The organism is Pseudomonas sp. RIT778 (genome assembly GCF_019718735.1).
In the GTDB taxonomy this organism is placed as follows: Bacteria; Pseudomonadota; Gammaproteobacteria; order Pseudomonadales; family Pseudomonadaceae; genus Aquipseudomonas; species Aquipseudomonas aphyarum.
In genome coordinates, this window is record NZ_JAIHBA010000008.1 from 111,407 (window position 1) to 168,350 (window position 56,944).

General features: G+C 60.5%; 51 protein-coding genes (2 of these 51 cut by a window edge). 22 read left to right on the plus strand and 29 right to left on the minus strand.

Going from position 1 to position 56,944, the window contains the following annotated elements; translation table 11 throughout:
- Together K5E37_RS06785 and K5E37_RS06790 are read right to left on the minus strand one after the other, a co-directional pair.
- Window positions 1-383, minus strand: partial view of an SDR family oxidoreductase gene (locus K5E37_RS06785; protein ID WP_085608131.1) — the 5' end (the start) only. 442 nt of this gene lie to the left of the window's left edge; 383 of the gene's 825 nt are visible here — the first part of the coding sequence; the start codon lies at window positions 381-383; its stop codon lies off the left edge, out of view.
- A 35-nt stretch (window positions 384-418) separates the two neighbouring features.
- A complete protein-coding gene (locus K5E37_RS06790; RefSeq protein ID WP_007957299.1) occupies window positions 419-883 on the minus strand; it encodes a hypothetical protein in 465 nt (154 codons plus the stop codon).
- A gap of 182 nt (window positions 884-1,065) precedes the next feature.
- Here K5E37_RS06790 and K5E37_RS06795 point away from each other — a divergent pair, with 182 nt between their 5' ends.
- Complete coding sequence (locus K5E37_RS06795) at window positions 1,066-3,771, plus strand: RHS repeat domain-containing protein (RefSeq protein WP_085608132.1); 2,706 nt, start codon at window positions 1,066-1,068, stop codon at window positions 3,769-3,771.
- Between the two features lie 83 nt (window positions 3,772-3,854).
- On the opposite strand, the gene K5E37_RS06800 is transcribed toward K5E37_RS06795, so the two are convergent.
- The 13 genes from K5E37_RS06800 to yaaA form a co-directional block, all read right to left on the minus strand.
- Window positions 3,855-5,306 carry a mannose-1-phosphate guanylyltransferase/mannose-6-phosphate isomerase gene (locus K5E37_RS06800; RefSeq protein WP_085608133.1) on the minus strand — a complete coding sequence of 484 codons (1,452 nt, stop codon included), beginning with the start codon at window positions 5,304-5,306 and terminating at the stop codon, window positions 3,855-3,857.
- Window positions 5,307-5,412: 106 nt separating this feature from the next.
- Entirely contained in the window at window positions 5,413-6,069 is a 657-nt protein-coding gene (locus tag K5E37_RS06805; RefSeq protein WP_085608134.1) for an alginate O-acetyltransferase AlgF, read from the minus strand.
- Window positions 6,070-6,083: 14 nt separating this feature from the next.
- The gene (locus tag K5E37_RS06810; RefSeq protein ID WP_007957303.1) at window positions 6,084-7,259 is read right to left on the minus strand and encodes an alginate O-acetyltransferase; all 1,176 of its coding nucleotides are present in this window, start codon (window positions 7,257-7,259) and stop codon (window positions 6,084-6,086) included.
- Between the two features lie 10 nt (window positions 7,260-7,269).
- The gene (locus K5E37_RS06815) at window positions 7,270-8,835 is read right to left on the minus strand and encodes an MBOAT family protein (RefSeq protein WP_221533425.1); all 1,566 of its coding nucleotides are present in this window, start codon (window positions 8,833-8,835) and stop codon (window positions 7,270-7,272) included.
- 206 nt (window positions 8,836-9,041) lie between these two features.
- Entirely contained in the window at window positions 9,042-10,166 is a 1,125-nt protein-coding gene (locus tag K5E37_RS06820; RefSeq protein WP_221533426.1) for a mannuronate-specific alginate lyase, read from the minus strand.
- An 8-nt stretch (window positions 10,167-10,174) separates the two neighbouring features.
- Window positions 10,175-11,626, minus strand: coding sequence for an alginate O-acetyltransferase (locus K5E37_RS06825; RefSeq protein ID WP_221533427.1), 1,452 nt, complete (start codon window positions 11,624-11,626; stop codon window positions 10,175-10,177).
- A gap of 10 nt (window positions 11,627-11,636) precedes the next feature.
- Window positions 11,637-13,208 carry a mannuronan 5-epimerase AlgG gene (gene algG / locus K5E37_RS06830; protein WP_011332555.1) on the minus strand — a complete coding sequence of 524 codons (1,572 nt, stop codon included), beginning with the start codon at window positions 13,206-13,208 and terminating at the stop codon, window positions 11,637-11,639.
- Between the two features lie 26 nt (window positions 13,209-13,234).
- Window positions 13,235-14,722 carry an alginate export family protein gene (locus tag K5E37_RS06835; protein ID WP_221533428.1) on the minus strand — a complete coding sequence of 496 codons (1,488 nt, stop codon included), beginning with the start codon at window positions 14,720-14,722 and terminating at the stop codon, window positions 13,235-13,237.
- Window positions 14,719-16,125: an alginate biosynthesis TPR repeat lipoprotein AlgK gene (algK, locus tag K5E37_RS06840; protein WP_221533429.1), complete on the minus strand. Its 1,407-nt coding sequence runs from the start codon at window positions 16,123-16,125 to the stop codon at window positions 14,719-14,721. The genes K5E37_RS06835 and algK overlap by 4 nt, the downstream gene beginning before the upstream one ends.
- A 9-nt stretch (window positions 16,126-16,134) precedes the next feature.
- Window positions 16,135-17,304 (minus strand): alginate biosynthesis protein Alg44, encoded by a 1,170-nt coding sequence (locus K5E37_RS06845; protein WP_221533430.1) that lies wholly within the window; start codon window positions 17,302-17,304, stop codon window positions 16,135-16,137.
- Window positions 17,305-17,340: 36 nt separating this feature from the next.
- On the minus strand, window positions 17,341-18,822 hold the full coding sequence (gene alg8, locus K5E37_RS06850) for a mannuronan synthase (protein ID WP_221533431.1): 1,482 nt from the start codon (window positions 18,820-18,822) through the stop codon (window positions 17,341-17,343).
- 83 nt (window positions 18,823-18,905) lie between these two features.
- On the minus strand, window positions 18,906-20,222 hold the full coding sequence (locus tag K5E37_RS06855; protein ID WP_221533432.1) for a nucleotide sugar dehydrogenase: 1,317 nt from the start codon (window positions 20,220-20,222) through the stop codon (window positions 18,906-18,908).
- Between the two features lie 810 nt (window positions 20,223-21,032).
- The gene (gene yaaA / locus K5E37_RS06860) at window positions 21,033-21,812 is read right to left on the minus strand and encodes a peroxide stress protein YaaA (RefSeq protein ID WP_221533433.1); all 780 of its coding nucleotides are present in this window, start codon (window positions 21,810-21,812) and stop codon (window positions 21,033-21,035) included.
- Window positions 21,813-21,950: 138 nt separating this feature from the next.
- Here yaaA and K5E37_RS06865 point away from each other — a divergent pair, with 138 nt between their 5' ends.
- The 6 genes from K5E37_RS06865 to K5E37_RS06890 all read left to right on the plus strand — a co-directional run bounded on the left by K5E37_RS06865 (window position 21,951) and on the right by K5E37_RS06890 (window position 27,145).
- The gene (locus K5E37_RS06865; protein ID WP_221533434.1) at window positions 21,951-23,075 is read left to right on the plus strand and encodes a polysaccharide deacetylase family protein; all 1,125 of its coding nucleotides are present in this window, start codon (window positions 21,951-21,953) and stop codon (window positions 23,073-23,075) included.
- A 349-nt stretch (window positions 23,076-23,424) separates the two neighbouring features.
- Window positions 23,425-24,819, plus strand: a complete 1,395-nt coding sequence (locus K5E37_RS06870) for a PhoH family protein (protein WP_007957320.1) — start codon at window positions 23,425-23,427, stop codon at window positions 24,817-24,819.
- 101 nt (window positions 24,820-24,920) lie between these two features.
- Window positions 24,921-25,394, plus strand: coding sequence for a cyclic pyranopterin monophosphate synthase MoaC (moaC, locus tag K5E37_RS06875; RefSeq protein ID WP_007957321.1), 474 nt, complete (start codon window positions 24,921-24,923; stop codon window positions 25,392-25,394).
- Window positions 25,391-25,633 (plus strand): MoaD/ThiS family protein, encoded by a 243-nt coding sequence (locus K5E37_RS06880; RefSeq protein WP_064382453.1) that lies wholly within the window; start codon window positions 25,391-25,393, stop codon window positions 25,631-25,633. Before moaC ends, K5E37_RS06880 begins: the two co-directional genes overlap by 4 nt.
- A 3-nt stretch (window positions 25,634-25,636) precedes the next feature.
- Window positions 25,637-26,089 (plus strand): molybdopterin synthase catalytic subunit MoaE, encoded by a 453-nt coding sequence (gene moaE, locus K5E37_RS06885; RefSeq protein ID WP_221533435.1) that lies wholly within the window; start codon window positions 25,637-25,639, stop codon window positions 26,087-26,089.
- A 279-nt stretch (window positions 26,090-26,368) separates the two neighbouring features.
- A complete protein-coding gene (locus tag K5E37_RS06890) occupies window positions 26,369-27,145 on the plus strand; it encodes an ABC transporter substrate-binding protein (protein WP_085608145.1) in 777 nt (258 codons plus the stop codon).
- Between the two features lie 37 nt (window positions 27,146-27,182).
- Here the strand turns inward: K5E37_RS06890 and K5E37_RS06895 are convergent, their stop codons facing one another.
- The 5 genes from K5E37_RS06895 to K5E37_RS06915 all read right to left on the minus strand — a co-directional run bounded on the left by K5E37_RS06895 (window position 27,183) and on the right by K5E37_RS06915 (window position 32,361).
- A complete protein-coding gene (locus tag K5E37_RS06895) occupies window positions 27,183-27,824 on the minus strand; it encodes a transcriptional regulator (protein WP_085729709.1) in 642 nt (213 codons plus the stop codon).
- A gap of 93 nt (window positions 27,825-27,917) precedes the next feature.
- Window positions 27,918-29,045, minus strand: a complete 1,128-nt coding sequence (locus K5E37_RS06900) for an FAD-binding oxidoreductase (protein WP_221533436.1) — start codon at window positions 29,043-29,045, stop codon at window positions 27,918-27,920.
- A 14-nt stretch (window positions 29,046-29,059) separates the two neighbouring features.
- A complete protein-coding gene (locus tag K5E37_RS06905; protein WP_221533437.1) occupies window positions 29,060-30,004 on the minus strand; it encodes an ornithine cyclodeaminase family protein in 945 nt (314 codons plus the stop codon).
- Window positions 30,005-30,129: 125 nt separating this feature from the next.
- Window positions 30,130-31,608 carry an ATP-dependent RNA helicase RhlB gene (gene rhlB / locus K5E37_RS06910; protein WP_221533438.1) on the minus strand — a complete coding sequence of 493 codons (1,479 nt, stop codon included), beginning with the start codon at window positions 31,606-31,608 and terminating at the stop codon, window positions 30,130-30,132.
- A 96-nt stretch (window positions 31,609-31,704) separates the two neighbouring features.
- Window positions 31,705-32,361, minus strand: a complete 657-nt coding sequence (locus K5E37_RS06915) for an alpha/beta hydrolase (RefSeq protein ID WP_085608149.1) — start codon at window positions 32,359-32,361, stop codon at window positions 31,705-31,707.
- Between the two features lie 467 nt (window positions 32,362-32,828).
- Between K5E37_RS06915 and K5E37_RS06920 the strand changes: the two genes are divergently transcribed.
- The 4 genes from K5E37_RS06920 (at window position 32,829) to K5E37_RS06935 (ending at window position 36,991) form a co-directional block, all read left to right on the plus strand.
- On the plus strand, window positions 32,829-33,860 hold the full coding sequence (locus K5E37_RS06920; protein ID WP_007957332.1) for an amino acid ABC transporter substrate-binding protein: 1,032 nt from the start codon (window positions 32,829-32,831) through the stop codon (window positions 33,858-33,860).
- Window positions 33,861-33,925: 65 nt separating this feature from the next.
- Complete coding sequence (locus K5E37_RS06925; protein ID WP_085608150.1) at window positions 33,926-35,107, plus strand: amino acid ABC transporter permease; 1,182 nt, start codon at window positions 33,926-33,928, stop codon at window positions 35,105-35,107.
- 10 nt (window positions 35,108-35,117) lie between these two features.
- Entirely contained in the window at window positions 35,118-36,215 is a 1,098-nt protein-coding gene (locus K5E37_RS06930; RefSeq protein ID WP_007957335.1) for an amino acid ABC transporter permease, read from the plus strand.
- An 11-nt stretch (window positions 36,216-36,226) separates the two neighbouring features.
- A complete protein-coding gene (locus K5E37_RS06935; protein ID WP_007957337.1) occupies window positions 36,227-36,991 on the plus strand; it encodes an amino acid ABC transporter ATP-binding protein in 765 nt (254 codons plus the stop codon).
- A 52-nt stretch (window positions 36,992-37,043) separates the two neighbouring features.
- Here K5E37_RS06935 and K5E37_RS06940 read toward each other — a convergent pair whose 3' ends face one another.
- Both K5E37_RS06940 and K5E37_RS06945 read right to left on the minus strand, forming a co-directional pair.
- Window positions 37,044-37,529: a type II TA system antitoxin MqsA family protein gene (locus K5E37_RS06940; protein ID WP_127796992.1), complete on the minus strand. Its 486-nt coding sequence runs from the start codon at window positions 37,527-37,529 to the stop codon at window positions 37,044-37,046.
- Window positions 37,526-37,837, minus strand: coding sequence for a type II toxin-antitoxin system MqsR family toxin (locus tag K5E37_RS06945; RefSeq protein WP_221533439.1), 312 nt, complete (start codon window positions 37,835-37,837; stop codon window positions 37,526-37,528). Before K5E37_RS06945 ends, K5E37_RS06940 begins: the two co-directional genes overlap by 4 nt.
- A gap of 166 nt (window positions 37,838-38,003) precedes the next feature.
- Between K5E37_RS06945 and K5E37_RS06950 the strand changes: the two genes are divergently transcribed.
- The 5 genes from K5E37_RS06950 to K5E37_RS06970 all read left to right on the plus strand — a co-directional run bounded on the left by K5E37_RS06950 (window position 38,004) and on the right by K5E37_RS06970 (window position 42,535).
- A complete protein-coding gene (locus K5E37_RS06950; RefSeq protein WP_221533440.1) occupies window positions 38,004-38,663 on the plus strand; it encodes a FadR/GntR family transcriptional regulator in 660 nt (219 codons plus the stop codon).
- Window positions 38,653-39,957 carry a CynX/NimT family MFS transporter gene (locus tag K5E37_RS06955; RefSeq protein WP_221533441.1) on the plus strand — a complete coding sequence of 435 codons (1,305 nt, stop codon included), beginning with the start codon at window positions 38,653-38,655 and terminating at the stop codon, window positions 39,955-39,957. The genes K5E37_RS06950 and K5E37_RS06955 overlap by 11 nt, the downstream gene beginning before the upstream one ends.
- Before the next feature lie 100 nt (window positions 39,958-40,057).
- On the plus strand, window positions 40,058-40,531 hold the full coding sequence (locus K5E37_RS06960; RefSeq protein WP_085608154.1) for a nuclear transport factor 2 family protein: 474 nt from the start codon (window positions 40,058-40,060) through the stop codon (window positions 40,529-40,531).
- A gap of 39 nt (window positions 40,532-40,570) precedes the next feature.
- The gene (locus tag K5E37_RS06965) at window positions 40,571-40,873 is read left to right on the plus strand and encodes a GIY-YIG nuclease family protein (protein ID WP_064593561.1); all 303 of its coding nucleotides are present in this window, start codon (window positions 40,571-40,573) and stop codon (window positions 40,871-40,873) included.
- Window positions 40,874-41,599: 726 nt separating this feature from the next.
- A complete protein-coding gene (locus tag K5E37_RS06970; protein ID WP_085608155.1) occupies window positions 41,600-42,535 on the plus strand; it encodes a glutathione S-transferase family protein in 936 nt (311 codons plus the stop codon).
- Window positions 42,536-42,566: 31 nt separating this feature from the next.
- Here the strand turns inward: K5E37_RS06970 and K5E37_RS06975 are convergent, their stop codons facing one another.
- Both K5E37_RS06975 and yejK read right to left on the minus strand, forming a co-directional pair.
- Window positions 42,567-42,917: a glutaredoxin family protein gene (locus K5E37_RS06975; protein ID WP_085608156.1), complete on the minus strand. Its 351-nt coding sequence runs from the start codon at window positions 42,915-42,917 to the stop codon at window positions 42,567-42,569.
- The gene (yejK, locus tag K5E37_RS06980; protein WP_007957356.1) at window positions 42,917-43,921 is read right to left on the minus strand and encodes a nucleoid-associated protein YejK; all 1,005 of its coding nucleotides are present in this window, start codon (window positions 43,919-43,921) and stop codon (window positions 42,917-42,919) included. The genes K5E37_RS06975 and yejK overlap by 1 nt, the downstream gene beginning before the upstream one ends.
- Window positions 43,922-44,317: 396 nt before the next feature.
- On the opposite strand from yejK, the gene K5E37_RS06985 reads away from it, so the two are divergent.
- Complete coding sequence (locus tag K5E37_RS06985; protein WP_007957357.1) at window positions 44,318-44,599, plus strand: HU family DNA-binding protein; 282 nt, start codon at window positions 44,318-44,320, stop codon at window positions 44,597-44,599.
- A gap of 124 nt (window positions 44,600-44,723) precedes the next feature.
- Here the strand turns inward: K5E37_RS06985 and rlmF are convergent, their stop codons facing one another.
- The 5 genes from rlmF to K5E37_RS07010 all read right to left on the minus strand — a co-directional run bounded on the left by rlmF (window position 44,724) and on the right by K5E37_RS07010 (window position 51,306).
- Complete coding sequence (gene rlmF / locus K5E37_RS06990; RefSeq protein ID WP_085608157.1) at window positions 44,724-45,746, minus strand: 23S rRNA (adenine(1618)-N(6))-methyltransferase RlmF; 1,023 nt, start codon at window positions 45,744-45,746, stop codon at window positions 44,724-44,726.
- 133 nt (window positions 45,747-45,879) lie between these two features.
- The gene (locus tag K5E37_RS06995) at window positions 45,880-48,726 is read right to left on the minus strand and encodes a valine--tRNA ligase (protein ID WP_085608158.1); all 2,847 of its coding nucleotides are present in this window, start codon (window positions 48,724-48,726) and stop codon (window positions 45,880-45,882) included.
- Window positions 48,727-48,925: 199 nt separating this feature from the next.
- Window positions 48,926-49,318: a DNA polymerase III subunit chi gene (locus K5E37_RS07000; RefSeq protein ID WP_127796999.1), complete on the minus strand. Its 393-nt coding sequence runs from the start codon at window positions 49,316-49,318 to the stop codon at window positions 48,926-48,928.
- Between the two features lie 8 nt (window positions 49,319-49,326).
- A complete protein-coding gene (locus K5E37_RS07005; RefSeq protein ID WP_085608160.1) occupies window positions 49,327-49,755 on the minus strand; it encodes a DNA polymerase III subunit chi in 429 nt (142 codons plus the stop codon).
- A 60-nt stretch (window positions 49,756-49,815) separates the two neighbouring features.
- Window positions 49,816-51,306 (minus strand): leucyl aminopeptidase, encoded by a 1,491-nt coding sequence (locus K5E37_RS07010; RefSeq protein WP_085608161.1) that lies wholly within the window; start codon window positions 51,304-51,306, stop codon window positions 49,816-49,818.
- A gap of 307 nt (window positions 51,307-51,613) precedes the next feature.
- On the opposite strand from K5E37_RS07010, the gene lptF reads away from it, so the two are divergent.
- The 5 genes from lptF to rnc form a co-directional block, all read left to right on the plus strand.
- The gene (gene lptF, locus K5E37_RS07015; RefSeq protein WP_064593584.1) at window positions 51,614-52,735 is read left to right on the plus strand and encodes an LPS export ABC transporter permease LptF; all 1,122 of its coding nucleotides are present in this window, start codon (window positions 51,614-51,616) and stop codon (window positions 52,733-52,735) included.
- Window positions 52,728-53,789: an LPS export ABC transporter permease LptG gene (lptG, locus tag K5E37_RS07020; RefSeq protein WP_007957365.1), complete on the plus strand. Its 1,062-nt coding sequence runs from the start codon at window positions 52,728-52,730 to the stop codon at window positions 53,787-53,789. The genes lptF and lptG overlap by 8 nt, the downstream gene beginning before the upstream one ends.
- 172 nt (window positions 53,790-53,961) lie before the next feature.
- Window positions 53,962-55,758, plus strand: a complete 1,797-nt coding sequence (lepA, locus tag K5E37_RS07025; protein WP_085608162.1) for a translation elongation factor 4 — start codon at window positions 53,962-53,964, stop codon at window positions 55,756-55,758.
- Between the two features lie 9 nt (window positions 55,759-55,767).
- Entirely contained in the window at window positions 55,768-56,622 is an 855-nt protein-coding gene (gene lepB / locus K5E37_RS07030; RefSeq protein ID WP_007957367.1) for a signal peptidase I, read from the plus strand.
- 182 nt (window positions 56,623-56,804) lie between these two features.
- Window positions 56,805-56,944, plus strand: the 5' end (the start) of a protein-coding gene (gene rnc, locus K5E37_RS07035; protein ID WP_011332589.1) for a ribonuclease III. Its footprint extends 550 nt past the window's final position; only the first 140 of its 690 coding nucleotides appear in the window; the start codon lies at window positions 56,805-56,807; its stop codon lies beyond the right edge, outside the window.

Here is a 56,944-nt window from a genome sequence, read left to right on the forward strand (position 1 = left end):
ACATTCACCACCAGGCCCTTGGCCCGACGCAGTACCGGGAACAGCGCACGGGTCACGCCGACAATCGAAAACACGTTGGTTTCGAACTGGCGCTGCATGGCCGGAACACCGCCATCGAGCAGCGGCCCCATGGCGCCGTAACCGGCGTTGTTGATCAATACGTCGAGGCCGCCATGTTGCTGGTTGATCCGCTCGGCGAGTTGTTCCAGCGCTGCATTGTCATTGACGTCGAGCTGCACGGCCGTGAACCCGGCAGCGGCGAGTGCCGCGACATCTTCAGCCTTGCGCGCACTGGCCCAGACCTCGTAGCCGGCGCTTTTGAAGGCATCGGCGAGGGCGCGGCCGATGCCGCTGGAACAACCGGTAATCAACGCGACGGGCATGGCGCATTCCTTGTGCAAAAGAGTGGGAGAGGGGATCAGTCGGAGAAACTACCCTGCAATCGCTCGGCGCGAAACTCCAGGGTTTGCGGGCGATAACCGGGACGCAACGGCGGCATCGGCAGGCAGTCTTCCCAGTTGCCGCCGGGCTGCAGTTCGCCTGGGCCGCGATAGCGTGGGGCGGCGTATTGATTGTCGGCCAGGTTCACGGTGTCGCCCGGCGCGTACGCCGCAATGCGCCAGCGCAGTTCGGTCAGCGGCACGTCGTTGCCGTTGTTCATCTTGAGCAGCAGCGGGCGGTCGGCAGGGCAGTGTTCGGGGGCATAGACGATGCGCAGTTCCAGGCGCGCCAGTTGCTTGACTTCGCGGTTGTCCAGCCACACCACCCACATCGCCACCAGCCCGAGGCCGACGGCGGCGGCCATGGACACCGGCAAGGCCTTGGCCGGGTAGCGCAACAGCAGGATCAGCCAGGTGATGACCAGCAAGACGCCGATGAACATGTTCGAACGCTCCTTGAACTCGTGATGACCATCCTACCGAAGGGGCGCGGGAATGGACATTCACGGATTGAGCGCAGTGCCGTTGGTCGGGACTGTAATTTCTGACAGTAGCCGGATCAGCGCTGAGCCTGCTCAGATGCCAGAGCTACAAAGAACGCCGGTCGCGCGAGGATGCACGGTTAATGAGCTTGCATATCAATACGCCGAGGATGTCTGTGTTCGAGCCGCGCGGCTTAGAGGTTCGCACGGTCGACTATCATCGAGCCATCGAGAGCGGGACGGTAGAGTCCCGGATCAACCGCATCCTGCATGATTCTGCGGGGCGTGCGGTAAAACACTGGGACCCGCGGCTTTGGCTGTCGCAAGCCGGCGACCCGCTGACGCCGGCCAATCTGACGCAGGTGTTTGCTCTGGACGCCACGGTGATTCGTTCGGACAGTGTCGATGCCGGTACGCAAATCGAGTTGAAGGGACTCGCTGCACAAACGATGTTCAGTTGGGACAGCCGTCAGACGCAGCGCGAGATCGAGCACGACAATCTGTTGCGCCCCGTCGCGATATTCGAAGAGGGAAAGGGCGAGCCTCGGCGTTGTGTCGAGCGCCTGACCTACGGTCATCCCGGCAGCGGGGATCAGTCGCGTAACCAGTTCGGTCAACTGATTCGTCATGACCATCCAGCCGGCAGCGTGCTGTTCAGCGCGTTTGCAATCATCGGCTCATGCACTGAAGACACCCGCCACTTTACGCAGGAACCGCTGACACCCGACTGGCCGGAGCAGGAGGCGGATCGCCCGCAACTGTTGGAGCCTGGCGCTGGTGCGACATCGCAGTGGCGCCATGGTGCGCTGGGCGATGTGCTGGAGCAGACGGATGCCCGAGAGAACCGGCATACATTTGCGCTGACCGTCGATGGCCACTTGCACGAGCGCCGCTTGCGGTTGAAGGGGAAGCCTGAGCAGATCCTGGTTACTGACATTCGCTACAACGCGCAAGGCAATGTCACGCAGGAAACTGGTGGTAACGGTGTGCGCACCACCCGGATCTATCGCCCCGAAGACGATCGCCTGTTGGGCCTTCGGTCCGAAGATGCTAACGGTCTCGTGTTGCAACACCTGAGTTATGGATACGACAGGATGGGCAATGTCCTGAGTATCGAAGACAAGGCACTGCCGATCCGTTACTTTGCCAACCAGCGCATCGAGCCGGTCAGCCGCTTTGTCTACGACAGTCTTTACCAGTTGATCATGGCTTTCGGCTGGGAAGCCGGCACTGTCAGTCAGGGCCCGCAATCGATGGGGCGCATCGACCCTTCGGCGATCAGCAACTATCAGCAGACTTACGAATATGATCCCGGCGGCAACCTGCGCAACCTGATTCATGTCGGCCCGCAAAGTCATGGGCGCAAACTGCAACCGGCGAGTTTCAGCAACCGCTCTTTGCCCTACGTGAACGCCATTCCCGGCGATTCGGAAATCGAAGCTGCCTACGACCGCAGGGGCAACCTGTTGCAGCTGGAACCGGGGCGGATGCTGAGCTGGAACCTGCGTAACCAACTGCAATCGGTCAGCCCGGTGGAACGCGCCTCCGGGCTCAACGACCAGGAGGTCTATCTCTACGAGTCTGGCAGTCAGCGAGTACGCAAGATCCGCTCATTACGAACCAACGCCCGCACCCTGATTGCCGATGTGCGCTATTTGCCTGGACTGGAATTGCGCACCGTCAACGGTACCGGTGAACGGTTGCAGGTCATCATTGCCGACAACGCTCGAGTACAGCACTGGGAGAGCCCGCCGCCTTCGGGACTCAACGATCGGTATCGATACCAGCATGTCGATCACCTGGGGTCGGTCAGTCTGGAAACCGCCGATGACGGTGCGGTGATCAGCCGGGAAAGGTTTCACCCATACGGTACCAGTGCCTGGCAGGACGGCGAATTCAGCTACAAATACATCCGTTACTCGGGCAAGGAGCGTGATGCCAGCGGGCTTGATTACTACGGTTACCGCTACTACATCCCGTGGTTGCAGAAATGGAGCAATCCGGATCCGGCAGGTGTGGAGGCAGATGGCATCAATCTTTTCCGAATGGTGAGAAATAATCCGTTGACGTTTTTTGACGAGCAAGGCGAGGAATCAAAGTCCCATTCGGCGGTACGCACGGCCATCGAGATTTTTGAATCGTACAAGGACAATTACAGCGATACGGACAGAGTGAAGCCCTACACGATGATGAATGACATAACCGAAGGCAAGCTCAAGTTCAAAACTACAAAGGCACCACCTGCGGTGCTCGAAAAGACCAAAGACTTGAAATTTACCTTGCGTCATTACTCATACAACTTCGCGACGAAGGGCGCGGCACCGTCACATATGGACATCAAGTCAAACTTTTCTCTGGTCAACAGCAAATTGAAGGCGTTGGGTGGAAAAGGTGGCAATACCAGCGAAAAGGATTGGACCAAGGCTGGGAATATGGGATTCACCTTCTTTCTTTTATCCATAAACGGAGAAGTGAACGAGCGCAGATTTCTAGCGGGCATGACGCATTTTGCAGAGTATGACCTTGAGGACGACAATGCACTCAGGAGCGCCTTTGGTGACAGCTACGACAGCCTGGAGTTTTTTGCTTCTCCGGATGTACTAGATCCGAAGCACTCATCCGACTTGAGCGCAGTTCCGATGATCAAAGGCCGATTGAAAGAGTTGAAGGCATTGCTGATAGGCAATTCGGGAATCAGTCCCGTGCAGGTGGGAAGAATGAATGCACGGACAATGCTGGACAGTCTCGACAAGTCATTCCACGGAACGCTTGAAATCAAAACTCCTGGATCGGTAAAAGTCAGTACCTGGCATAAAAAAGTACAGGCCGGGGCTTCCAAGGCTGCATGAGCGTCAGCAAGAAGCCCCCGCCCAACCCGCTGCGGATAGGGGACGCAGCGGGCTGGACGGGGGCTTCTTGTTTTACGGAACGCTTACTGCGCGATGGTTTTCACCGACACGCCGCGTTCGATCGGGGTCGAGCGACCGTAGATGTCCTCGAAGCGCTCGATATCGTCTTCACCCAGGTACGAGCCCGACTGCACTTCGATGATTTCCAGCGGGATCTTGCCCGGGTTGCGCAGGCGATGCACCGAGGCGATCGGGATGTAGGTCGACTGGTTCTCGCAGAGCAGGAACACGTTCTCGTCGCAGGTCACTTCGGCGGTGCCGCTGACCACGATCCAGTGTTCGGCGCGGTGGTGGTGCATCTGCAGCGACAGGCACGCGCCCGGCTTGACCGTGATGTGCTTGACTTGGAAGCGACCGCCCATGTCCACCGAATCGTAGGAACCCCACGGACGGTAGACCTCGCAGTGGTTCTGGGTTTCGCTGCGGCCCTGCTCGTTGAGGGTGTTGACCATCTGCTTGACGCCTTGGACCTTGTCCTTGTGGGCGATCATCATGGCGTCCTTGGTTTCGACCACCACGATGTTTTCCAGACCGATCACCGACACCAGTTTGCCGTTGCCGTGGATCATGCAGTTCTTGCTGTCCTGGATCACCACGTCGCCCTTGCTGACGTTGCCGTTGGCGTCCTTCTCGTTGACTTCCCACAGCGACGACCAGCAACCGACATCGCTCCAGCCGGCAGTCAGCGGCACCACGCAGGCGCGCTGGGTTTTTTCCATCACCGAGTAGTCGATGGAGTTGTCCGGGCAGCAGGCGAAGGTGGCTTCGTCGAAGGTGATGGTGTCGTTGTCCTGAGCGCTGCGCTCAAGGGTCAGCAGGCAGGTGTCGTAGATGTCCGGATCGTGCTTTTTCAGCTCTTCGAGGAAGCGGCTGGCGCGGAACAGGAACATGCCGCTGTTCCAGTAGTAACCGCCGGACTCGACGTATTCGGTGGCGCGTTTGACGTCGGGTTTTTCGACGAAGTGCGAGACACGGCTGACGCCTTCCGGCAGCAGCGAATCGCCGGTGGACTTGATGTAGCCGTAACCGGTTTCCGGTTTGGTGGCCGGCACGCCGAACAGCACCATCTCGCCGTTTTCGGCGGCGACGGTGGCCAGGGCGAGGGCGCGTTGCAGGGCTTTCTGGTCTTCGAGAACGTGGTCCGCCGGCAGCACCAGCATCAGTTCGTCGCGACCTTCATTGACCAGCATCATCGCGGTCAGCGCCACAGCCGGCGCGGTGTTGCGGCCGAACGGTTCCATCAGGATGCGCTGGCATTCGAGGTTCCGGGTGCTCAACTGCTCGTTGACGATGAAGCGGTGATCCTTGTTGCAGACCACGATCGGGGTGTCCATGCCTTCGAACACCAGACGCTCGAGGGTTTGCTGGAACAGCGTGTGTTCGCCGGTCAGGGCGAGGAATTGCTTGGGAAACTGCTTGCGCGAAAGCGGCCAAAGACGTGAGCCGCTACCACCTGACAAGATCACCGGAATCATATTGTTTACTCCATAAAATCGATTGGGTCAGAGCCACGAACGTTGTGTCGTTTCACTCTTGTTGTTATTCCGTGCCGGGCAGCGACGGCTGCCCGGTTTCATGTGCTTAGCGGGTCGACACCGGGCGTTTCACCCAGACTGGCGACAGGTTGCTGCCGTTGCCGGTGACGTACAGCACGGCTGCTTCACCGCGCTCCAGGGCAACCGGCTTCACGTCGCCGACTTTCTTGTCGCCTTCGTACAGCGCGAGGCTGACTTTGACCGGGTTGATTTCACGCTCGCCACGGCCCTTGGCGGCCACGTTAGGCACCACGTCGGTCTTGCCGTCGGCGGTCTTCAGGGTCAGCGGCTTGTCGCTGAGGTTCTGCACGCGCACCAGGGATTTCTGCTTGTTCTTGAACGGTGGTTCTTCGATCAGCTGCGGCGCGCCGGAAGCGTTGTTGACCAGGGTGTAGTAGTGGTCACCGGCGAGTTTCACCGGCAGGGTCTGGCTGCCGACCTTGGCGCTGTAGTCGCCGCCCGGCATGAAGCTGAAGTCGCTGCTGGCCAGCGGCGCGACGTCGCTCAGATTGGTGCTGCCGACGGTGGCGCTGACTTCAGCGTTGCTGGCGTTGTAGACGCGCACGAAGGTCGAGCCTTTCGGTGCGGTCGGGCCGTACAGCGCAGCGTCGCCACCGGCGAAGGCCTGGACCGACAGTACGCTCAGGCCAGCAACCAGTGCGAAGCGTTTAGCGAGACGACGAGGAGTTGTAGTGAAAGTCATGGTGTACCTCTCTTTCAGTTTTGCGCCCGATCGGGCGTCTCGGATTTAGTGTTGATTGCTACGTTTTGTTGGCGCGCGCCGGCTTGTTTAAGCTCTGCGACCCACTGCGGGTCGGCGTCGCCGATTTCGTTGTTCACAGGCAGATATCGTTCAGGAAACTCCCAGATCAGCACCTGTGGCGGGCTGTTCTTGAAGTCGTCGCTTTTCAGGTAGCTGAGCATCGGCAGGATCGGGCCGTGGCCGTCTTCTGCGTAGTTGACGACGTCGCTGTGCAGCGCTTGCTTGAGCGCACCGACGAAGTTCCAGTTGGGGTTGGCGCTGTAGCTGGTGCCGATCAGCGCGACCGGCACTTCGCTGTTGGCGAACAATGCGTCGTCACCGGCAGGCTGCTCGGCGGCGGCCACGGTGTTGCGCTTTTGCAGCGGCTCTTGCGCCGGCATCAGGTTTTCGAACAGCGGATCCAGCGGCAGGAACAGACGCAAGTCGCCCTTGTGCGTGACCTTCTCCGCCGGGGTGGTGACGAAACGCTGCGGCTCGCCGCTGAGCGGGAACTTGTCAGCGATGGTCTTGGCCAGGGTGTTGGCGGCGATTTCCGCGCCTTCCGGGGTCCAGTGGGTGTCGGTGCGCAGGAACACTTGTTGACCGTTCTGCTTGGCGGCTTGCAGTGGGCCGAGCAGGTCGGGGGCGAGGATCTTGTCCGCCGCGACGCGAGCGTGGAAGTCCTGATAGAGGTTGGCGTGAATGCTCGCCGGTTTCACTTCACCCAGGTGCTCGGGGTACAGGCGAACCTTGGCCGGCACGATCGCCATCACCAGTTTCACGCCTTTCTCTTTCAGGGTCTGCCGCACGCCTTCGACCAGCGCGTAATTGCCTTGCAGGTTCAGCTCTTCGTTGACGATCGGGTTGAATTCCTCATCGCTGTACAACCACTGATCGCGACCGAGCACCACGCCCGGACGACCTTCGTTGAACAGTTTGAAATCCAGCGCGGCCCAGAGATTGGTGCCCAGGCGCTTGATCGGGAATTCATCGTCGTAGTGGGTTTCCACGGCTTTGGTCCAGCGGCCGTTGAGCACCGTCGCGTCGGCGTTGGTGCTGAAGCCGAAGAAGCTGCGCACCGACCACAGACCGAGCACCAGCAGGGTCACCAGAAACAGCGCGATGTAGAAGATGCGTAATGAGCGGGTCATGTCAGATCCCTCAGAACTGGAAGTAAAGGAACGGCGAGAAGCTTTGCGCCGAGAGTTTGAGAATCGAGGCGATGAACAGCAGCAGGATCAGTCCGCGCATCACGTAGCGCGACCAGTCCGCCGTCCAGTACGCCGGTTGCACCTGGGCGTCGACGCCGACGGTGTAGCCAGGCTCGTGGATGCTCGCCGGGTTTTCGCCCGGGGCTGCCTTGATCAGGCCCGGTTGCGCGCCGGCAGGGCCGTCGCTCTCGACGTTGACCGCAGGTTTGGTCTTCACCGGAGGCTGGTTGGTGTACAGATCACGCAGGCCGAAGAACGCCAGGGTCACGTAAGCCACCACCAGAGTCGCCACTTGCAGACCGGTGAGGCTGGCCTGGTTGAGTTCCGACAGCGACCAGTCGCCGAAGCTGAACATCGCGCTGTACATGCGGCCGGCAACGTGCAGGTTTTCGGCGCGGAAGATCACCCAGCCCATGACTACCAGCAGGAAGGTCAGCGCCCAGCGGATCGGGTTGAGGCTGCGCGGCGAAGTGTTGAGGCCCAGCGCTTTTTCAATCGCCAGCCACATGCCGTGCCACGCACCCCAGACGATGTAGGTGATGTTCGCGCCGTGCCACAGACCACCGAGGAGCATGGTCAGGAACAGGTTGCGATAGGTCATCAGCGTGCCTTTACGGTTACCGCCGAGGGTGATGTAGAGGTAGTCACGCAGCCAGGTCGACAGGCTGATGTGCCAGCGGCGCCAGAACTCGGTGATCGACTGGCTGATGTACGGCTGCTTGAAGTTTTCCATGAAGCGGAAACCCATCATCAAGCCCAGGCCGATGGCCATGTCGCTGTAACCGGAGAAGTCGAAATACAGCTGCGCGGTGTAGGCCAGCGCGCCGAGCCAGGCATCGCCCGTGGTCGGGTTTTGCAGGGCGAAGCAATGGTCGGCCACCACGGCGAGGGTATCGGCGATGAAGACTTTCTTGATGAAACCCTGCATGAACCGCGTGCAGCCCTCGGAGAACTTGTCGAGGGTGTGGGTGCGGTTGTTGAACTGGTCGGCCAGGTCACGGAAACGCAGCACGGGACCGGCGATCAGGTGCGGGAAGATCGCCACGAATGCCGCGAAGTCGATCAGGTTGCGGGTAGCCGGGGTATCACCGCGGTAGACGTCGATGATGTAGCTGATCGACTCGAAGATGTAGAACGAGATACCGATCGGCAGCAGCACGTGGGTCAGGATGAACGGCTCAAGCCCCATCGAGGTCATGATCGCGTTGATGCTGTCGACGCCGAAATTGGCGTACTTGAAGTAGCCGAGGATGCACAGGTCCACCGCCACACCGAGCAACAGCCAGCGCTGGGCCGGTTTGCTGCGCACGCCGGCGGCGCCGACTTTCAGGCCGATCCAGTAGTTCCACAGGGTGACGCCGGCGAACAGCGCCAGGAAGTCCACCCGCCACCACGCGTAGAACACGTAGCTGGCGATCAGCAGCAGCAGGTTGCGATAGCGTTGCCCGCTCAGGTAGTACAAGCCGAGAAAGATCGGCAAGAACAGAAACAGGAACACGTTGGATGAAAATACCATCCCGATCTCTCCATGTTTGAACCAACAGTCAAGGGCCAAAGCCCCCCCAAACCCCCCGTGGTGTTGGAGGGGTGAAACAGTCCTGCGATCGTTCCCACGCTCTGCGTGGGAATGCCTCTTGTGACGCTCTGCGTCACGCTTTGGGACGCGGAGCGTCCCGGGCTGCATTCCCACGCAGAGCGTGGGAACGATCAGCCGATCAGCGACTAACTGCCCTTGTTACCTTTCTCGTGCGAAGGGTCGTAGACCTTGGTCAGGTCGCCGCCGAGGCGGAAGGTCTTGAACGGCTGCATCCCGTGCTTCTTCTCGATCACATCCGGCGAACAGGTGTAGAGGGTGCAGAACGGTTCCAGCCAGGCGAATTTCATGTCCTGTTTCAGGTCGGTCATGTCCTGCTCTTTGCCGTTCTTCTTCTCGAACTGATCCGGGTCTTTCACCCCGGCCAGCACCCGGTCACCCAGACGTTTCAGCGCGCCGTTGTTTTCCTGACGCAGATCCACACCGTTGACCTGGGCGAAACTGGCGATCATCGCCAGCGGCGGCAGGGCGTAGTTGTGATAGGCGAGGGCGCGTTGCTGGCGCTTGAGTTCGTTCGGCAGATAGCCGTCGGCATCGATCTGATTGACGCCGACCTTGTATTCCTTGACTGCCCAATCGAACAGGTCGCGGCGGTTGGTCGCGACCGCTGTCGCCATCACCGACCAGGCTGCCCAGTACGAATGGTTGTTGGTTTTTTCCAGCGGCAGGTTGTCCCAGTCGCTGACCACCTGATCGGCCATTTTGCTGAACCAGGCCTCGATCAACTGTGCCTCTTGCTGATGCTGGGCCAGCGGATGGGAATCGGAGAACTTCAGGCGAATGTACGAAGAGGCCATGCTGCCCAGCGCCCATTTGCGCATCGACTTGCCGGTGTGGTTGAAATCCTTCGACATCAACGCATCGGCCTTGGCCCACGCGGTGAGCCAGTTCAGCGTGCAATCGAGCTGCTCCGGGCGACCGTCGCGCATGAACTGCATCACCCGTTTGGCAGTGCCGCGCTCAAGTGTGGTGATGTCTTTGGTGGTGTCGCGAAAGGCTTTTTCAGACTGCACGTTCAGCGTCGCGCGGGCCTTGTCCGAGCCTTCGTATTTGCTGCGAAATTGCAGCGGCCCGGTGTAGGGCGCCGGCATCGCGTCGCAGCCTTCGCTCTTGTCGCCGGTCTTGAATTTATCCACAGGCGCAAAGTAGCCCTGAGGAGGACGCAGTGGCGCGGCGGCCTGCGCGGTGCCGGCGAAGATCGCCAGCCCGAGCAGCGTCGGCGCCAGAAGAGTTTTCAGTTTCGGATTTCGCATAGCAGACCTCATTGCCCGACCTGAGCGGTTTGTGGCCCAGCGCCCGGGAATACGTTGCGTTTGCAGATTTTCGCTTCGACTTTCTGTGGCGCGGTGCCCGCTTCCGGGCCCTGGACTTCGACCGCCAGCAGGTTTTGCGAGGCCCAGTCTTCGTCCGTGCGCAGCTCAAAGGCGAAACGACCGTCGGTGTCGGAGGTTTCCGGTTTCTCGATCTTGATGTCCTCGTGGCGACCGTTCATGTACCAGAGGGTGGCTTGCAGGGTTTTCACCGAGGTGTCGGCGAAGCGGATGTCGACCTGATGACTGCTGTTCTGCAGGTTCAGGTTCTTGCTGTTGACCAGCAGTTCTTGTTTGCTGCCCGGCTTGAGCGTGGTGCTCGCGGACATTTGCGCGTCTTTGCCTTCGCAGCCGTTGTCGAGCAGGGACATCATCTGGCGATAGATGGTTTCCTGGTCGAGGCGGTACAGCGGCGAGAATTCCCAGATGAGGATTTTCGGCGGCGTCTTCTGGAATTCGTCGCTGCCCAGGTACTGCAGCATCGAACCTTCCAGACCGCCGCCGGGGAACGCGACGTTGAGAATGTCCGCGCCGATGGCTTCTTCGAGGAACCCGGCGAAGTTGTAGTTCTTGCCGCTGTGCGAAGTCCCCACGAGGGTGATCTGCGGATTGCCGGAATCACCGAACAGGTCGCCGTCACCGGCCTCGCCTTTCGGCTCGGTGGTGAACTGGTCCATGTACTGGATCGCGTAACTGGTGCCGCACAGTTGCCCGGCCATGTTGTGCAGGGTGCCGGTCTTGCCCATGCGCCCGGAGCGTTTGGTTTCGAACTCACGCTTGGGAATGTCGGCGAAGGCCGGAATCTGCTTGACCTTCTCGGCGACGATTTTCGCCGTGCGCTGGGCGCCGTACGGGGTCCAGTGCTGGTCGCCGCGGAAGTAGAAATCGTGGGCGGGCAGGGTCTCCGGCAGCGATTCGTTGGTCAGCGGCGAGAGGTCCGGCACCACGTAACCCATCTTGGCGAAACGGCCGAGCATGTTCTTGTAGTTGCCCAGCGCTTTCTCGTAATCGAACGCGGCTTTTTCCGCCGGGTTGAGCTTGTTGCGGTTCACCAGGCCACGGGTCGGCTGGTAGACGATCACCAGTTCGACGCCTTTGGCCTTGAACGCATCGTGCAGCTGTTGCAGGCGTTTGTAGCCGGCCGGGGTGGTGTTGAACTCGGTGCGCAAATCTTCCTGGGTCCGGAACAGCCAGTCGCCCTGCGCCTGCACCAGAGTGGTGAAGTTCTGCTGATAGCGGGTGGTGTAGTTCTTCGCGTCGTGGGCGGCCGGGCACAGACTGCAGCAAGGTTCGGCCGTGAATTTCGGCGGCTGGACTTCATCGGCGCGGGCGCCGTTGCTGGCCGCCAGGATGCCCACGGTCAGGGCCGACAGGCTGAGTAATTTGATCAGGTGTGGGTGCATAAAATTATCCTCAGTCCTGCAATTCGGTCTGGCGTTCGACAGGGTCGATCAGCACGGCTTTCTGCTGGCGCACCAGCAGGTCGAGAATTTCATCCTGGCGCTCGCCGAGGATGCCGTTGAAGCTGATGCCGCTGGATTTGGTCGGCGCCAGCATCGACACGCGATACAGCTCGACACTCAGGGGCGAATCGATCGACAGCGGGCCGCTGCCATTGGCCGCCAGTTCACCGCCGACCACGATCAGCGAGACCTGGGCGTCGAACGGGTCGAGCTTGATGTCACGGTCGGTGTCGGTCAGGTCCTTGATGTGCCCGTAGACGCCGGTCAGGCCGTTGGCCATGGCGACGTTTTCGTAGAGGCGGATGTTCACGCTGTTACGAATGCGGATGCCGTGGCGCTTGTTGCTGATGACCTTGTTGCCCCACAGCAGGTTGTCGGCGGACTCGTAGAGGGTGATGCCGTCCGTGTGGTTCTTGTAGATCTCGTTGTAGGCAATGATGTTGTTGACGCTGTTACGGTCGATCACCAGCCCCGAGAGGTGGTTGTCGTAGCTTTTGTTGTTGAAGATGAAGCTGTCGTTGACCTCACGGGAAATGATGATCCCGTGCTTCTTCTTCGTGCCGTACACCGTGTTCTCGGCAATGATCAGACCGTGGGAACGGTCGTGCGGGTCGATGCCGTAGACGATGTTGTCCTTGTAGGTGTTGCCCTTGACCACGAAGTCGCGGGTCTCGTAGCAGTAGAAGCCGTACCACATGTCCGAGAACTCGGAGCCGACGATCCAGCCGGTCGGCTCGGGACGCTTGAGCACCTTGGCCATGTTCGGCGTGTACTGGGAAATACTCACGCCGTATGACTTACTGTTGGCATAGCCGAAGCTGGCCATCTTGCTGTTGACGATGTAAGTCTCGGTGCCGCCCCAGGCCAGCAGGAACGGGCGGAATTCCTTCGGCGAACGGAAGGTTGCCGGGCCGTTTTCCTTCTCGCGCCAGCCGGTGACCTTGGTGTCACGCACGAACAACTGGCCGTCGTTGACCAGGAACGAACCGGCCTCCTGGGACAGGCGCAACTCCTGGGTCTGGCCGTCGATTTCGAGGATGCCTTTGCGGCCGACCACGATCGGCAGCTTGGCCAGATAGACGCCCGGCGAGGTTTCGCTGAAGTACTGTTTTGGCAGTTTCTGCGCCAGCTCTTTCAGGTTCATGTAGCCGTCGTCGACGAAGATCGCCTGCGGGATGCCGTGCTGACGCACCACCCATTCGGCCATCTTGTTGTCGCCGCCGATGAAGTCCTTCAGGGCGTCTTCCTGCATCATCCGGCGTACGCTGATCTTGCCCGGTTTGCTGCGCACGATTTTCGCGGCGGCGGCTTCGGCGGTATAGCCGGAGAGGTCGGGCAATTTCGGCTTGGCCAGTTCCAGCGCTTCGGTCGGCGCGCTGCTGACGGTGTAGGTCTTGGCCTGTTGCAGTTCCTTCGCGGTGGTCGCGGGTTTGGCCGGTTCCACACTGGCGAAGGCGCCGGCCGAGGCCAGCAGCATCGCGCCGGCCAGCAGGCTGAGTGAGCCTTTGCGGGCACTGTTCATGTCGGGCACTCCCTTGGCGGTCAGCATCAGAAGCGCCAGATCACGTCGATGAACGCGCGGTGCATATACGAATCGACCTGGCTGCCATAGGCATCACCCGGCTTGAACACGCCGCCACGGAAACGCACCAGCGCCGAAGGCTCGTCGATCGACTGGCTCAGCGCCGCCGGCAGCAAGCCTTGCTTGAAGTACTTGGTGACCACCAGATCCATTTCCTGGCCCAGATCCTTGTTGCCGTCCTGCAGTGGCAGCGAGGTGCTGGAGAGGATCGCGCCGGTGACGTCGTCGGTGTTGTTTTCCACGGCGTTGATGCCGTTGCTGCCCACCGGCTTGTTGCCGTCCACACGCCAGAACTTGTGGTAGATCAGGCTGGCGTCGTACTGGTCGTTGAGCATCCACGAACCGAACAGGGTGGCGGTCTGCATGTTGTTCATTTCGCCACGGAACGCCTCGCCGAAACGGTGAACGCGGGAGCGAGTACCGGTGTAGTTCGAGCGGTTGCTTTCCAGGCCGTTCTGTTCGTAATCGGCGCTGGCACGGGCGTACGCCGCACCGACCTGCCACTGCGGATCGAGGCGCAGGCGCACACCGATGTCGGTGGCCCAGCCGTCGACGTTGTCGCTGCGCTTGGCCTGTGCAGGGCGGGTGCCATCGGCGTTGAGGGCGTTGACCGTGTCACGGTCGCCGCTCATGCCGGTGATGCTGCCCCAGTAGTTGACGGTGTTGGTGTTGCGCCAGTTGTAGGCGTCGCTGTCGGCGGTCAGGCCGAGCCAGCGGATGTCGCCGTTTTCTTTCTTGTCCAGCGAATCGCCGGCCACGCCCGGCTCCGGATAGTCGAGCTTGCCGTCGTCATGGGTGTGGTGGCCGCGAATGCCGACCCAGTTGCCCGGTGTCCACTGGTAAGCGGCGTCGGCGTAGGCGTGCAGGCGATCCTTGTCTTTCGGCGCCAGCTCCTTGAGGTCGGTGCGGTATTCGCTGAAGCGTTCGGCAACACCGGCGTTGGCGCGCAGCAGGGTGGTGTCGAAGGTCCAGTTCAGCGCTTCGATGTTGGTGTCGCGCCACTGACCGTCGTCGTTGCGCAGACGCTGGCGACCGAACTTGAGGATCTCGCCGGGGTAGGGCGTCAGGCCGCTGTAACCGACCCAGAACTCGCGCATCGCCAGGTAGTTTTTCTTGGTCTTGCGGTCGCCGTTGTCGGTGGTCTGGGTGCCTTCGCTGTCGGACTGCTGCAGGGTGTCGGTCTCGATGATGTCGGTCGAGGTCACGGCCTGGCCCATGGCGTAGGCGCTCCACGCGCCGCTTTCGCCGTAGACCCACGGACGCAGGTCGAGGCCGAGGCCGTTGACGTCGCCGCCGCTGGCGGTGCCGAGGTCGCGGTCGTCTTCGGACTGGCCGGTGATTTTCACTTCGAGGCCGAAGTTCTTCGATTCAGTCATCGCGGCCAGGGTCGGGCAAGACCAGATCAGCGCGAACGTGAGGCCAATGCCGGCCTTCACAAAGGGATTCAATTTCATAATTTTTCCTCGCCGTCTTCTTCTTGCAGGGCGTGCAGTTGCAGCGTGTTCTGGCTCAGGGCGCCACGGGTCGCCTGTTCCTGTTGCAGCAGGCGCTGGGCTTCGGCCAGGCGCTCGGGCGGCAGTTGCGCGGCGAGGGCGGTCGCCAGCTCATCGGCTTGCGGAGTGTTTTGCGCCTTGGCCAACTGGCTGAACACGTAGGCGTTGAGCGGGTCGGGCTTGGTGCCCTTGCCTTGGGAAAACAGCTGGGCGATGGCGAAGTCGGCGCTGTTCTGGCCGTTGCGCGCAGCGGTCAGCAGATGGTCGAGGGCCTTCTGCGGATAGACCTTGCCCAGGTAGCCACGGCGGTAGATCTGGCCGAGGTAGTAGTCGGCGGCGACTTCACGGCCGACGGCTTTCTGGAAATGTTCCTCGGCAACTTTCGCGTCGGCCGGGACCAGTTTGCCTTCGTAGTAGAGCTTGCCCAGCAACAGTTCGGCGCGGGGCTGGTCGGCGGCGCGGCCGTTGTCCAGGTACTTCATCATCTGGTCGGTGTCGCCCAGTTCCGGGAAGTCATACAGCAGTTGTGCGAGGGTGACCCACGACGCCGGGTAGCCCGGCGCGATCGGCTCGAGCAGCGACTGCGCGGTTTTTTCGTCGGTCTTGCCCAGGGTCGAATCGGCCAGCACACGGGCCACCGAATCCACCCGCTGAGCACTGACGGTGCCGCGGCTGTAACCGGCCTGCAGCTGCTTGATCAGCTCGGCCTGTTGCTCCGGCGCGCCACGTTTCTGGTAGACCGTGGCCAGCTCGACGTAGCAGATGTCGGTAGTGTTGAGCGCGGCCTTGCAGATCTTTTCCACGTCATCCAGATGCTGGTCGTAAGTGCCCTGGGTGCGATACAGCAGCACCTGGGCGAGACCGGCTTCCGGGTAACCGGATTTGCGCCACTGATCGATCTGCTGCTGAGCGTTGATGTTCGGGAAGCTGTGCGGGTATTGCAGGTACAGCATCGCGAGCGGGATCAGCGTGTTGCCTTCGCCACTGGCGGCGGCTTTCTTCAGCAGGCTTTCGGCTTCCTGATGCTCGGCCTCGGTGGAGCCGGGCTTGGCCACCAGCAGACGACCGAGTCGGGCCTGGGCACGCGGCGAAACACTGGCGGCTGCGCGGTAGGTGGCTTCGGCCTGTTTCATTTGTTCCGGGTCGCGGCTGTCGACCTGGATATCGGCGAGGCCCACCTGGGCTTCGCTGTAACCCAGGTCGGCCAGCGCACGGTAGTTCTGCGCGGCGGTCGCGGTGTCACCGCGCTTGAGCGCTTCGTTGGCCAGACGCTGGTCGGGCAGGCCGGCGCAACCGGCCAGGGCGATTGCCATGGCCAGCGTCAGCGGGACCGGCAGGATTCTGATAGGGCTCGTCACGGGCATGTCCTCGACTTAAAGACCGGCAGCCATGGCTTTGTCGATCAGCCAGTTCAGGTTCGGACCACGGTCGCTGTTGACTTCCACCGGGCGGCCGGCAAAGCGGCTGTCCAGCGGCTCGTCAGGCTGGATCTGCACACGGATGTCGGAGGACAGGTCAGCGCTTTTCAGGCTGGTGCTGCTGACAATCTTGCCGGTGCGGGTCTTGTCTTCGCCGGCGATCTGGAAGCTCACCGGGGTGCCCGGACGCACGTCGCCGAACTGGCGATAGGAGAAGCGTGCATCGACGGTGGCCTGGGTGTTGCGCGGTACCAGCGAGAAGATCACGTCACCTTTGCTCGCGTATTGACCGTCAGCCACCAGTTGCTGGGCCACGGTGCAATCGCACGGCGAGGTCAGGGTGCCGGTCATTTGCTTGCCGAACAGTTCTTCAACCTTGGCCGGAGACAGTTGATCTTCTTCCAGATGGCCCTTGAGTACGTCGAGCATGCTGGTGCTGAACGTCGCCAGCGGTGCGCCCTTTGCGGCGACGCCGTCGGACTTCACCAGGCTCTGCACGGTGCCGTCGCGCGGCATGGTGATGTTCATCCCCGGCACGCTGACCAGACCGGCCTGCGCATGGCTGACGAAGTACATGCTGTACACCGATTTGAAAATGAAACCCGCCGCCACCAGGCCGACCGCGAAGATACCGGCGCTGAAGGTCACCGCTTTCAGACGCCCGAACGGGGTCATGCCGGAGTCGCCGTCCTTGACCTTGCGCGCCTTGGTGAAGTTGTCGCGCTGCAGGGTCGCCAGCACTTCACCGATGCTGACGATGTCGCCGGCCAGGTGCGAAGTGATCAGGTGGCGCAGGGTGGAAATGTCCTGCGGCTCGAGGTTCTGGAACTGGCAACCGGCACGACCGGTCTGGCGGTCGAAGGAGCGCACCTGCAGCTCCACGTCCATGGCCAGGCCGAGGTTGTCGATGACGAATTGCAGACGCGCCTTGTACACCTCGCCGACGGTCAGCGGCAGTTGACCGGCATTGAACGCCAGGCCACCGGCAGACAGGTCGATGACCCGCGCCTCGACGGGCGTCCGGTCAGGGCCGAAGAACCGCAGCTTGGCCGGGATTTTGACCCGGGCGTGCTGGCGCTGGGCTTCGGATTCATGCACTACGTTGACGTTGACGGCGGTATTCATAGGGGCGATTTCCTTGTTAATTCAAGAGGGGGCGGGTCAGACCATCATCAGCAGCACGGCGACGAAAATGCTGCCGGCGGAGAAGGTCATGGTCCGAGACGACCAGGTGTTGAACCAACGTTGAAAGCTGGCGAGATCACGGGTCAGGGAAGTGGGTTGTCGGGTCCAGGATTGTTGGTCGAGGCGGAAGAACACGTAGATCTTCACCAGCGCGCCGACGATCTGGTTGTAATAGAGAATTGCCGGGTAAGCCGGGCCGATCCGGTGGCCGGAGCAGGACAGCAGCAGCGTCAGAATCAGACGGGTGATGCCGATCCACAGCAGGTAAACCAGGATGAACGCGGTGCCGTACTTGAAGCTGGCGATGATTGCCACGGTCAGGCCGAGCAAGGATGTCCACATCGATACGCGCTGGTCGAACAGCACCACCGAGGTGAAGGCGCCGAGGCGTTTTACACCCAGGCCCAGCGCTCGGGAGTTCTGGCGCAGGTTGTTGCCGTACCAACGGAACATCAGTTTGCGGCTGGCCTTGATGAAGCTCTTTTCCGGCGGGTGTTCAACGGTGTTGATCGCGGCGTCCGGCACGTAGAAGGTGTCGTAGCCCAGGCGCATCAGGCTGAACCAGCTCGACTTGTCGTCGCCGGTCAGGAATTTGAAACGGCCCAGGCGCCAGTGTTGCAGCGAGTCGCTTTCAACGTCGGCGATGAATTCCGGGTTGGTGACCACGGTGGCGCGGAACACCGACATGCGCCCGGTCATGGTCAGCACGCGTTTGGACAGGGCCATCGAGCACATGTTGATGTGGCGCTGGGCGAAACGCAGCTTGTGCCATTCGCTCATGATGTAGCCGCCGCGCACTTCGCAGAATTCGTTGGTGGTCAGGCCGCCGACGTTGCCGAACATCTGGAACCACGGCACGGTTTTGCGCACTACGCCTTCGCCGAGCACGGTGTCGCCATCGATCACGGCCACCACGGCGCGGTCGTCCGGCAGGTGGCGGGAGATCGCGCGGAAACCAAACGCCAGACCATCGCGCTTGCCGGTGCCGGGGATGCGCACGAAGTCGAGCTTCACGCGTTCTGGCGGATTCATCCGTGCCCACAGTGCCTTGACCAGCAGCTCATCGGACATTTCGACGATGGAGCAGACCACGGTGGTCGGCAGTTCGCAGTCGATGGCTTCGCGGATCACCGAGCTGTAAACCTGCGCGGTGGTCAACGCGTCGATGCGAAAACTGGTGACCATCAGAAACACATGCGACGGGTCCGCCGCTTTACCCAGCTTGCGAACCTTGCGGCGCAGGTGCGGGTAGACGATGTAGAGAAAAATCATGCCGCGCACAAAGTGCGTGGCACCCATCGAGTAGCGCCAGATACCTACGGCGCCAATCAGGAAAATGAAGTCCTTCGACTCGGAGTCGAACGTGGACGTGGGCAGCATCAGGGCCAGGCCCATCAGCAGGCTCAGAAACAAAAGCCAGCCGGCGGATTGCAGAAAAAAATGTTTGAGCTTGGACATGACCGTCATCCGAAGGTGATGGGGGCTTCAAGCCGCCCGCCGATTCACGGCGTGCGGCCTGAAGCTCGAGGCTTGCTGCTGCGTTACCAGCAGATCCCTTCGGTGCGGCTACCGGCGCTGGTGGCCTTGGACATGAAGCCCACCAGGTCGATCACCTGCTTGCCGTGCGGCGCCTCTTCGGCGAGGGCGCGGAACTTCTCGTCGCGGTTGCCGAGGATGATCACGTCGGAGTTGTCGATCACCGAATCGAAGTCCGCGTTGAGCAGGGACGACACGTGCGGGATCTTCGACTCGATGTAGTCCTTGTTCGCGCCGTGGACACGGGCGTACTGGACGTTGCTGTCGTAGATGCTCAGGTCGTAACCCTTGCCGATCAGCATTTCGGCCAGTTCCACCAGCGGGCTTTCGCGCAGGTCGTCGGTGCCGGCCTTGAAGCTCAGACCGAGCAGGGCGACTTTGCGTTTGTCGTGGCTTTCAACGATGTCGAAGGCGTTCTGCACTTGCGATTCGTTGCTGCGCATCAGCGAGTTGAGCAGCGGCGCTTCGACGTCCAGGGAACCGGCGCGGTAGGTCAGGGCGCGCACGTCTTTCGGCAGGCACGAGCCGCCGAAGGCGAAGCCAGGGCGCATGTAGTACTGGGACAGGTTGAGGGTCTTGTCCTGGCAGACCACGTCCATCACTTCGCGGCCATCGACGCCGACCGCTTTGGCGATGTTGCCGATCTCGTTGGCGAAGGTCACTTTGGTCGCGTGCCAGACGTTGCAGGTGTACTTGATCATCTCGGCGACAGCGATGTCCTTGCGGATGATCGGTGCGTCGAGTTCTTCGTACAGCGATTGCAGAACGTCGCCCGACGCCTTGTCGAACTCGCCGATGACGGTCATCGGTGGCAGGTCGTAGTCGGCGATCGCGGTGGATTCACGCAGGAACTCAGGGTTCACGGCGACACCGAAATCAACGCCGGCTTTTTTGCCGGAGCAGTCTTCGAGGATCGGGATGACAACGTTTGCCACGGTGCCCGGCAGAACGGTGCTGCGTACGACGATGGTGTGACGGGTGGTTTTTTCACGCAGGACAAAACCGATCTCGCGGCACACCGCTTCGATGTAGTTCAGTTCCAGGTCGCCGTTCTTCTTGCTCGGCGTGCCGACGCAGATCATCGACAGGTCAGTGTCGCGAATCGCCTCGGCGAAGTTGGTTGTGCCGCGCAGACGACCGGTCTGGATACCTTGTGCCAGCAACTCGCCCAGACCCGGTTCGACAATGGGAGATTTGCCAGCGTTGATCATGTCGATCTTGTCTTTGGCAACATCGACGCCAACCACGTCATGGCCCCGTGCAGACAGGCAACCGGCACATACTGCGCCAACGTAACCCAAACCAAATATGCTGATGCGCATCGCAATTACCTCTGTATATATCAGGCCTTAGAGGGCCGGAGTTAATGGTGTTCAGCGTTCATTAGTGCACTCGAAAGTGCGGCATACAGGCGCCACAATGCCGTGTGCAGGCATACTAAGTTTCGAGTGTCTAAATAAGTGCACTCAAGATGTGCGTAACCAGGCCTTGTTGTTATGACGTGCCCTGTTATGCAGCCGATCTTCTTTGGAGAAGACTCTTGTGCAATCGTCTTGCGCGCTCGATGTCAGGATTAAAGTCCCGTAAATCAAGCGGTTGGGTGCTCAGGCGAGCACGTTTATAAGGGCGCGGCCATGGCCTTTGTAGGGGATATTAATGGTGCGTATCTCCTGTCCATCGTCTGATTTGAGACTAGTTAGTCATCTAGGCAAGTTGCTGTGACAACTTGGTTACATGGCTATCTGCTCCGCGTAAGTTATCTCGTACAAACTCGGCGAGAATCGTTACCGGTGGTATGAGCTATGCATTCGGACGAAGTTCCTGTCCGCTCATCGCGAAATCTGAAATTTCTTGAAATATTGTCAGAGATGGCACCAGTATCAATTTGATAGCAATTTCGTTTTCGACCTTTAATAACAGGCGAAAAATCACGTTAGATAGTTTTGTGCCACTACGGTGAAAAAATTTAGGTGCCACTACTGAAAAAAATGATCAGTGTCGAGTGAAACTAATCTTAGAAAAGGCAGGGAGGTTTTTCTGGCGCCAGTAAAATGGCGAAATGTGGCGAGGGATTTTTGACATCGTGCGAGCTGCACGACTCTTCATATAAAGAGTCGTGCATTAGGCATGCTTTATTCGGGAGCGTGATCGCGTAGAAACACCAGATTATCCGGTTTCGATTGCTCGGCGCTGAAGCGATAACCCTGCACATCGAACTGTTTGAGCAGGGCCGGATCGTTGATTTTTTCCTGGATCACGAAACGGCTCATCAGGCCTCGGGCCTTTTTCGCGTAGAAGCTGATGATCTTGTATTGGCCGTTCTTCTGATCCTTGAATTCGGTGTTGATGATCCGCGCGTTCAGGGCCGTGCGCTTGACCGCCGAGAAGTACTCGTTGGATGCCAGGTTCAACAGCACGTCATCGCCCTGATCGGCCAGCGCTTCGCTCAGCCACTCGCTGATGCGCGTGCCCCAGAAGGCGTACAAGTCTTTGCCCCGGGCGTTGGCCAGTTTGGTGCCCATTTCCAGGCGATACGGCTGCATCAGGTCGAGCGGACGCAGCAGGCCGTAGAGGCCGGAGAGCATGCGCAGGTGCTGTTGCGCGTAATCGAAATCGGCTTCGCTGAAGCTCTGGGCGTCGAGTCCGGTGTAGACGTCGCCCTTGAAAGCCAGCAGTGCCTGTTTGGCGTTTTCCGGCGTGAACGCTGGTGTCCAGCTGCCGAAACGCGCGGCGTTGAGGCCGCCGATCTTGTCGGACACGTGCATCAGTTCGCTGATCTGCGCCGGGCTCAGCTCGCGCAGTTGCTGGATCAGTTCCTGGGAATGGTCGAGGTATTGCGGCTGGGTGAAGCGCTGGGTCGCCGGCGGTGTTTCGTAGTCGAGGGTCTTGGCGGGGGAAATCACCATCAGCATGAAGTCGTCTCCTTTAATCGTGGGGGCGATTCTAGGGGGTTGGGGCGGATGACTCCAGCTATCGCGTCCATAGGTGATCGGCGGTTTGCCAGCCGGATCGGCTATAGTGCGGCGCGGGTTTTGTTATGGAGACACCCTTTGCGCATTGTTCTTTTTTTCACCGCGTGGCTGTTGAGCGTCGGTGCCGTTGCGGCGCCGGGCGATATCGCGACGCTGGATCGCAGCACCTGGCCGGAAAAACTCGACAATCCGACCCTGTTCGACGTCGCCTCGCGGGCGGAAATCCTGATGTTCGCCCGCGGCCTGCTCGGCACCGAAGCGCTGGACGAAGCGGCGCTGGCCCAGCGTCTGGGGCTGCGCACGGTCAATCTGGATGCGATCAACAGCCTGCGCGAGCGCCTGTGGCAGCGTCTGCTCGCCAATTACAACTTCGCCCAGCAAAGCTGCGATCAGGACGCTTCGTTCTGCTTCCTCGTCGAAGACTTGCCGACCCTGCGCGAGCAGGCGGCCAAATTCGTGGTCAGCGACGAAAGCTATTACACCAAGTGGGCCGAACCGAGCCGGATCTTTCATCTGCAATACCTCGATGAACTGATGCGCAAGGCTGCGCTGTCGCCGCAGACCAGCAGCGAACTCGATCATTTCGGAGACTACGAGCGCAACGGCGACGACATGCACGATCGCTTGTTTCTGCTGAGTTTCGACAGTGCCGCCAACCTGCAACCGGACAACACCGACTGGCTCGCCGAGTACATGCGCAAGTCGAACCTGAGCGGCACGTTCTTCATGTTGGGCAAAGATGTTCAGGCGCGGCTGGCCGACCGTTCCGTCAGCAGCCTGCAAGCGGCGTTTTCGCAGCAGTGCGTCGGCGTGCAGGGCTGGGAGTTCCGCTCTCACAGCCATTGGCAGGACTGGCAGGATTCGGTGCGGCGCAGTGCCGATCTGGTCAAGAACAAACTGCCGGAGAACTATGTGCCGCTGTTCCGTCCACCGGAAGGGCAGCGTCGCAGCGATGCCCGGGGTTTCTTCAACAGTCAGGGCCTGCAAGTGGCACTGTGGGACATCGATGCCCAGGACGGCGCCGGCAAGCTCAAGGGCGCTCCGAGCGCGCAGCGGGTGCTGACCCTGATGCTGCTGTGGCGGCACGGGGTGATCAATTTCAACATGAAGCAGGATGCGGTGAAGACCGCGTTGCCGTGGCTGATCACGCAAACCGCGCAAAGCGGCATCGGCTGGGAAGACTGTCAGGACGCGTTTCGCTGAAAAACGGCAAGAGCCCGGAAACATTGGGCTTGGGGTGAATTTTTTGCAGAATTCGATGCAGGCGGACTTCCGACTCTAACGGGGGCAGGGCAGTCCGCCAAGGGCTTTTCGTCACTTTGCAAAATAAACTTCAAAAAAGCGTCAAAGTGCTTTTTTCTGTCACGGGTTTTGGAGTATTACGAAGTCAGACCGCCGAAACCTGCAACACAGGTGGCGTCTTCCAAGACCCATTTTGTGTGCGGTTCACCTGCTATCCCGACAAAAGCTGTGCAGGTGGATTCGGCAGTCACTTCGAGGCGCAGCACCGCCGAGGTATTGCGTCGAATGGCTCCCACAAAGGTGACCGAGTATGGATGATCACGGACGTAGCCCTTCCTCCAACCAGCCAATCCTTTATGTACTCGATACCAACGTACTGATTCACGATCCGAACGCCCTGCTGAATTTCGAAGAACACCACGTCGCGATCCCGATGACCGTGCTTGAAGAGCTGGACAAGCTCAAGAGCGGGCATCACAGCGTGGCCGCCGAATGCCGTCAGGCTATCCGGCTGATCGACAAGACCCTGGGCGATGCTTCACCCGATGACGTCGAACAGGGCGTGCCGATCCAGCGCGGCAAGGGCGGCCCGAAGGGCTTGCTGTCGATTCTGATGAGCAAGCAGGCCGAATCGAACCTGATTCTGCCCGAGCATCTGAACGACAACAAAATCATCAACCAGCTGATCGATCTGCACACCCGCGACCCGAAAAAACCGGTTGTGCTCGTTACCAAAGACATCAACATGCGCCTCAAGGCGCGCGCCTGCGGGATCGACGCCGAGGACTACAGCACCGACCAGTTGGTCGACGACGTGTCCCTGCTGCCCAACGGCTATCACAACATGACCGGCTCCTTCTGGGACCGCGTGAGCAAGGTCGAAACCCGTCAGGACCACGGCCGCACCTGGCATCAGGTGCAATTGATCGACAACCTGCCAGCCGTGCACATCAACGAGTTCATCATTGATGAGCAGGGCTTCGTCGGCTGGATCAAGGAGATCGAAGAGGACAAGCTGCTGATCCTCGACCTGCACCAGGAACCGCTGCTGCACCAGGAAGCCTGGGGCCTCAAACCACGGGACATCTATCAGAGCCTGGCGCTGTATGCGTTGCTGGATCCGGACATTCACCTGGTCAACCTGTCTGGTGCCGCCGGCTCGGGTAAGACCATTCTGGCGCTGGCCGCTGCGATCGAGCAGACCATGGTCAGCAAGCGCTATCGCCGCATCATCGCCACCCGCAGCGTGCAGGGCCTGGACCAGGAAATCGGCTTCCTGCCCGGTACCGAGGCGGAAAAAATGGAGCCTTGGCTCGGCGCCATCACCGACAACCTCGAAGCCTTGCACATGGATGACGAAAACACCCATGGCAGCGTCGACTACATCCTCAGCAAAGTGCCGTTGCAGTTCAAATCGCTCAACTACATTCGCGGTCGCAGCTTCCAGCAGAGTCTGATCCTGATCGACGAATGCCAGAACCTCACGCCGCACCAGATGAAAACCATCATCACCCGGGCCGGCGCCGGTTCCAAAGTGGTGTGCCTGGGCAACCTGGCACAGATCGACACCCCTTACCTGTCCGCGACCAGCTCCGGGCTGACTTACCTGACCGAACGCTTCAAGGATTTCCCCAACGGTGTGCACATCACCCTGCAAGGGGTGCCTCGCTCGATCCTGGCCGAATACGCCGAATCGCATCTGTAACCGTCAAACCGAACCGGGCGACTGCAAAGTCGCCCGGTTTTTTATGTGCGCAATTCTGACCCCCAGGTTTACAATCGACGCTCCTGATCAGGAGTAATCCCGTGCTGACTCATCTCGATTCCCAAGGTCGCGCCAACATGGTCGACGTCACCGAAAAAGCCGTGACGTTCCGTGAAGCGACAGCCCAAGCGCTGGTGCGCATGCTGCCCGACACTCTGCAGATGATTGTCAGCGGCGGCCATCCCAAGGGCGACGTGTTCGCCGTGGCGCGCATTGCCGGCATTCAGGCGGCGAAGAAAACCAGTGACCTGATTCCCCTGTGCCATCCGCTGATGCTGACCGGCGTCAAGGTCGAACTCAGTGCCGAAGGCGATGACGCGGTGCGCATCGTGGCTCGCTGCAAATTGTCCGGGCAGACCGGCGTCGAGATGGAAGCGCTGACCGCCGCCAGCGTCGCCGCCCTGACCATCTACGACATGTGCAAGGCCGTGGACCGTGGCATGACCATCGAAAGCGTGCGTCTGCTGGAAAAGGTTGGCGGCAAGAGCGGGCATTTCCAGGCGGAGCAGCCATGAACCTGACCGTGAAGTTTTTTGCCCGCTACCGCGAGGCACTGGGCGTGGACTCGGTGAAGGTCGAGGGTGATTTCGCCACCGTCGATGACGTTCGTGCGTTGCTGGCGCAGCGTGAGGGCGCCGATGTGCTCAGCGAGCAAAACCTGATGTGCGCGCGCAACGAAGACCTCTGCCAGCTCGACGAACCGGTGGTCGATGGCGACGAAGTGGCGTTTTTTCCTACCGTGACCGGAGGCTGAGACATGCGCATTCGGGTGCAGTGCGAACCGTTCGATCCGGGCGCTGAAGTCAACGCGATGCACGCGGCCAATGTCGGCGTCGGCGCGGTGGTGAGCTTTGTCGGCTACGTGCGCGACTTCAACGATGGCCTCGATGTCGCCGGGATGTTCCTCGAACACTATCCGGGCATGACCGAAAAGGCCCTCGGCAAGATCGCCGTTGAAGCCGAACAGCGTTGGCCGCTGTTGAAGCTGGAAGTCCTGCACCGCATCGGCGCGCTGGAACCGGGTGAGCCGATCGTGTTTGTTGCCGCCGCCAGTGCCCATCGCCAGGCGGCGTTCGACGCCTGCGCCTTCGTCATGGACTACCTGAAAACCCGCGCGCCGTTCTGGAAGAAAGAGAACACCAGCGACGGCCCGCGCTGGGTTGAAGGTCGTGACAGCGATCATGCGGCGGCGGATCGCTGGAAGCAGTAATTCCTCTGTCGACTTAAAGTCAGTCTTCGCGAGCAAGCTCGCTCCCACAGGTTTTCGATGATCCTTGTGGGAGCGAGCTTGCTCGCGAAGTGGCCATCCGAATCACCAATTCCCTCAAGTTCACCTCCCCGACCATCGGCCAGAAATGATCGGTCTCGCCCAATTGACGGCTTGTACGTAAAAGTCCAGTATGGATTTACAAGTACAAAAAAGGTCTTTCCCCGTTTCAGCTTTTTCTTCTGTCTTGCCAAACCAACAACAACCCGCGAGAGAACGAACATGAAGAAATTCCCCCTCATCACCGGTCTGGCATTGAGCCTGTTGGCGTGCAGCAGTGCGTTCGCCGCCGAGAAAACCCTGCGCATCGGTATCGAAGCAGCCTATCCGCCTTTCGCCTCGAAGACCGACAAGGGTGAAATCGTCGGTTTCGACTACGACATCGGCAATGCCCTGTGCGCGCAGATGCAGGTCAAGTGCGTGTGGGTCGAGGGCGAGTTCGATGGTCTGATTCCTTCCCTGAAAGTGAAGAAAATCGACATGGCGCTGTCGTCCATGACTATCAACGAAGACCGCAAGAAGTCGGTGGACTTCACCCACAAGTACTATTTCACCTCGTCGCGGCTGGTGATGAAGGACGGCGCGAGCGTCGATGACCAGTACGCCAGCCTCAAGGGCAAGACCGTTGGCGTGCAGCGTGCGACCACCACCGACCGTTACGCGACCGAGGTGTTCGAGCCCAAGGGCATCAACGTCAAGCGTTACGGCAACAACGAAGAAATCTACATGGACCTGGCGGCCGGGCGTCTCGACGCGATCTTCGCCGACACCATCCCGCTGACCGACTTCCTGTCGATGCCGCGCGGCAAGGGCTACGCCTTCGTCGGGCCTGAGCTGAAGGATCCGAAATACGTGGGCGAGGGCGCGGGGATTGCGGTGCGCAAGGGCAACACCGAACTGGTCAGCCAGTTGAACACTGCCATCGACGGTATTCGCGCCAGTGGCGAATATCAGAAGATTTCCGAGAAGTATTTCAAGTCGGACATCTACGGCGACTAAATCTGAAGACCGTGCAGCCTTCGCAGGCTGCACGGTTTCAGCCCTTCAATTCCTTCAAATGCTTGTAAACCGTCGCCCGCCCCATGTTCAGCACATTGGCCACATAGTTCGAGGCGCTCTTGCCCTTGAACGCCCCTTCGGCGTGCAGCGCCAGCACCAGTTCGCGTTTGTGATCGCGGGTCAGCAGGTTCAGGCTCAGTTGCCGTTCCCGTAGCCAGGCGTGCAGGAAAGTGTTGATGCGCTCCTGCCAGTCATCGCGAAACAGCGAGTCCGGTTGCGGGATCAGTTTGCTCGGCGAGAGGAACAGGTCCAGCGCAGCCTTGGCATTTTCGAACAGCGAAATATTCAGGTTGATGCACAGCACCGCCAGCGGATGACCTTCGCTGTCGCGCAGCACGGTGCTCAGGCTGCGAATCTTCTGGCCGTCCCAGTTGAGCTTTTCGTACGGGCCGATGTTCCGTTCGCTGACGTCGTCGCTGAGCATGTCTTCCAGCGACGATTCATCGCCGATCACCCGTTTCGACAGGTTGTTGGCGATGTAGTCGACCTTCTGCGTGCGCAGGTCGTGCAGCACCACTTCGGCGTGGGGAAAGAACAGCGTGGCAATGGCGTCGGCGATGGCGTGGTAGTTGTCCAGCGCGGCGTCATTCAGCTCGGGCGTGTGTTCGGGGGCGGTCATAACTGTGGAGCTCCAGGCAACGTCAACGCCCCCGTGATCCGGGGGCGTTGCGAGTGTGCCGCAATCCGTCGGGCGCGTCATCCGGGCGGACGGTCAGACCAGGCGGGCAGGGGCAAGCATGACGGCGGTCAGGCCGAATTGCTTGAGGTGGTCAGGCAGCGATTCGCCACGCACCAGCGCCGCGCTGGCCTGGCCCATCGCCGGCGAAGTCTGGATGCCGTAACCGCCCTGGGCCGCGACCCAGAACAACCCCGGCACCTGCGGATCGAAGCCGGACAGCAAATCACCGTCGGCGACGAAACTGCGCAGGCCGGCCCAAGTGCGGGTCGGGCGGCGGATGGTCAGGGTCGTCGCTTCCTCGATCTGGTAAATGCCCATGGCGATGTCCAGTTCTTCCGGCTGCACGTCGTGGGGTTCGACCGGGTCGGCATTGGCCGGTGAGCCGAGGAACATCCCGGCGTCGGGCTTCATGTAGAAGGATTCGTCGAGGCTGACCAGCATCGGCCAGTGATGAATGTCCACGCCTTCGGGGCCGGCGAAGATGAACGCCGCGCGGCGTTTCGGTTGCAGGCCCAGCGGCTTGGCGCCGGCCAGTGCGCCGATCCTGTCGGCCCAGGCGCCTGCTGCGTTGATCACGATGGGCGCGCTGAAGGTCTGGCCGTTGGTCTGCACGTGCCAGATGCCGTCGGCATCGCGACTCAGCCCGAGCACTTCACAGTCGGTCTGCACCTGGCCGTTGTTGCGACGGATACCGCGCAGATAGCCCTGATGCAGGGCGTCGGTGTCGATGTCGCTGGCGGTGGGGTCGTAGATCGCACCATGGACTTTCTCCCGGCGCAGGATCGGCAGACGCGCGCAGGCTTCATCCGCGCTGAGCAACTGCATCTCCGGCACTGTGGCCTTGGCGCTGAGGTATTGATTGTTCAGCTCGGCGGCGTCGCCGGTGAAGTCCACGGTCATTTCGCCGCGTGGAGTCAGCAGCGGATGCTCGCAGAAGCCGCTGGGCGGATGGTCGAAGAATTCGCGGCTGGCCTGGGTCAGCGCCCGGACCTGCGGAGTGCCGTAAGCGGCGGTGAACAGCGCAGCCGAACGCCCGGTGGAGTGATAGGCCGGGTGCGACTCGCGCTCCAGCACCACGACCTTCCCGTGCTGCGATAGCCAGAAACCGGTGGACGCGCCGGCAATCCCGCCGCCGATGATGATGAAATCTGCATGACTCATGAAAATCTCCGGTGTCAGCGCTGCAATTGATAGACGGCGTTGGCCAGGGCGATGTCTTCCAGGCCCAGACCGATGGAGCGGAAAAACACGTGACGGTTGTAATCGGGGCGCTGCACTTTTTCGCTGAGCAGATCCGCCAGGTCACCGATGATCGCGTTGTTGTCCCAGCCATGTCGTTCGCTGGCGATCAGCATCTCGCCGGCCGAGCCCGGGGTGGTCAGACGATAGTCGCAGAACACCTGCATGTCGTTGAGGCTTTGCGGCGGCACTTCGTGGGCGCGCGGTGCGTTGGTGCTGATCGAGGTGATCAGCGCCGGTTTGCTCAAGGTTGCCGGGTCGATCACGGGGCCTGCGGACGAGGTGCAGAGCATGATCACGTCGGCCTCGGCGATGGCGGTTTCTCGGCTGTCGGCGATGTTCACCCGTGGATCGAGGGCTTGCAGTTGGCGGGCGGTGGCCGGGTCTTCGCTCAAGGTCGGCGAGTACACACTGATGCTCTGCCAGTCGCGCAACGTCTTGACGTAATGCAGGTGCGCCTGGGCGACCTTGCCGCTGCCGATGATTGCCAGACGCGCGGCCTTCAACGGGGCGAGGGCATCGACTGCGACGGCGGTGGTCGCAGCGGTTCGGGCGGTGGTCAGTTCGCCGGCATCGCAGAGCAGCAACGGCTGGCCGGTCTGCATCGACATCAGCAATGTCCACGCCGTCACCAGCGGGCCTTGTTCGCGAACGATGTAAGGCGAAGTCTTGACCCCGTACACGCCGTCTTCCGCCAGCACGCCCAGATAGTTGATGAAGTCCCCGGCACCCTGAGGGAATTCCACCAGTTGCTGCGCCGGTTGCACCGCATGCCCGGCCGCCAGATCACGGAACAGCTTGCGCAGGATCTGCGGCACATCGATCCGGGCCAACAGCTCGCGGGCCTGGGTTTGGTCGATCACGTAAGGCGTACTGGACATGTCGGACTCCGGAGACTGTTATTTAAACTAATTTGTCTATTATGGACTTTTAGTTTTTTTGAACAATATCCGGGCGAAAAAAAAGCGCAGTCCGTTGCCGGCTGCGCTTCTCTTTATGGCGTCGCTTACTGTGGACGCTTGCGCTCAACCGCCCGTAATAGATGGGTCGGCGGCGTTTCACAGCTGATTTTGCGACCAAGTTTTTCTTCGATGGACGGCAACTGATAAGAGTCGTCTTCACCGGCAAAGCTGATCGACACGCCGTCGGCGCCAGCCCGACCGGTACGGCCGATACGGTGCACGTAGTCGTCCGGGACTTCCGGCAGGGTGAAGTTGATCACGTGGCTGATGCCGTCGATGTGGATACCGCGACCGGCCACGTCGGTGGCGACCAGCACCCGGATCTTGCCTTCGCGGAAGCCTTCGAGCGTCTTGATCCGCTTGTGCTGCGGCACGTCGCCGGACAGCTGCGCGGCGTTGATGCCGTCACGCACCAGGCGTTCTTCGATACGACGCACTTCGTCCTTGCGGTTGGCGAACACGATCACACGCTCCCAACCGTTGTCGTTGACCAGGTTGAAGAGCAGTTTGTATTTGTCGGCACCGGCCACCGCGTAGATGTGCTGCTCGACGTTTTCGTTGGCCACGTTGGTGACCTCGATTTCGACGATCGCAGGATCAGTGGTCCACTGCTTGGCGAGGTTCATCACGTCATCGGTGAAGGTCGCGGAGAACAGCAGGGTCTGGCGTTCGCTTTTCGGCGGGGTCTGGCGAATGATCTGCCGGACCTGCGGGATGAAACCCATGTCGAGCATGCGGTCGGCTTCGTCCAGCACCATCACTTCGACCATGTCCAGATGCACGTCACCGCGCTGGTTGAAGTCGAGCAGGCGGCCCGGGGTCGCGACGAGGATGTCGCAATGGCGCGCTTCGAGGTGCTTGAGCTGCTTGTCGAAGTCCATCCCGCCGACGAACGTCATGACGTTGAGGCCGGTGTACTTGGTCAGGTCGGCGGCGTCCTTGGCGATCTGCACCACCAGCTCGCGGGTCGGCGCGATGATCAGCGCCCGTGGCTCGCCCATGTAGCGCTCTTTCGGCGGCGGGGTCTGCAACAGCTGGGTGATGATCGAGATCAGGAACGCGGCGGTCTTGCCGGTGCCGGTCTGGGCGCGGCCGATGGCGTCTTTGCCGGCGAGGGTGAAACCCAGCACCTGGGCCTGGATCGGCGTGCAATACGGGAAACCCAGGTCCTGAATGGCGTGCATCAGTTCCGGGGAGAGTTTGAAATCGTGGAAACGGGTCTTGCCTTCCTGCGGCTCGACGACGAAGTCTTCGAGTTTCCAGGGAATCACCGGCGCCTTGGGCTTGGGTTCGCGACGTGGTCTGGCCGGTTTCGGTGCTTCGCTGCGGGCCGGCTCGGTGGCGGGCCCGGCAGCTGGAGCGGGTTTTGGTTCGCGTTGCGACGTCGTGGCGGGCGTCTGGCGGTCGGCCTGGCTGGCATCGCTGCGATGACCGGGGGCGTGCGACGGCGCAGTGGGGACTGGCGCGAGCTGCTCAGCCTCGCTTTTACCGAACATTTTCTTGAGTGCTTTGAGCACGGTCATCTCATCAATTGGTTAAGGAATGTACGCCGGCCAGTGTAATGCAAGAAGCGGGCGCGGCGTAGTGGGATGATCAAAGGGCGACCCTTGTCGGAATTGTCAGCGCAGGCGTTCGCTCAACCATGTGCCGATGTCGCGAATTTCTTCGGGTAACACTTCGTGCTCCATTGGGTATTCCTGCCATGTCACGGTGACACCATGGGCCTTGAGATACTCATAAGCCGTGCGTCCCATCGAGTTCTGCACCACGTTGTCGAACTGGCCGTGCAGCGACAGCACCGGAATCCGCTGCTGGCTGGCGGACAACTCCAGTTCATCGCTGAAGGTCGGCGCGTATGTCGATAATGCCAGCACCCCGCCCAACGGTCCCTGCCATTTCAGAAACGCGGTGTGATAGACCACGGCGCCGCCCTGGGAAAAACCGGCGAGGAAAATTCGCGAGGCGTCTATTCCGCTGCTTCGCTGTTCTTCGATCAATTCGATGATGCGGTCGGCGGACGCTTCCAGCTCGTCGCGGTCGATCGCCCGGGCCGGGCTCATGGCTTTGATGTCGTACCAGCTCGGCATGGCATATCCGCCATTTATCGTCACCGGACGGGTCGGCGCCTGGGGCAGGACGAAACGCGTGCTCAGCAGGATTTCCTGAAGCGCTTCGGCCACCGGCAGAAAGTCGTAGCGGTCGGCGCCGAGGCCGTGCAGCCAGATCACGCAAGCGTCTGCGGGCTTAACAGGCTGAAGAATCAAGGGCTCGGTCATGGCTGCTCCAATTGTGTGCGGGCGCTCTCATTGAGTGCGTGATTTGCGTGCGCGCCCGGTTGATCCGTTAAGAAGATGTCGCAAGGCTGCAAGTTTTGCTATTGACCTGTCACTCAATCGCTTCAGCTGCCGGTGTGGTACGGGCTTTGCTATGAGGTAGTCGTGCAATCGATCTCGCGCCTGGCGGTAACACTATCAGTGAACGCCTGGCGACGGGATAGCAAAGAATCCGGTGATGGATGTTCGCCAATGGCCGCAACGGGCTTAGCGAACGTGAAAGGGCTACCGCCCGTTCGGCCGACTGGTGAGAAGTGAGTTGTCCATGATGTGGATTTTCTCCTACTAGACTCATAGCGAAGGTCCTGCGTCGGTTGACCCCAAAAAAAGCCAACACGGGTCAACAACGCCTCAAAAGGGTGCGACTGGACTCAAGCTCCGACACAACAAGAGCAAAACTGGAGGTTTGAATGAAGATGTTGAAATCCACTCTGGCGATCGTGACTGCTGCTGCAGTACTGGGTGTCAGCGGGTTCGCTCAGGCGGGTGCAACCCTGGATGCAGTGAAGAAGAAAGGATTCGTGCAGTGCGGCGTCAGCGATGGCTTGCCAGGCTTCTCGGTTCCGGATTCCACCGGCAAGATCGTGGGTATCGATGCTGACGTCTGCCGCGCCGTGGCCGCTGCCGTGTTCGGCGACGCGACCAAGGTCAAGTTCAGTCAGTTGAACGCCAAGGAGCGTTTCACCGCTCTGCAGTCCGGCGAGATCGACATTCTGTCGCGCAACACCACCATGACCAGCTCCCGTGACGCGGGCATGGGCCTGAAATTCCCGGGCTTCATTACCTACTACGACGGCATCGGCTTCCTGGTAAACAACAAGCTGGGCGTGAAGAGTGCCAAAGAGCTGGACGGTGCAACCATCTGCATCCAGGCCGGTACCACCACCGAGCTGAACGTTTCCGACTACTTCCGCGGCAACGGTCTGAAATACACCCCGATCACTTTCGACACCTCCGATGAAAGCGCCAAGTCGCTGGAGTCCGGTCGTTGCGACGTGCTGACCTCCGACAAATCCCAGCTGTTCGCCCAGCGCAGCAAGCTGGCTTCGCCGAAGGATTATGTAGTTCTGCCGGAAACCATTTCCAAGGAGCCTCTGGGCCCGGTCGTGCGTAACGGCGACGACGAGTGGCTGGCCATCGTGCGTTGGGTTGGCTACGCGCTGCTGAACACCGAAGAAGCCGGCATCTCTTCGAAGAACGTCGAAGCTGAAGCCAAAGCGACCAAGAACCCGGATGTCGCTCGTATGCTCGGTGCAGACGGCGAATACGGCAAAGACCTGAAACTGCCGAAGGACTGGGTCGTACAGATCGTCAAGCAAGTCGGCAACTACGGCGAAATCTTCGAGAAAAACCTCGGCAAGAGCACTCCGCTGGAAATCGACCGCGGCCTGAACGCGCTGTGGAACAACGGCGGCATTCAATACGCACCACCAGTGCGCTGATGGTTCTGTCACCCGGCAGGCCAACTGCCGGGTGACGTTCTGTTCCATTATTTCCGGGGCACTTCATGCAAAATTCAATCGGCGCACCAAAGCAGAGGCTCAGCCTCAGCGATCCACGAGTGCGTGCGTGGGTATTTCAGATCATCACCATCGTGGCGGTGGTCTCCCTGGGCTGGTATCTGTTCGATAACACCCAGACCAACCTGCAACACCGGGGTATCACTTCGGGGTTCGACTTTCTCGAGCGCAGTGCCGGGTTCGGCATCGCTCAACACCTGATCTCCTACACCGAAGCGGACAGTTATGCCCGGGTGTTTGTCATCGGCCTGCTCAACACGCTGCTGGTGACCTTCATCGGTGTGATCCTGGCCACGATCCTCGGCTTCATCGTCGGCGTGGCGCGCCTGTCGAAGAACTGGATCATCGCCAAACTGGCAACGGTGTACGTGGAGGTTTTCCGTAACATCCCGCCACTGCTGCAGATCCTGTTCTGGTACTTCGCGGTGTTCCTGACCATGCCGGGGCCGCGCAACAGCCACAACTTCGGCGATACCTTCTTCGTCAGCAGCCGTGGCCTGAACATGCCGGCCGCGCAAATGGCCGACGGTTTCTGGGCGTTTGTGGTCAGCATCGTGGTGGCCATCGTCGCCATCGTGCTGATGAGCCGTTGGGCCAACAAGCGATTTGAAGCCACTGGCGAGCCGTTCCACAAGTTCTGGGCCGGTCTGGCCTTGTTCCTGGTGATCCCGGCGGTGTGCGCGCTGATCTTCGGTGCCCCCGTGCACTGGGAAATGCCGAAGCTGCAAGGCTTCAACTTCGTCGGTGGCTGGGTGCTGATTCCGGAACTGCTGGCCTTGACCCTGGCGCTGACGGTGTACACCGCGGCGTTCATCGCCGAGATCGTGCGTTCGGGCATCAAGTCGGTCAGCCACGGCCAGACCGAGGCGGCGCATTCGCTCGGCCTGCGCAACGGCCCGACCCTGCGCAAGGTGATCATTCCGCAAGCGCTGCGGGTCATCATCCCGCCGCTGACCAGCCAATACCTGAACCTGGCGAAGAACTCTTCGCTGGCGGCCGGTATCGGTTATCCGGAAATGGTTTCGCTGTTCGCCGGCACCGTGCTGAACCAGACCGGTCAGGCGATCGAAGTCATTGCCATCACCATGAGCGTGTACCTGGCGATCAGCATCAGCATTTCCCTGCTGATGAACTGGTACAACAAGCGCATCGCGCTGATCGAGCGGTAAGGAATAGCGCATGAGTACTCATACTTTCAAACCCGACATGCCACCGCCGGCCAAGGTCTTCGGCCCGATGGCGTGGATCCGCGCGAACATGTTCTCCAGCTGGCTCAACACCCTGCTGACCCTGTTCGCGTTCTATCTGATCTACCTGGTGATTCCGCCGATCCTCAGCTGGGCGATCATCGATGCCAACTGGGTCGGCACCACCCGCGCCGACTGCACCAAGGACGGCGCCTGCTGGGTCTTCATCCAGCAGCGTTTCGGTCAGTTCATGTACGGCTACTACCCGCCGGAACTGCGCTGGCGCGTGGACCTGACCGTGTGGCTGGCGGTCATCGGCGTGGCGCCCTTGTTCATCAAGCGCGTGGCGCACAAGGCGGTGTACGGCCTGAGCTTCCTGGTGGTCTACCCGATCGTTGCCTGGTGCCTGCTGCATGGCGGCGTCTTCGGCCTCGACACCGTGGCGACCAGCCAGTGGGGCGGTCTCATGCTGACCCTGGTGATCGCGACTGTCGGCATCGCCGGTGCGTTGCCGCTGGGGATTGTCCTGGCGCTGGGCCGACGCTCGAACATGCCGGCGATCCGAGTGGTCTGCGTGACCTTCATCGAGTTCTGGCGCGGCGTGCCGTTGATCACGGTGCTGTTCATGTCCTCGGTGATGCTGCCGCTGTTCCTGCCTGAAGGCATGAACTTCGACAAGCTGCTGCGGGCGCTGATCGGCGTGATCCTGTTCCAGTCGGCGTACGTCGCCGAGGTGGTGCGCGGCGGTCTGCAAGCGATCCCCAAGGGCCAGTACGAAGCCGCGGCCGCGATGGGTCTCGGTTACTGGCGCGCCATGGGCCTGGTGATTCTGCCGCAAGCCCTGAAGCTGGTGATTCCCGGCATCGTCAACACCTTCATCGCGCTGTTCAAGGACACCAGCCTGGTGATCATCATCGGCCTTTTTGACCTGCTCAACAGCGTCAAGCAAGCCGCTGCCGATCCGAAATGGCTGGGCATGGCCACCGAAGGCTACGTGTTCGCCGCCCTGGTGTTCTGGATTTTCTGTTTTGGTATGTCGCGCTATTCCATGCACCTGGAACGCAAGCTCGACACTGGCCACAAGCGTTAGGAGTTTTTTCGATGAGCGAAGCAATCAAAAAGCCAGTGGGCCCTGAAGGCATCATTCAGATGCAGGGCGTGAACAAGTGGTACGGCCAGTTCCACGTGCTGAAAGACATCAACCTCAACGTGCGTCAGGGCGAGCGTATCGTGCTGTGCGGCCCGTCGGGTTCCGGCAAGTCCACCACCATCCGCTGCCTCAACCGTCTGGAAGAGCACCAGCAGGGCCGCATCGTGGTCGATGGCGTGGAGCTGACCAACGACCTCAAGCAGATCGAAGCGATCCGCCGTGAAGTCGGCATGGTGTTCCAGCACTTCAACCTGTTCCCGCACCTGACCATCCTGCAGAACTGCACCCTGGCGCCGATGTGGGTACGCAAGATGCCCAAGCGCAAGGCCGAGGAAATCGCCATGCATTACCTGGAACGCGTACGCATTCCGGAGCAGGCGCACAAGTACCCGGGGCAATTGTCCGGCGGTCAGCAGCAGCGTGTGGCGATCGCCCGCGCGTTGTGCATGAAACCGAAAATCATGCTGTTCGACGAACCGACCTCGGCACTCGACCCGGAGATGGTGAAAGAGGTGCTCGACACCATGATCGGCCTGGCCGAAGACGGCATGACCATGCTCTGCGTGACCCACGAAATGGGCTTCGCCCGCACCGTGGCCAACCGCGTGATCTTCATGGACAAGGGCGAAATCGTTGAGCAGGCGGCGCCGAACGACTTCTTCGACAATCCACAGAATGATCGTACGAAGCTGTTCCTGAGTCAGATCCTGCATTGAGATCTGATGAATAAAATAAACCCGGCCTTGTGCCGGGTTTGTTTTTTGTGGGTCAGGAGGCGGTGAGGGCTTCTTGTTCTTTGTGCTCGGTGAACTTGAAAGCCCCTCTCAAATCAGCCCCTTCGGCCAGGTTTCTCGCGTCGGCAAGCAAGTGTGGATAGCGATCCAGCAAACGCATGAGCAGCATCAATGCTTTCGGCGGAAGTACCTCGCCGCGTTCGTATCGTGAAAATGCGTTGTGACCGCCTCCAGAAAGCAATTGCACCGTTTCCTTTTGCGTCAGATGCAGTTTGCGGCGGATCCTTTTCATTTCGTTACCTATCATTTTTCTACAGGCGAGAACGAGTTCATCGCATGCATCCGAATAGCGCTGCCCGCACTCGTCATCCAATTCGACCTCGCCGCACTTCTGGCACTCCCAGCCCGACAAGTCGTCGATGCGACGCTCCATTCCCTTGGCGCTCAAGGTTTCGCCTCGACCTTTGAAATGCACCATGCCTTCCGGGGCGCCGCAACTGAAACACTGCTGCGTGTTCATGAATTGTTCTCCTTGAAGGAGATCACGGGTGGGCGCCTGTCGTAGTGATAGGACACCTTGATGTAAATCTCCAAACCATGTGATTGGATGTGATAGACGTCTTGCCAGATACGATGGTCGTCATAAGTCGTCATCGATTTGTACAACATGCCGCGCTGCAGTCTGAGAACGATTTCCTGCATTTCTGCGAGACTCAGTTCAAGTGCTGTCCCAGTCTTTCTCGCCGTGTGCGTGAATGCTTTCCAACCGAGTCGCCTAACATCCGCCTTGATCACCACCAAGTCGTAATGGGGTGTGTTCTTTTCCATAAGAAACCAAAACCCTGTCCCTGAAATTACCCTTAAAGGGTAATTTTGACTAATCGAAAATCCCGCTCCATTTGCCCCTCTCTGACCCTAGGTGGTTGCCGTCCTACACGGAGCTGACTAACATGTCAGAAAATTCATCCCATGATTGGATGAAAGGGCGAATCCTATGTCAGACATTTCTCCACTCATTAAGCGATCCCTGGTCGATCAGGCCCTGGATCAGTTGCGCCAGCGCATCACCGACGGCACGTGGCAGGTCGGTCAGCGTTTGCCGACCGAGCCCGAGCTGTGTGCCGAGCTCGGCATCAGCCGCAACACCGTGCGCGAGGCGATGCGGGTGCTGGCGTTTTCCGGGTTGATCGAAATTCGTCAGGGTGACGGCAGTTACCTGCGGGCGGTGGTCGATCCGATGGACACGCTCAAGGCGCTGTCCAAATGCTCGCTTGATCAGGCCCGGGAAACCCGGCACATCCTTGAAGTCGAGGCCATCGGCCTGGCGGCCTTGCGCCGGACCGATGAAGACCTCGTCGCACTGCGTGAGGCGCTGGGTGTCGCCGGCCGCCACTACCACGGCGACCTCGACAGTTACATCCGCTGCGATCTGGTGTTTCACCGCCGTCTGGTGGACGCCGCGCACAACCCGACCCTCAGCGAGCTGTATCGCTATTTTTCCAGCATCGTCGGTGCGCAATTGCGCCAGACCCTGAACATCGTTCCCCGTCGACAGGAAGTCTTCGATTTGCACGTCGCCTTGCTTGAGGCTGTCGAGCAGCGCGATCCGGAGCGGGCCAAAGCCCTGTCGAGGCAGTTGATCAATGAACCTTGAAACCGAGAAAACCATGTCCCGCCCAGAAGTCTCCACAGCACCCGTTCGCAAGGCCGAGCTCGAAGAGTTGTTGATCGATGCCGAAGCCGATGACGAACAGGTGCAGCAAAGCCACCCGCTGGTACGGCGTCCGTGGCTGTTGCTGCTGGGGTTGATTCTGGTGGCGCTGAACCTGCGACCGGCGCTGTCGAGCATGGCGCCGCTGCTCAGTGAAGTGTCGAAAAGCCTTGGCTTGTCTGCTGCTCAGGCGGGATTGCTGACGACGTTGCCGGTGCTTTGCCTCGGTCTGTTCGCCCCGCTGGCCCCGATACTCGCGCGGCGTTTCGGTGCCGAGCGGGTGGTCTTGGGGATTCTTCTGACACTGGCCGGCGGCATCATCCTGCGCAGCAACTTCGGTGAAATCGGTCTGTTCGCCGGCAGCGTGCTGGGCGGCGCGAGCATCGGCATCATCGGCGTCTTGCTGCCGGGCATCGTCAAGCGTGACTTCGCCAAGCATGCCGGCACCATGACCGGCGTCTACACCATGGCCCTGTGCCTGGGCGCGGCGATGGCGGCGGGTTCCAGTGTGCCGCTGAGCGAACACTTCGATCACAGCTGGGCCATGGGCCTGGGTTTCTGGGTGATTCCGGCGCTGGTGGCGGCAGTGTTCTGGCTGCCGCAAATCGGCCAGAAGCACGGCGCGCACAATGTCGCGTATCGAGTGCGCGGTCTGCTGCGTGATCCGCTGGCCTGGCAGGTGACCTTGTACATGGGCCTGCAATCGTCGCTGGCCTACATCGTGTTCGGCTGGTTGCCGTCGATCCTTATAGGTCGCGGGCTGACGCCGACCCAGGCCGGCCTGGTGCTGTCCGGTTCGGTGATCATCCAGCTCGCCAGCTCCCTGGCGGCACCGTGGCTGGCCACGCGCGGCAAGGATCAGCGGCTGGCGATCGTGGTGGTGATGGCGCTGACCCTCGGCGGCCTGTTCGGTTGCCTCTACGCGCCGATCGAAGGCCTGTGGGGCTGGGCGATCCTGCTGGGCCTGGGGCAGGGTGGTACGTTCAGCCTGGCGCTGACCCTGATCGTGCTTCGCTCGCGGGATTCCCATGTCGCGGCGAACCTGTCGAGCATGTCCCAGGGCTTCGGCTACACCCTCGCGTCCATGGGGCCGTTCGCGGTCGGCGTCGTGCATGACTGGACCGGTGGCTGGAACGCCGTGGGCTGGATCTTCGGCATTATCGGTGCCGGGGCAATCCTCGCCGGCCTCGGTGCCGGACGTGCGCTGTACGTGCAGGTGGCAAGCGAAAAGGTCTGATACGCACACACTGTCGGTATTCGGAATGCGAATGCCGATAGTGTTTCGGGCGTTTGCGGATTATCGTGCTGGCAATCTGTACCTTTCCTGGAGATTGCCCATGAGTGAAGAAGCCCACAGCGCCCTGATCACCCGTTTCTACCAGGCTTTCCAGCGCCTCGACGCCGAGGCCATGGCCGCCTGCTACACCGACGACGTGGTGTTCAGCGATCCGGCCTTCGGCGAGCTGCGCGGCCGCGATGCCGGCGACATGTGGCGCATGCTCACCACCCGGGCCAAGGACTTCTCCCTGACTTTCGACAACGTCCGCGCCGACGAGCGCAGCGGCGGCGCCCACTGGGTGGCGACCTACCTGTTCAGCCAGACCGGCAACATCGTGATCAACGACATCCAGGCACGTTTCGTCTTCCGTGACGGCAAGATCTGCGAACACCACGACCACTTCGACTTGTGGCGCTGGTCGCGGCAGGCGCTGGGCTTCAAGGGCCTGCTCCTTGGCTGGACGCCGCTGGTGCGCAACGCCGTCCGCGCCCAGGCGCTGAAAGGGCTGAAGGCATTTCAGGCGAGTCGCTGATAAGATCGCGGCCTGTTTTCCTTACGCCTGAATTGTCCCGTGACCAGCCTCAGCGAAAATCCTCTCGATGCCGACGTTCCAGTGAGCAAGTCCTGGTTCGTCTACCTCGTACGCGCCGCCAACGGTTCGCTGTACTGCGGGATCAGCGATGATCCCGTGCGCCGCTTCGCCAAGCATCAGAGTGGCAAAGGGGCGCGATTCTTTCTCTCAAGCCCGGCGATGGCGCTGGTCTACACCGAGCGTTGTCGCGACAAGGGTGATGCGTTGCGTCAGGAGCGGTTGATCAAGAAGCTCAGGAAGAGTGCGAAGGAATGTCTGGTGGCGTCTTATCGCCCGGACTGAATAAGCCCTCAAACCTTATAGATATCCCTTCCGTGGAGGAGGCACGTTGCATAAACGACAGGCAAGAAAAAACCGCCCTTGTAGGCGGTTTTTTCTGTAAACCTCGGTTTGCGGCCGGGGTTTATTGCATCTCACTGGATACACTGGCGCAGGCCAAGAGTATTCGTCTTTACGTCCCCAGGCAAGCCTTGAAACACCCATTCCAGAGAATGCGATTTTGAGCTCATTTGTTTAAATGACGGTATAGCAATCCGATTACTATTCGTCCGCTCGCATGCCAATGCAGCTTTGAGGTCTGGCTGATCGACGTAACGGTTTCATGCCCTCTGACATGGGGTTGCTCCCGTGCCGGAATGATTTTTCAGGGGGATCACAACCGGCCGCCTCATTGGATACATTGGCGTGTATTCCGAAGGCGTACGTGGTCCGGTAAGCACGCTGGAGGTTTGGCCCCCCACCGGAGGTCAAAACGTATGAAGCTTTTGCTGCGTACTCTGAGCCTCGTATGGAGGTCGTTCAAAGCGTTTCGCTTTTACGAGTTCCTGCGAGATCACTTCGATGACCTGATGTAGGGTCATTGATGTGGGAAGCCGTCTCAGCCTTGGCTGAGGCGGTTTTTTAGTGCCTTATCAACCTGACTGATCAGTTCCCATCAGCCGGATCCGTAGGCTGCGAACGAATTGCGCGCTAAGCTGCTGGCTCACTTTCTGTGCGGCGGAGCCGAGCATGTCCGAGTTGATTCTGCATCATTACCCGACCTCTCCATTCGCCGAAAAGGCCCGGCTGCTGTTGGGTTTCAAGGGTTTGTCCTGGCGTTCGGTGCACATCTCGCCGGTGATGCCGAAACCGGATCTGACCGCCCTGACCGGTGGCTACCGCAAGACCCCGGTGTTGCAGATCGGCGCCGATATCTATTGCGACACCGCGCTGATCGCCCGCCGCCTCGAGCAGGAAAAGGCCCAGCCTTCATTCTTCCCGGAAGGTCAGGAAATGATCGCCGCCAGTTTCGCCGCCTGGGCCGATTCGGTGGTGTTCCAGCACGCGGTGAGCCTGGTGTTCCAGCCGGAATCGGTGGCAGTGCGTTTCGGCAAGTTGCCGCCGGAAGCGATCAAGGCGTTCCTCGCAGATCGGGCCGGACTGTTCAGCGGTGGCAGCGCGACCAGGCTGTCAGCCGAGCAGGCCAAGCACAATTGGCCGACCCTCATGGCGCGTCTGGAGCAACAGTTGCAGCGTGAAGACGGTGACTTCCTGTTCGGTGAACCGTCGATTGCCGACTTCGCCATGGCTCATCCGCTGTGGTTCCTCAAGGCCACTCACGTGACGGCGCCTTTGGTGGATGCTTATCCGGCGGTGTCGGCGTGGCTGGGGCGTGTGCTCGGTTTTGGCCATGGCGCGGCCAGCGAGATGAGTTCGGAGGAAGCACTGGAGATCGCGCGCAGCTCGACGCCTGCGGCGTTGCCGGACGAGGAATTCACTGATCCGAACGGGTTCGTGGCAGGTCAGCAGGTGCTGATCGCCGCGACAGACTACGGCGTTGATCCGGTGGCCGGTGAGCTGGTGTTTGCCGGTCGAGAGGAGATGATCCTGCGTCGTGAAGACGAACGTGGCGGGTTGGTGCATGTGCACTTCCCGCGTTTCGGTTTCCGAATCGAGAAACGCTGAAACAACTGAGGGAGCCGAATGGCTCCCTCGTTCATTTCAGTGCAGCGAGAATCTCGTCCGGATCAAACCCGCGAATCAACGTGCCATTGACGTCGATCAGCGGAATCCCGCGTCCGCCCAGCGCTTCATACGCCTTGCGTGCCTCGGTGTCCTTCTCGATATCGAATTCCTTGAACGGAATGCCTTTCTGATCGAGAAAGCGCTTGGTCTGCTTGCAGTAGCCGCACCAGTCCGTGGCGTACAGCACGACCCTGGCGTTGGCGCGGACCTGCTCGGACGCCATCTGCGACGGGTTGAACACCCGCTCGATCTTGCCCCAGTTCTGATAGACCACGACCACCAGCAGAACCAGCAGAACCTTTTTCAGCACATTGCCGAGCATCAGTTGCGACGCTTCAACTGATCGGTGAGCGAGGTCGGCAGGCCTTTGATGACCAGCGTCCCGGCTTCTTCGTCGTATTCGATCTTCGAGCCCAGCAGGTGCGCTTCGAAGCTGATCGACAGGCCTTCGGCGCGACCGGTGAAGCGGCGGAACTGGTTGAGCGTGCGCTTATCCGCCGGGATCTCCGGCGACAAGCCGTAATCCTTGTTGCGGATGTGATCGTAGAAGGCCTTCGGGCGTTCTTCGTCGATCAGCTCAGACAGTTCTTCCAGGCCCATTGGCTCGCCGAGCTTGGCCTGGCTGCTGGCGTAGTCGACCAGGGTCTTGGTCTTTTCGCGGGCGGAATCTTCCGGCAGGTCTTCGCTCTCGACGAAGTCACTGAAAGCCTTGAGCAGGGTGCGGGTTTCGCCCGGGCCGTCGACCCCTTCCTGGCAGCCGATGAAGTCGCGGAAGTACTCCGAGACCTTCTTGCCGTTCTTGCCCTTGATGAACGAGATGTACTGCTTGGACTGCTTGTTGTTCTGCCACTCGGAAACGTTGATCCGCGCCGCCAAGTGCAGTTGACCGAGGTCGAGGTGGCGCGACGGGGTCACGTCCAGTTGATCGGTCACCGCCACGCCTTCGCTGTGGTGCAGCAGGGCGATGGCCAGGTAATCGGTCATGCCTTGCTGATAGTGGGCGAACAATACGTGGCCGCCGACCGACAGGTTCGATTCTTCCATCAGTTTCTGCAGGTGCTCGACCGCGACCTTGCTGAACGCGGTGAAATCCTTGCCGCCTTCCATGTATTCCTTCAGCCAGCCGCTGAACGGGAACGCGCCGGACTCCGGATGGAACAACCCCCAGGCTTTGCCCTGTTTGGCGTTATAGCTCTCGTTCAGATCGGCGAGCATGTTCTCGATGGCTGCGGACTCAGCCAGTTCGGAGTCACGGGCGTGCAGGACTGCGGGTGTGCCGTCGGGTTTTTTGTCGATCAAATGGACGATGCAATGACGGATCGGCATAGGCTTCTCGGCTGGTGGAAGGGGGGAGGGCGGGCTCCCCCGAAAAAGCGCTAAGTGTACCGCAACCACTGGATTTGGCGCGGGGTGAAGGGCAAATCCGCGTCACCCGACGGCCCTTATGCATTTATTTACCGATTTAGCGCAATAAACCTGACCATTTGGCTAGCTAGAGGCGGATATTTCCTTGTCTCTGTGCTAGTTTTGCCCGGTCTTGTGCGAAGTCACCGCGACAAGCATGCATTCAGCTTTTGTCAGGTCGAACCAAACCTTGATTTCGGCATCTATAACCCCGACTCGTCGTGGTTATCGCCGAGGGTGCCAGATCCAGAAGATCGGGCTCGATGGCTGACACTGCACTCTGCAATCCATATGAATTTGATAGGGAAGGAACACTACATGGCTCTTACTAAAGACCAACTGATCGCCGACATCGCTGAAGCTATCGACGCGCCGAAAACCACCGCGCGTGCCGCTCTGGACCAACTGGGCCAAATCGTTGCCGATCAGCTGGAAAACGGTGCCGAAATCACTTTGCCAGGTATCGGCAAGCTGAAAGTGACCGAGCGTCCTGCCCGCACTGGCCGTAACCCATCGACTGGCGCTGCCATCGAAATCCCTGCCAAGAAAGTGATCAAGCTGGTTGTGGCCAAAGGCCTGACCGACGCTGTGAACAAGTAAGACGCAGCGATAAAAAAAAACCGTGCACCGGAGCGATCCGGGCACGGTTTTTTTGCGCCTGCTGTTTGTGTTTCAGCAGTAGCGGCGGCTGCTTGCGATCAAGCGCCGCCCCGGTTGAAACGTATTACTTGCGAACCCAGCGTTCGCGCCGCCAGATCTGCTGCTCGGACTTGGTCTGGAAGGTCCAGGCGACGAAGCGGCTCTGCTTCTGCCCCTGGGACATTTCCACCACCTGGCTTTCCAGCGCGCCGACCTTTTTCAGCGCGGTTTCGATGGCAGGCAGGTTCGAAGCTTTCGAGACCAGGGTGCTGAACCACAACACCTTGTGCGCAAAGTTCGCACTTTCGGCGATCAGTTGCGTCACGAAACGCGCTTCGCCGCCTTCACACCACAGTTCGGCCGATTGCCCGCCGAAATTCAGCACCGGAAGTTTGCGTTTCGGATCGGCCTTGCCGAGGGCTCGCCACTTACGCTCGCTGCCCTTGGTGGCTTCTTCCATCGACGCGTGGAACGGCGGGTTGCACATGGTCAGGTCAAAGCGCTCGCCAGGCTCCAGCAGGCCGATCAGGATGTGCTTGCGGTTCTCCTGCTGGCGCAGCTGGATGACCTTGTTCAGGTCGTTGGACTTGACGATGGCCCTGGCGGCGGCCACGGCGGTCGGATCGATCTCCGAGCCGAGGAAGTGCCAGCGATATTCGCTGTTGCCGATCAGCGGATACACGCAGTTGGCGCCCATGCCGATATCCAGCACATTGACGATGGCGCCGCGCGGAACCACACCGTCGTTGTTGCTGGCCAGCAGGTCAGCCAGGAAGTGGATGTAGTCGGCACGGCCCGGCACCGGCGGGCACAGATAATCGGCCGGGATGTCCCAATGCTGGATGCCGTAGAACGACTTGAGCAGTGCCCGGTTGAACACACGCACCGCATCGGGACTGGCGAAGTCGATGCTTTCCTTGCCGTACGGGTTGGTGATCACGAACTTCGCCAGTTCCGGCGTGGTCTTGATCAGCGCCGGGAAGTCGTAACGACCCTGATGGCGATTGCGCGGGTGCAGGCTGGCTTCTTTACGCGGTTCCACGGGCTTGGCCGGGGTGGCGGAGTCAGGCTTCTTGCGCGCAGGTTTCGGTGTACGTGGGGCGTTCATGGGCGTGGTCGATTCGGGTAGGGCTGAAAGTGGCGGCCATTGTCCCACAGGGAGCCGAGTTGTTGGCCGGAAAAGTGCCGGGCACAAAAAAGGGAGGCCGTTGCGGGCCTCCCTTTTTCAATGCGATTTGCCGTTACAGGCTGGCAATCCGCGCGTGCTGCTCGGCCAGCTTGGCCAGAGCCTGTTCGGCTTCGGCCAGTTTGGCGCGTTCCTTCTCGATGACTTCGGCCGGGGCCTTGTCAACGAAACCGGCGTTGGACAGCTTGCCGCCAACGCGCTGGACTTCGCCCTGCAGACGCAGGATTTCCTTGTCCAGACGCGCCAGCTCGGCGTTCTTGTCGATCAGACCGGCCATCGGCACCAGCACTTCCATCTCGCCAACCAGCGCAGTAGCGGACAACGGCGCTTCTTCGCCGGCGGTCAGTACGGTGATCGATTCCAGACGCGCCAGCTTCTTCAGCAGCGCTTCGTTCTCGGTCAGGCGGCGCTGGTCTTCAGCGGTGACGTTCTTCAGGTAGATCGGCAGCGGTTTGCCCGGGCCGATGTTCATTTCGCCACGGATGTTGCGTGTGCCGAGCATCAGGCCCTTGAGCCATTCGATATCGTCTTCGGCCGCCGGATCGATGCGCTCTTCGTTGGCCACCGGCCACGCTTGCAGCATGATCGTCTTGCCCTGAATGCCGGCCAGCGGCGCGATGCGCTGCCAGATTTCTTCAGTGATGAATGGCATGAACGGATGCGCCAGACGCAGCGCCACTTCCAGTACGCGAACCAGCGTACGGCGAGTGCCGCGCTGGCGCTCGACCGGCGCGTTTTCGTCCCACAGCACAGGCTTGGACAGTTCCAGGTACCAGTCGCAGTACTGGTTCCAGATGAACTCGTACAGCGCTTGCGCCGCCAGGTCGAAACGGAACTGATCCAGTTGACGGGTCACTTCGGCTTCGGTGCGTTGCAGTTGCGAGATGATCCAGCGATCCGCCAGCGACAGCTCGTAGGCTTCGCCGTTCTGGCCGCAGTCTTCGCCCTTGTCCAGAACATAACGCGCGGCGTTCCAGATCTTGTTGCAGAAGTTGCGATAGCCTTCGACGCGGCCCATGTCGAACTTGATGTCGCGACCGGTAGACGCCAGCGAGCAGAAAGTGAAGCGCAGGGCGTCGGTGCCGTAGCTGGCGATGCCGTCGGCGAACTCGTCGCGGGTCTGCTTCTCGATCTTCTTCGCCAGTTTCGGCTGCATCAGACCGGAAGTGCGTTTCTGCACCAGGGTTTCGAGCTCGATACCGTCGATGATGTCCAGCGGGTCCAGGACATTGCCCTTGGACTTGGACATCTTCTGGCCCTGGCCATCACGCACCAGACCGTGCACATAAACGGTCTTGAACGGAACCTGCGGCGTGCCGTCCTCGTTCTTGATCAAATGCATCGTCAGCATGATCATCCGGGCAACCCAGAAGAAAATGATGTCGAAGCCCGTCACCAGCACGTCGGTGGAGTGGAATTTCTTCAGGAATTCGGTCTTTTCCGGCCAGCCCAGGGTGGAGAAGGTCCACAGACCCGAACTGAACCAGGTGTCGAGAACGTCGTTGTCCTGTTGCAGCGCAAAGTCCGGGCCGAGGTTGTGCTTGGCGCGCACTTCCGCTTCGTCGCGGCCGACGTAGACTTTGCCCGACTCGTCGTACCAGGCCGGAATCCGGTGGCCCCACCACAGCTGACGGCTGATGCACCAGTCCTGGATGTCGCGCATCCACGAGAAGTACATGTTTTCGTACTGCTTCGGCACGAACTGGATGCGGCCGTCTTCAACGGCAGCAATCGCAGGCTCGGCCAGCGGCTTGGTGGACACGTACCACTGGTCGGTCAGCCACGGCTCGATGACGGTGCCGGAGCGGTCGCCTTTCGGCACTTTCAGGTTGTGATCGTCGACGCTGACCAGCAGGCCGGCGGCGTCGAACGCGGCCACGATCTGCTTGCGCGCTTCGAAACGCTCGAGACCGGCGTACTCGGCCGGAATCTTGCCGTCGATGCTGTCGTTCAGCGTGCCGTCGAGGTTGAACACCTGGGCCGCAGGCAGCACGTTGGCGTTCTTGTCGAAGATGTTCAGCAGCGGCAGGTTGTGGCGCTTGCCGACTTCATAGTCGTTGAAATCGTGGGCCGGGGTGATTTTCACGCAGCCGGTGCCGAATTCGGGATCGCAGTAATCGTCGGCGATGATCGGGATGCGGCGGCCGACCAGCGGCAGCTCGACAAATTTGCCGATCAGGGCTTTGTAGCGCTCGTCGTTCGGGTTCACCGCGACGGCGGAGTCGCCGAGCATGGTTTCCGGACGGGTGGTCGCGACGATCAGGAAATCGTTGCCTTCAGCGGTTTTCGCGCCGTCGGCCAGCGGGTACTTCAGGTTCCACAGGAAACCTTTCTCGTCGTGGTTTTCCACTTCGAGGTCGGAAATCGCCGTGTGCAGCTTGGTGTCCCAGTTGACCAGACGCTTGCCGCGATAGATCAGACCGTCTTCGTGCAGGCGCACGAAGGCTTCTTTAACGGCTTCCGAGAGGCCGTCATCCATGGTGAAGCGCTCGCGGCTCCAGTCCACGGACGAGCCGAGGCGACGGATCTGACGGCTGATGTTGCCGCCGGACTGATCCTTCCACTCCCAGACTTTCTCGAGGAATTTTTCCCGGCCCAGATCATGGCGGTTCTGGCCCTGGGCTTCGAGTTGACGCTCCACCAGCATCTGCGTGGCGATACCGGCGTGGTCGGTGCCCGGCTGCCACAGGGTGTTGCGACCCTGCATGCGGCGGAAACGGATCAGGGCGTCCATGATCGCGTTGTTGAAACCGTGACCCATGTGCAGGCTGCCGGTGACGTTCGGCGGCGGGATCATGATGGTGTAGGAGTCGCCCGCGCCTTGCGGGGCGAAGTAGTTCTCGGACTCCCAGGTGTTGTACCAGGAAGTTTCAATGGCGTGCGGCTGGTAGGTCTTATCCATGCGCGGCGGGACCCTATTGGCATTTATTCAGGAAAAGCCGGGAAGTATAGCGGGGCATGGGGCGCAGGGCGAGCGGGGCGGGCCGGGTGGAGACTTAAATGTGGGAGCTGGCCTGCCAGCGATGCAGGCGCCGCGGTTTTTCAGGAAAGGCGCGGTGATGCTATCGCTGGCAGGCCAGCTCCCACAGGAGATCGGGGGATTATTCGTACTGGCCGAGAAGCCGTTCCATCCGCGCCTCGAGGCGACGTTTGATTTCGGTTTCGATGTGCGGCGCGAAATCGTCGATCACGTCTTGCATGATCAGTTGCGCGGCGGCACGCAGTTCGCTGTCCAGGTGCAGCAGGGCGTCGGGGCCTTTATCCACAGGCACAGCGGCAGGCTGCGGGGCTGGCGTCGGCGCGGGTGCAGCTTCGACGGCTTGCGGTGCGTTGTCGACCGAATCGAACAACATCGGAATCTGTTCCTGTTCGCCATCATCGACCGTGTCGGTCAGCAGTGGCGGTTGCAGGTTGTCATCGCCGAGCAACTGGCGGATCGACTCGAGGTCATCTAGCAGGTGCGCGGGTTTTTGCAGCGGTTTTGGAGTGTCCATCGGCGTACTCAGAGTCGCTGTAAACGGTGGTCTTGCAGAGGATAGCCCTGTTCGCGGTAGAAACGGAAACTCTCCCGCGCCGCAGTGCGGATCGCCGGATCTTCCACCACCACCTCCGCCACCCGGGCGAATTGGTTGGCGAAAGCCGGGACTTTCAGGTCGAGATTGACCAGCAAGTCTGTGTGCTGGCCACAGTCCTCGCCCAGTCCCAACACGATCAGTCCTTCCGGTTCGCTTTCAGCCGGGCCGTGAGGCACGAAGGTTTCGCCCTTGAACGCCCACAGCCGCGCATCGAGATCATCACGCTGGGCAGCATCACTGCAATGCAGGTAGATGCGGTGGCCCATGCGCCAGGCTTTATCGGTGAGCTTGCAGGCAAAATCCAGGCGAGCCGAAGGATCGGCGCTGGGCAGGATATAAAAGTCGACTTTGGTCATTGCGGTTCCTGAGCTGCGAGCGGCGCCCCTCAAGAGAGGCGCCGCTCGCAGTCATCGGTTTCAGGCTTTGGCGCGGTCCAGCAGGTACTGGGTCAGCAGCGGAACCGGACGGCCGGTTGCGCCCTTGTCCTTGCCGCCGCTGGTCCAGGCGGTGCCTGCGATGTCCAGGTGCGCCCAGTTCAGGTTTTTGGTGAAGCGCGACAGGAAGCAGGCAGCGGTGATGGTGCCGGCCTTCGGACCGCCGATGTTGGCGATGTCGGCGAACGGGCTGTCCAGTTGCTCCTGGTATTCATCGAACAGCGGCAGTTGCCAGGCGCGGTCGTCGGCAGCCTTGCCAGCGCTCAGCAGTTGCTCTATCAACTCGTCGTTGTTGCCCAGCAGGCCCGAAGTGTGGGCGCCGAGAGCAACGACGCAGGCGCCGGTCAGGGTGGCGATGTCGATTACCGCTTGCGGCTTGAAGCGCTCGGAGTAGGTCAGGGCATCGCACAGCACCAGACGGCCTTCGGCGTCGGTGTTGAGGATTTCCACGGTCTGGCCACTCATGGTGGTGACGATGTCGCCCGGACGCGAAGCGTTGCCGCTAGGCATGTTCTCGGCGCAAGCCAGGATGCACACCAGGTTGATCGGCAGTTTCAGTTCCAGCACGGCGCGCAAGGTGCCGAACACGCTGGCGGCGCCACCCATGTCGTACTTCATCTCGTCCATGCCGGCGCCCGGCTTCAGGCTGATGCCGCCGGTGTCGAAAGTGATGCCTTTACCAACCAGTGCGTACGGCTTTTCGGATTTCTTGCCGCCGTTGTATTGCATGACAATCAGGCGCGGCGGTTGGGCGCTGCCCTGGCCGACGGCGTAGAACGAACCCATGCCCAGCGACTTGATCTTCTTCTCGTCGAGGACTTCGACTTTCAGATCCTTGAACTCTTTGCCGAGGTTCTTGGCTTGCTCGCCGAGGAAAGTCGGGTGGCAGATGTTCGGCGGCAGGTTGCCCAGGTTACGGGTGAACGCCATGCCGTTGGCGATCGCGGTGGCGTGGTTCACGGCGCGTTGCACTTCGGCCTGAGCGGCCTTGATGGTCAGCAGGGTGATTTTCTTCAACGCGCGCGGTTCGGCTTTCTGGCTCTTGAACTGGTCGAAGGTGTATTCGCCGTCGACCAGGGTTTCGGCCAGCAGACGGGTCTTGCCGTAGCTGTCGCGGTTCTTGACGATGATTTCATCGAGCGCCAGCACGGCGTCGCTGCCGCCCAGGCCTTTGAGGGTGTTGAGGATGCCGGCGACGATCTTGCGGAAAGGACGGTCGCCCAGTTCTTCATCCTTGCCCACGCCAACCAGCAGCACGCGTTCGGCTTTCAGGTTCGGCAGGCTGTGCAGCAACAGGCTCTGGCCGACCTTGCCGGCCAGATCGCCACGCTTGAGCACGGCGCTGATGGCGCCACCGCTCAGTTCGTCGACCTGCTTGGCGGCAACACCGAGTTTGCGGCCTTCGCCGACGGCAACCACCAGGGTGGCGGTTTTCAACGTTTCTGGGCTAACGCTTTTTACAACCAGTTCCATGTCCGGATCCCTGAATGAATGGTCAACACGCAGGCGTTCGACGTGTCCGCCGTCGCCTGCTTATAGAGAGAAGAGGCGCAGGCCAGTGCCTGCGACAGAGGCGGCAGTTTGAACCTCGCTCACCGCGCCTGACAACCCTCGGTTGTACGATCTTCAACGGATTGCACGCTTGCGTGAGTGTGCGCAGTGACAGGCGCCCTCAATCACAGGATAATGCCGCATCTTTTTTCGACGGCTCTGCCTTGCGGGCCCGTCGATACGTTTGCTTGTTTGGCCGCCTTAGCCTGACAACCCTGGAGTGTCTGGTTTGATCGTCTTCCGTTATCTGTCCCGCGAAGTCCTGTTGACCCTGAGTGCGGTAAGCGCCGTGCTGCTGGTCATCATCATGAGCGGTCGCTTCATCAAATACCTTGCCCAGGCCGCCGCGGGCCAGCTCGATCCGGGATCCCTTTTCCTGATCATGGGCTTCCGTCTGCCGGGCTTCCTGCAACTGATCCTGCCGCTGGGCCTGTTTCTCGGGATCCTGCTGGCGTACGGCCGGTTGTACCTGGAAAGCGAGATGACCGTGCTCTCGGCCACCGGCATGAGCCAGCAGCGTCTGTTTCGCATGACTCTGTTTCCGGCCACCCTGGTGGCACTGGTGGTGGCGTGGCTGAGCCTGAGCCTGGCCCCGCAAGGCGCCAACCAGTTCCAGCTGCTGCTGAACAAGCAGGACGCCCTGACCGAATTCGACACCCTCGAGCCCGGCCGCTTCCAGGCCCTGCGCGACGGTACGCGGGTGACCTACACCGAAACCCTGAGCGACGATCGGGTCAACCTTGGCAGCGTGTTCATCTCGCAGAAGAACCTCGGCGCCAACCAGAAAGATCGCGGGATTTCCGTGCTGGTGGCGGAAAAGGGTCGCCAGGAAGTGCGTCCTGACGGCAATCGCTACCTGATTCTCGACAACGGCTACCGCTACGACGGCAGCCCGGGTCAGGCCAACTATCGCGCCATCCACTACGAAACCTACGGCGTGCTGCTGCCCAAGCCGGATGTCAGCGAAGAAGTCACCGACCGTGACGCCATGCCGACCTCGTCCTTGCTGGGCAGCGACGACATCCGCTCGAAAACCGAACTGCAATGGCGTCTGTCGCTGCCGTTGCTGGTGTTCATCGTGACCCTGATGGCGGTGCCGCTGTCGCGGGTCAACCCGCGTCAGGGGCGTTTCCTCAAGCTGCTGCCGGCGATTCTTCTTTATATGGCTTATCTGACCATCCTGATTGCCGCCCGCGGCGCCCTCGAGAAAGGCAAGATTCCACCGGCGCTCGGCTTGTGGTGGGTGCACGCAATTTTCCTGGTCATCGGTCTCGGCCTGCTGTACTGGGAGCCTCTGCGCCTGAAACTGGCCAGCCGTCGCAGCGCTGCGCTGGAGGTGGCCCGTGGTTAAACTCGACCGCTACATCGGCAGCAGCGTTTTCATGGCGATCATCGCGGTGCTGGCGATCATTCTCGGCCTGGCCACTTTGTTTGCCTTCATCGACGAGATGGGTGACGTCAGTGACACCTACACCCTGGTCGATGTCCTGAGTTTCGTGCTCCTGACCGCGCCACGCCGCATGTACGACATGCTGCCGATGGCGGCGCTGATCGGCTGCCTGATCGGCCTCGGCAGTCTGGCGAGCAGCAGTGAGCTGACCGTCATGCGCGCTGCCGGTGTGTCCATCGGGCGCATCGTCTGGGCGGTGATGAAGCCAATGCTGGTGCTGATGCTGGCCGGCGTGCTGATCGGCGAGTACGTGGCACCGGCCACCGAAAGCATGGCCCAGGCCAATCGTTCGCTGGCGCAAGGCAGCGGTGACGCGCAGAGCGCCAAGCACGGCATGTGGCACCGTCAGGGCGAGGAGTTCATTCACATCAACTCCGTGCAGCCCAATGGTCGTCTGTACGGCGTGACCCGCTATCACTTTGACAAAGAGCGTCATCTGCTGAGCTCGAGCTTCGCCAAACGCGCCGAGTTCGACACCGATCACTGGCAGCTGACCGACGTGACCACCACCAAATTCCACGAGCGCAGCACCGAAGTGGTCAATACGCCGGTCGAGCGCTGGGATGTCTCCCTGAGCCCGCAATTGCTGAGCACCGTGGTGATGGCGCCGGAATCGCTGTCGATCACCGGTCTGTGGGGTTACATCCACTATCTGGCCGACCAGGGCCTGAGCAACGGCCGTTACTGGCTGGCATTTTGGGTCAAGGTGTTGCAGCCGCTGGTGACCGCCGCGCTGGTGCTGATGGCGATCTCCTTTATCTTCGGTCCGCTGCGTTCGGTGACCCTCGGTCAGCGGGTGTTCACCGGTGTGCTGGTGGGCTTCACCTTCCGCATCGTTCAGGATCTGCTGGGTCCATCCAGTCTGGTATTCGGCTTCTCGCCGCTGTTCGCGGTGCTGGTGCCGGCTGGCGTGTGTGCGCTGGCGGGTGTCTGGCTGTTGCGTCGAGCCGGTTGATGAACAAGGTTTCACCCACGCTTTAGCCTTGAAAACGCCTCGGTCACCAGACCGGGGCGTTTTTGCATGCAATCCGGGTGACAGGCGAACGTGACGCTTGCGCCGTGTATCAGGTACAATTCCCGGCTATTTTTCGGCGGGCCAAGCCTGCAGCCTTTTTGAGTGTTGATCCGTGAGTGATTTGAGTCATATCCGCAATTTCTCCATCATCGCCCACATTGACCATGGCAAGTCGACGCTGGCTGACCGTTTCATCCAGATGTGCGGTGGCCTGGCCGAGCGTGAAATGGAAGCCCAGGTACTGGATTCCATGGATCTGGAGCGCGAACGCGGGATCACCATCAAGGCCCACAGCGTTACCCTCTATTACAAGGCCAAAGACGGCGTCACCTACCAGCTGAACTTCATTGACACCCCGGGCCACGTCGACTTCACCTACGAAGTCAGCCGTTCCCTGGCGGCCTGTGAAGGTGCGTTGCTGGTGGTCGATGCGGGGCAGGGCGTTGAAGCCCAGTCCGTGGCCAACTGCTACACCGCCATCGAGCAGGGCCTCGAGGTCATGCCGGTCCTGAACAAGATCGACCTGCCACAGGCCGAGCCTGACCGCGTCAAGGACGAGATCGAGAAGATCATCGGCATCGACGCTACCGACGCCGTCACCTGCAGCGCCAAGACCGGCCTGGGTGTCGACGAAGTGCTCGAGCGTCTGGTCGCGACCATTCCTGCGCCGACCGGCAACATCGAAGATCCGCTGCAAGCGTTGATCATCGACTCCTGGTTCGACAACTACCTGGGCGTTGTTTCCCTGGTGCGCGTGCGTCACGGCCGCGTGAAGAAGGGCGACAAGATCCTCGTCAAGTCCACCGGCAAGGTGCATCTGGTCGACAGCGTTGGTGTGTTCAACCCGAAACACACCGCCACCGCTGACCTGAAAGCCGGCGAAGTGGGCTTCATCATTGCCAGCATCAAGGACATTCACGGTGCGCCGGTCGGTGACACCCTGACCCTGAGCTCCACTCCGGACGTTCCGGTGCTGCCAGGTTTCAAACGCATCCAGCCACAGGTTTACGCCGGTCTGTTCCCGGTCAGCTCCGACGACTTCGAGGACTTCCGCGAAGCGCTGCAGAAGCTGACCCTGAACGACTCGTCGCTGCAATACACCCCGGAAAGCTCCGACGCACTGGGCTTCGGCTTCCGTTGCGGCTTCCTCGGCATGCTGCACATGGAGATCATCCAGGAGCGCCTGGAGCGCGAATACGACCTGGACCTGATCACCACTGCGCCGACGGTAATCTTCGAGCTGGTGCTGAAAACCGGTGAAACGATTTACGTCGACAACCCGTCGAAGCTACCGGACGTGTCTGCAATCGAAGACATGCGCGAGCCGATCGTGCGCGCCAACATCCTGGTACCGCAGGAACACCTGGGCAACGTCATCACCCTGTGCATCGAGAAACGCGGTGTGCAGGTCGACATGCTGTTCCTCGGCAATCAGGTGCAAGTGACCTACGACCTGCCGATGAACGAAGTGGTCCTGGACTTCTTCGATCGTCTGAAATCCACCAGCCGCGGCTATGCTTCGCTGGACTACCATTTCGATCGTTACCAATCGGCTAATCTGGTGAAACTGGACGTGCTGATCAACGGCGACAAGGTCGACGCTCTGGCGCTGATCGTGCACCGTGACAATTCGCACTTCAAAGGTCGCCAGTTGACCGAGAAGATGAAAGAACTGATTCCTCGTCAGATGTTCGACGTGGCCATCCAGGCTGCCATCGGCGGTCAGATCGTCGCCCGGACAACCGTCAAGGCACTCAGAAAGAACGTATTGGCCAAGTGCTACGGCGGCGACGTCAGCCGTAAGAAAAAACTGCTTGAGAAGCAGAAGGCCGGTAAGAAACGCATGAAACAGGTCGGCAACGTGGAAATTCCACAAGAAGCCTTCCTCGCCGTGCTCAGGTTGGAATAGTCAGGTCCTATGTCACTAAATTTCCCGCTGTTGCTGGTCATTGCCGTGTTCGTCTGCGGTCTGTTGGCGTTGCTCGATCTGTTGATCCTGGCACCGCGTCGGCGTGCCGCCATCGCCTCCTATCAGGGCAGCGTCAGCCAGCCTGATGGGGTGGTGGTCGAGAAGCTGAACAAGGAACCGCTGCTGGTCGAGTACGGCAAGTCGTTCTTCCCGGTGCTGTTCATCGTGCTGGTGCTGCGTTCGTTCCTGGTGGAACCGTTCCAGATTCCGTCCGGCTCGATGAAACCGACTCTGGACGTTGGCGACTTCATTCTGGTGAACAAGTTTTCCTACGGGATCCGTTTGCCGGTGATCGACAAGAAGATCATCGAAGTCGGTGACCCGCAGCGCGGTGATGTGATGGTGTTCCGCTACCCGAGCGACCCGAACGTCAACTACATCAAGCGTGTGGTCGGCCTGCCGGGCGACACCGTGCGGTACACCGCCGACAAGCGCCTGTTCGTCAACGGCGAGTCGATTGCCGAGCAACTGGTCGGCTCCGAGCCGGGCACGCTGGGCAGCGCGGAACTCTACAAGGAAAAACTCGGCGTCGCCGAGCACCTGATCCGCAAGGAAATGAGCCGCTACCGCGCAACGCCGGACCATACCTGGACCGTGCCGGCCGGGCACTACTTCATGATGGGCGACAACCGCGACAACTCGAACGACAGTCGCTACTGGGATGATCCGAACATTCCCAAGGATCTGCTGGGCATGGTTCCCGACCAGAACATCGTCGGCAAGGCCTTCGCGGTCTGGATGAGCTGGCCGGAACCGAAACTCAGCCACCTGCCGAACTTCTCGCGGGTCGGCCTGATCAAGTAAACAAACACGGCGCTGTTGACCACAGCGCCGAATGCATTTCTGGCGTCGGCACAACCGGCTCCGGGGCATGAAGCCACGATATTCAGGACGTCATTTTTGAACACAGCGTTAATTGTCCCAGGCCTGCGCCGTATCCCGGCGATGGCAGTGGAATCCAGCCACGAACTCAGCGTGGGTAAACCGTGAGCGTTTCTCTAAGCCGTCTCGAGCGTCAGCTCGGTTACACCTTCAAGGACCAGGAACTGATGGTCCTGGCCCTTACGCACCGCAGCTTTGCCGGACGCAACAACGAGCGTCTGGAATTCCTCGGCGATGCGATCCT

Excerpts from the sequence above, each read along its gene's own strand:
- K5E37_RS06880 (WP_064382453.1), top strand. The coding sequence starts at position 25,391 with ATGAACCTGACCGTGAAGTTTTTTGCCCGCTACCGCGAGGCACTGGGC.
- alg8 (WP_221533431.1), bottom strand. The coding sequence starts at position 18,822 with ATGTCCAAGCTCAAACATTTTTTTCTGCAATCCGCCGGCTGGCTTTTG.
- K5E37_RS06890 (WP_085608145.1), top strand. The coding sequence starts at position 26,369 with ATGAAGAAATTCCCCCTCATCACCGGTCTGGCATTGAGCCTGTTGGCG.
- K5E37_RS06805 (WP_085608134.1), bottom strand. The coding sequence starts at position 6,069 with ATGACTTTCACTACAACTCCTCGTCGTCTCGCTAAACGCTTCGCACTG.
- K5E37_RS07000 (WP_127796999.1), bottom strand. The coding sequence starts at position 49,318 with ATGGACACTCCAAAACCGCTGCAAAAACCCGCGCACCTGCTAGATGAC.
- K5E37_RS06975 (WP_085608156.1), bottom strand. The coding sequence starts at position 42,917 with ATGCTCGGCAATGTGCTGAAAAAGGTTCTGCTGGTTCTGCTGGTGGTC.
- K5E37_RS06960 (WP_085608154.1), top strand. The coding sequence starts at position 40,058 with ATGAGTGAAGAAGCCCACAGCGCCCTGATCACCCGTTTCTACCAGGCT.
- K5E37_RS06800 (WP_085608133.1), bottom strand. The coding sequence starts at position 5,306 with ATGATTCCGGTGATCTTGTCAGGTGGTAGCGGCTCACGTCTTTGGCCG.
- K5E37_RS06995 (WP_085608158.1), bottom strand. The coding sequence starts at position 48,726 with ATGGATAAGACCTACCAGCCGCACGCCATTGAAACTTCCTGGTACAAC.
- K5E37_RS06925 (WP_085608150.1), top strand. The coding sequence starts at position 33,926 with ATGCAAAATTCAATCGGCGCACCAAAGCAGAGGCTCAGCCTCAGCGAT.
- K5E37_RS06950 (WP_221533440.1), top strand. The coding sequence starts at position 38,004 with ATGTCAGACATTTCTCCACTCATTAAGCGATCCCTGGTCGATCAGGCC.
- K5E37_RS06985 (WP_007957357.1), top strand. The coding sequence starts at position 44,318 with ATGGCTCTTACTAAAGACCAACTGATCGCCGACATCGCTGAAGCTATC.
- K5E37_RS06835 (WP_221533428.1), bottom strand. The coding sequence starts at position 14,722 with ATGAAATTGAATCCCTTTGTGAAGGCCGGCATTGGCCTCACGTTCGCG.
- moaE (WP_221533435.1), top strand. The coding sequence starts at position 25,637 with ATGCGCATTCGGGTGCAGTGCGAACCGTTCGATCCGGGCGCTGAAGTC.
- K5E37_RS07005 (WP_085608160.1), bottom strand. The coding sequence starts at position 49,755 with ATGACCAAAGTCGACTTTTATATCCTGCCCAGCGCCGATCCTTCGGCT.
- rhlB (WP_221533438.1), bottom strand. The coding sequence starts at position 31,608 with ATGACCGTGCTCAAAGCACTCAAGAAAATGTTCGGTAAAAGCGAGGCT.
- K5E37_RS06915 (WP_085608149.1), bottom strand. The coding sequence starts at position 32,361 with ATGACCGAGCCCTTGATTCTTCAGCCTGTTAAGCCCGCAGACGCTTGC.
- rlmF (WP_085608157.1), bottom strand. The coding sequence starts at position 45,746 with ATGAACGCCCCACGTACACCGAAACCTGCGCGCAAGAAGCCTGACTCC.
- K5E37_RS06870 (WP_007957320.1), top strand. The coding sequence starts at position 23,425 with ATGGATGATCACGGACGTAGCCCTTCCTCCAACCAGCCAATCCTTTAT.
- K5E37_RS06825 (WP_221533427.1), bottom strand. The coding sequence starts at position 11,626 with ATGCACCCACACCTGATCAAATTACTCAGCCTGTCGGCCCTGACCGTG.
- K5E37_RS06795 (WP_085608132.1), top strand. The coding sequence starts at position 1,066 with ATGAGCTTGCATATCAATACGCCGAGGATGTCTGTGTTCGAGCCGCGC.
- K5E37_RS06945 (WP_221533439.1), bottom strand. The coding sequence starts at position 37,837 with ATGGAAAAGAACACACCCCATTACGACTTGGTGGTGATCAAGGCGGAT.
- K5E37_RS07010 (WP_085608161.1), bottom strand. The coding sequence starts at position 51,306 with ATGGAACTGGTTGTAAAAAGCGTTAGCCCAGAAACGTTGAAAACCGCC.
- K5E37_RS06955 (WP_221533441.1), top strand. The coding sequence starts at position 38,653 with ATGAACCTTGAAACCGAGAAAACCATGTCCCGCCCAGAAGTCTCCACA.
- algK (WP_221533429.1), bottom strand. The coding sequence starts at position 16,125 with ATGCCCGTGACGAGCCCTATCAGAATCCTGCCGGTCCCGCTGACGCTG.
- K5E37_RS06935 (WP_007957337.1), top strand. The coding sequence starts at position 36,227 with ATGAGCGAAGCAATCAAAAAGCCAGTGGGCCCTGAAGGCATCATTCAG.
- K5E37_RS06810 (WP_007957303.1), bottom strand. The coding sequence starts at position 7,259 with ATGACCCGCTCATTACGCATCTTCTACATCGCGCTGTTTCTGGTGACC.
- K5E37_RS06815 (WP_221533425.1), bottom strand. The coding sequence starts at position 8,835 with ATGGTATTTTCATCCAACGTGTTCCTGTTTCTGTTCTTGCCGATCTTT.
- algG (WP_011332555.1), bottom strand. The coding sequence starts at position 13,208 with ATGAACAGTGCCCGCAAAGGCTCACTCAGCCTGCTGGCCGGCGCGATG.
- lepB (WP_007957367.1), top strand. The coding sequence starts at position 55,768 with ATGTCACTAAATTTCCCGCTGTTGCTGGTCATTGCCGTGTTCGTCTGC.
- K5E37_RS06905 (WP_221533437.1), bottom strand. The coding sequence starts at position 30,004 with ATGTCCAGTACGCCTTACGTGATCGACCAAACCCAGGCCCGCGAGCTG.
- K5E37_RS06920 (WP_007957332.1), top strand. The coding sequence starts at position 32,829 with ATGAAGATGTTGAAATCCACTCTGGCGATCGTGACTGCTGCTGCAGTA.
- K5E37_RS06820 (WP_221533426.1), bottom strand. The coding sequence starts at position 10,166 with ATGCGAAATCCGAAACTGAAAACTCTTCTGGCGCCGACGCTGCTCGGG.
- K5E37_RS06790 (WP_007957299.1), bottom strand. The coding sequence starts at position 883 with ATGTTCATCGGCGTCTTGCTGGTCATCACCTGGCTGATCCTGCTGTTG.
- K5E37_RS06855 (WP_221533432.1), bottom strand. The coding sequence starts at position 20,222 with ATGCGCATCAGCATATTTGGTTTGGGTTACGTTGGCGCAGTATGTGCC.
- K5E37_RS06940 (WP_127796992.1), bottom strand. The coding sequence starts at position 37,529 with ATGAACACGCAGCAGTGTTTCAGTTGCGGCGCCCCGGAAGGCATGGTG.
- K5E37_RS06895 (WP_085729709.1), bottom strand. The coding sequence starts at position 27,824 with ATGACCGCCCCCGAACACACGCCCGAGCTGAATGACGCCGCGCTGGAC.
- yaaA (WP_221533433.1), bottom strand. The coding sequence starts at position 21,812 with ATGCTGATGGTGATTTCCCCCGCCAAGACCCTCGACTACGAAACACCG.
- K5E37_RS06845 (WP_221533430.1), bottom strand. The coding sequence starts at position 17,304 with ATGAATACCGCCGTCAACGTCAACGTAGTGCATGAATCCGAAGCCCAG.
- K5E37_RS06900 (WP_221533436.1), bottom strand. The coding sequence starts at position 29,045 with ATGAGTCATGCAGATTTCATCATCATCGGCGGCGGGATTGCCGGCGCG.
- yejK (WP_007957356.1), bottom strand. The coding sequence starts at position 43,921 with ATGCCGATCCGTCATTGCATCGTCCATTTGATCGACAAAAAACCCGAC.
- K5E37_RS06970 (WP_085608155.1), top strand. The coding sequence starts at position 41,600 with ATGTCCGAGTTGATTCTGCATCATTACCCGACCTCTCCATTCGCCGAA.
- K5E37_RS06930 (WP_007957335.1), top strand. The coding sequence starts at position 35,118 with ATGAGTACTCATACTTTCAAACCCGACATGCCACCGCCGGCCAAGGTC.